57 protein-coding genes and 1 tRNA gene (2 of these 58 running past the window's edge) are annotated in these 56,973 nt (G+C 46.8%); 23 read left to right on the forward strand and 35 right to left on the reverse strand.

The window, feature by feature from the left end; translation table 11 throughout:
* The 7 genes in view from J3P40_RS15555 to J3P40_RS15585 are tightly spaced (at most 55 nt apart) and all read left to right on the forward strand, a layout consistent with a single transcriptional unit that may run on beyond the window.
* Positions 1-338 carry the 3' portion of a tetratricopeptide repeat protein gene (locus J3P40_RS15555; RefSeq protein WP_256007175.1) on the forward strand. Its footprint begins 178 nt before the window's first position, so the window shows 338 of its 516 coding nt (coding positions 179-516); its start codon lies beyond the left edge, outside the window; it ends in the stop codon at positions 336-338.
* A gap of 11 nt (positions 339-349) precedes the next feature.
* Positions 350-1,372 carry a uroporphyrinogen decarboxylase gene (hemE, locus tag J3P40_RS15560; protein WP_256007176.1) on the forward strand — a complete coding sequence of 341 codons (1,023 nt, stop codon included), beginning with the start codon at positions 350-352 and terminating at the stop codon, positions 1,370-1,372.
* A gap of 8 nt (positions 1,373-1,380) precedes the next feature.
* Positions 1,381-1,926 (forward strand): CopD family protein, encoded by a 546-nt coding sequence (locus J3P40_RS15565; protein WP_256007177.1) that lies wholly within the window; start codon positions 1,381-1,383, stop codon positions 1,924-1,926.
* A gap of 55 nt (positions 1,927-1,981) precedes the next feature.
* Positions 1,982-2,548 carry an RNA polymerase sigma factor gene (locus tag J3P40_RS15570; RefSeq protein WP_256007178.1) on the forward strand — a complete coding sequence of 189 codons (567 nt, stop codon included), beginning with the start codon at positions 1,982-1,984 and terminating at the stop codon, positions 2,546-2,548.
* The gene (locus tag J3P40_RS15575) at positions 2,538-3,248 is read left to right on the forward strand and encodes a hypothetical protein (RefSeq protein WP_256007179.1); all 711 of its coding nucleotides are present in this window, start codon (positions 2,538-2,540) and stop codon (positions 3,246-3,248) included. The genes J3P40_RS15570 and J3P40_RS15575 overlap by 11 nt, the downstream gene beginning before the upstream one ends.
* A 22-nt stretch (positions 3,249-3,270) precedes the next feature.
* Positions 3,271-4,086 (forward strand): outer membrane beta-barrel protein, encoded by an 816-nt coding sequence (locus J3P40_RS15580; protein ID WP_256007180.1) that lies wholly within the window; start codon positions 3,271-3,273, stop codon positions 4,084-4,086.
* 29 nt (positions 4,087-4,115) lie between these two features.
* Positions 4,116-5,111 carry an ABC transporter ATP-binding protein gene (locus tag J3P40_RS15585; protein WP_256007181.1) on the forward strand — a complete coding sequence of 332 codons (996 nt, stop codon included), beginning with the start codon at positions 4,116-4,118 and terminating at the stop codon, positions 5,109-5,111.
* Position 5,112: 1 nt separating this feature from the next.
* Here the strand turns inward: J3P40_RS15585 and J3P40_RS15590 are convergent, their stop codons facing one another.
* The 19 genes from J3P40_RS15590 to atpD form a co-directional block, all read right to left on the reverse strand.
* Complete coding sequence (locus J3P40_RS15590) at positions 5,113-6,279, reverse strand: DUF4934 domain-containing protein (protein WP_256007182.1); 1,167 nt, start codon at positions 6,277-6,279, stop codon at positions 5,113-5,115.
* A 56-nt stretch (positions 6,280-6,335) separates the two neighbouring features.
* Positions 6,336-6,728 (reverse strand): hypothetical protein, encoded by a 393-nt coding sequence (locus tag J3P40_RS15595; RefSeq protein ID WP_256007183.1) that lies wholly within the window; start codon positions 6,726-6,728, stop codon positions 6,336-6,338.
* Between the two features lie 156 nt (positions 6,729-6,884).
* Positions 6,885-8,180, reverse strand: a complete 1,296-nt coding sequence (locus tag J3P40_RS15600) for a glycosyltransferase family protein (RefSeq protein ID WP_256007184.1) — start codon at positions 8,178-8,180, stop codon at positions 6,885-6,887.
* Positions 8,181-8,197: 17 nt separating this feature from the next.
* Positions 8,198-8,440 (reverse strand): helix-turn-helix domain-containing protein, encoded by a 243-nt coding sequence (locus tag J3P40_RS15605; RefSeq protein ID WP_256007185.1) that lies wholly within the window; start codon positions 8,438-8,440, stop codon positions 8,198-8,200.
* A 166-nt stretch (positions 8,441-8,606) separates the two neighbouring features.
* On the reverse strand, positions 8,607-9,020 hold the full coding sequence (locus tag J3P40_RS15610) for a hypothetical protein (protein WP_256007186.1): 414 nt from the start codon (positions 9,018-9,020) through the stop codon (positions 8,607-8,609).
* A gap of 70 nt (positions 9,021-9,090) precedes the next feature.
* Positions 9,091-10,338, reverse strand: coding sequence for a threonine ammonia-lyase IlvA (gene ilvA, locus J3P40_RS15615; RefSeq protein WP_256007187.1), 1,248 nt, complete (start codon positions 10,336-10,338; stop codon positions 9,091-9,093).
* An 11-nt stretch (positions 10,339-10,349) separates the two neighbouring features.
* On the reverse strand, positions 10,350-11,522 hold the full coding sequence (locus J3P40_RS15620) for a 2-isopropylmalate synthase (protein ID WP_256007188.1): 1,173 nt from the start codon (positions 11,520-11,522) through the stop codon (positions 10,350-10,352).
* A gap of 9 nt (positions 11,523-11,531) precedes the next feature.
* Positions 11,532-12,623 carry a 3-isopropylmalate dehydrogenase gene (gene leuB, locus J3P40_RS15625; RefSeq protein ID WP_256007189.1) on the reverse strand — a complete coding sequence of 364 codons (1,092 nt, stop codon included), beginning with the start codon at positions 12,621-12,623 and terminating at the stop codon, positions 11,532-11,534.
* 10 nt (positions 12,624-12,633) lie between these two features.
* The gene (locus J3P40_RS15630; protein ID WP_256007190.1) at positions 12,634-14,112 is read right to left on the reverse strand and encodes an ATP-binding cassette domain-containing protein; all 1,479 of its coding nucleotides are present in this window, start codon (positions 14,110-14,112) and stop codon (positions 12,634-12,636) included.
* On the reverse strand, positions 14,109-14,702 hold the full coding sequence (gene leuD, locus J3P40_RS15635; protein ID WP_256007191.1) for a 3-isopropylmalate dehydratase small subunit: 594 nt from the start codon (positions 14,700-14,702) through the stop codon (positions 14,109-14,111). Before leuD ends, J3P40_RS15630 begins: the two co-directional genes overlap by 4 nt.
* Before the next feature lie 6 nt (positions 14,703-14,708).
* Positions 14,709-16,115, reverse strand: a complete 1,407-nt coding sequence (gene leuC, locus J3P40_RS15640) for a 3-isopropylmalate dehydratase large subunit (RefSeq protein WP_256007192.1) — start codon at positions 16,113-16,115, stop codon at positions 14,709-14,711.
* A 35-nt stretch (positions 16,116-16,150) separates the two neighbouring features.
* The gene (gene ilvC / locus J3P40_RS15645; protein WP_256007193.1) at positions 16,151-17,632 is read right to left on the reverse strand and encodes a ketol-acid reductoisomerase; all 1,482 of its coding nucleotides are present in this window, start codon (positions 17,630-17,632) and stop codon (positions 16,151-16,153) included.
* Positions 17,633-17,664: 32 nt separating this feature from the next.
* The gene (locus tag J3P40_RS15650) at positions 17,665-18,138 is read right to left on the reverse strand and encodes a DinB family protein (protein WP_256007195.1); all 474 of its coding nucleotides are present in this window, start codon (positions 18,136-18,138) and stop codon (positions 17,665-17,667) included.
* Positions 18,138-18,755 (reverse strand): acetolactate synthase small subunit, encoded by a 618-nt coding sequence (gene ilvN, locus J3P40_RS15655; protein WP_256007196.1) that lies wholly within the window; start codon positions 18,753-18,755, stop codon positions 18,138-18,140. Before ilvN ends, J3P40_RS15650 begins: the two co-directional genes overlap by 1 nt.
* A 9-nt stretch (positions 18,756-18,764) precedes the next feature.
* A complete protein-coding gene (ilvB, locus tag J3P40_RS15660) occupies positions 18,765-20,504 on the reverse strand; it encodes a biosynthetic-type acetolactate synthase large subunit (RefSeq protein WP_256007197.1) in 1,740 nt (579 codons plus the stop codon).
* Positions 20,505-20,530: 26 nt separating this feature from the next.
* On the reverse strand, positions 20,531-22,231 hold the full coding sequence (gene ilvD, locus J3P40_RS15665; protein WP_256007199.1) for a dihydroxy-acid dehydratase: 1,701 nt from the start codon (positions 22,229-22,231) through the stop codon (positions 20,531-20,533).
* A 30-nt stretch (positions 22,232-22,261) separates the two neighbouring features.
* Positions 22,262-23,152 carry a branched-chain amino acid transaminase gene (locus J3P40_RS15670; RefSeq protein WP_256007200.1) on the reverse strand — a complete coding sequence of 297 codons (891 nt, stop codon included), beginning with the start codon at positions 23,150-23,152 and terminating at the stop codon, positions 22,262-22,264.
* Between the two features lie 510 nt (positions 23,153-23,662).
* A complete protein-coding gene (gene atpC, locus J3P40_RS15675) occupies positions 23,663-23,905 on the reverse strand; it encodes an ATP synthase F1 subunit epsilon (RefSeq protein ID WP_256007201.1) in 243 nt (80 codons plus the stop codon).
* A gap of 15 nt (positions 23,906-23,920) precedes the next feature.
* Positions 23,921-25,423: a F0F1 ATP synthase subunit beta gene (atpD, locus tag J3P40_RS15680; RefSeq protein ID WP_256007202.1), complete on the reverse strand. Its 1,503-nt coding sequence runs from the start codon at positions 25,421-25,423 to the stop codon at positions 23,921-23,923.
* Positions 25,424-25,609: 186 nt separating this feature from the next.
* Here atpD and J3P40_RS15685 point away from each other — a divergent pair, with 186 nt between their 5' ends.
* The gene (locus J3P40_RS15685; protein ID WP_256007203.1) at positions 25,610-26,515 is read left to right on the forward strand and encodes an SDR family oxidoreductase; all 906 of its coding nucleotides are present in this window, start codon (positions 25,610-25,612) and stop codon (positions 26,513-26,515) included.
* Here J3P40_RS15685 and J3P40_RS15690 read toward each other — a convergent pair.
* Positions 26,502-27,140, reverse strand: coding sequence for a DUF6266 family protein (locus J3P40_RS15690; RefSeq protein ID WP_256007204.1), 639 nt, complete (start codon positions 27,138-27,140; stop codon positions 26,502-26,504). The two genes, J3P40_RS15685 and J3P40_RS15690, sit on opposite strands and share 14 nt — an antisense overlap.
* 250 nt (positions 27,141-27,390) lie before the next feature.
* On the opposite strand from J3P40_RS15690, the gene J3P40_RS15695 reads away from it, so the two are divergent.
* Positions 27,391-27,855: a redoxin domain-containing protein gene (locus J3P40_RS15695; RefSeq protein WP_256007205.1), complete on the forward strand. Its 465-nt coding sequence runs from the start codon at positions 27,391-27,393 to the stop codon at positions 27,853-27,855.
* A 123-nt stretch (positions 27,856-27,978) separates the two neighbouring features.
* Positions 27,979-28,052: transfer RNA gene (locus J3P40_RS15700), tRNA-Arg, on the forward strand.
* 123 nt (positions 28,053-28,175) lie between these two features.
* On the opposite strand, the gene J3P40_RS15705 is transcribed toward J3P40_RS15700, so the two are convergent.
* A complete protein-coding gene (locus J3P40_RS15705; protein WP_256007206.1) occupies positions 28,176-28,649 on the reverse strand; it encodes a PIN domain-containing protein in 474 nt (157 codons plus the stop codon).
* The gene (locus J3P40_RS15710) at positions 28,636-28,857 is read right to left on the reverse strand and encodes a UPF0175 family protein (RefSeq protein WP_256007207.1); all 222 of its coding nucleotides are present in this window, start codon (positions 28,855-28,857) and stop codon (positions 28,636-28,638) included. Before J3P40_RS15710 ends, J3P40_RS15705 begins: the two co-directional genes overlap by 14 nt.
* A 186-nt stretch (positions 28,858-29,043) precedes the next feature.
* On the opposite strand from J3P40_RS15710, the gene J3P40_RS15715 reads away from it, so the two are divergent.
* Both J3P40_RS15715 and J3P40_RS15720 read left to right on the forward strand, forming a co-directional pair.
* Positions 29,044-29,274, forward strand: coding sequence for a hypothetical protein (locus J3P40_RS15715; protein ID WP_256007208.1), 231 nt, complete (start codon positions 29,044-29,046; stop codon positions 29,272-29,274).
* Between the two features lie 269 nt (positions 29,275-29,543).
* Positions 29,544-29,912 carry a sulfatase-like hydrolase/transferase gene (locus tag J3P40_RS15720; RefSeq protein WP_256007209.1) on the forward strand — a complete coding sequence of 123 codons (369 nt, stop codon included), beginning with the start codon at positions 29,544-29,546 and terminating at the stop codon, positions 29,910-29,912.
* A 60-nt stretch (positions 29,913-29,972) separates the two neighbouring features.
* Here J3P40_RS15720 and J3P40_RS15725 read toward each other — a convergent pair whose 3' ends face one another.
* The gene (locus J3P40_RS15725; RefSeq protein ID WP_256007210.1) at positions 29,973-31,283 is read right to left on the reverse strand and encodes a PQQ-dependent sugar dehydrogenase; all 1,311 of its coding nucleotides are present in this window, start codon (positions 31,281-31,283) and stop codon (positions 29,973-29,975) included.
* Between the two features lie 250 nt (positions 31,284-31,533).
* Here J3P40_RS15725 and J3P40_RS15730 point away from each other — a divergent pair, with 250 nt between their 5' ends.
* Both J3P40_RS15730 and J3P40_RS15735 read left to right on the forward strand, forming a co-directional pair.
* A complete protein-coding gene (locus J3P40_RS15730; protein ID WP_256007211.1) occupies positions 31,534-31,851 on the forward strand; it encodes a DUF3175 domain-containing protein in 318 nt (105 codons plus the stop codon).
* 3 nt (positions 31,852-31,854) lie between these two features.
* Entirely contained in the window at positions 31,855-32,358 is a 504-nt protein-coding gene (locus J3P40_RS15735; protein WP_256007212.1) for a cupin domain-containing protein, read from the forward strand.
* 112 nt (positions 32,359-32,470) lie between these two features.
* Here J3P40_RS15735 and J3P40_RS15740 read toward each other — a convergent pair whose 3' ends face one another.
* On the reverse strand, positions 32,471-32,698 hold the full coding sequence (locus J3P40_RS15740; protein WP_256007213.1) for a hypothetical protein: 228 nt from the start codon (positions 32,696-32,698) through the stop codon (positions 32,471-32,473).
* Positions 32,699-32,897: 199 nt separating this feature from the next.
* On the opposite strand from J3P40_RS15740, the gene J3P40_RS15745 reads away from it, so the two are divergent.
* Positions 32,898-34,136: a TlpA disulfide reductase family protein gene (locus J3P40_RS15745; protein ID WP_256007214.1), complete on the forward strand. Its 1,239-nt coding sequence runs from the start codon at positions 32,898-32,900 to the stop codon at positions 34,134-34,136.
* Positions 34,137-34,268: 132 nt separating this feature from the next.
* Here J3P40_RS15745 and J3P40_RS15750 read toward each other — a convergent pair whose 3' ends face one another.
* From J3P40_RS15750 to J3P40_RS15775, 6 genes are all read right to left on the reverse strand, one after another.
* Positions 34,269-34,496 (reverse strand): hypothetical protein, encoded by a 228-nt coding sequence (locus J3P40_RS15750; protein ID WP_256007215.1) that lies wholly within the window; start codon positions 34,494-34,496, stop codon positions 34,269-34,271.
* Between the two features lies 1 nt (position 34,497).
* Positions 34,498-34,995 carry a DUF1579 family protein gene (locus J3P40_RS15755; protein WP_256007216.1) on the reverse strand — a complete coding sequence of 166 codons (498 nt, stop codon included), beginning with the start codon at positions 34,993-34,995 and terminating at the stop codon, positions 34,498-34,500.
* Between the two features lie 26 nt (positions 34,996-35,021).
* Positions 35,022-36,089: a phytase gene (locus J3P40_RS15760; RefSeq protein WP_256007217.1), complete on the reverse strand. Its 1,068-nt coding sequence runs from the start codon at positions 36,087-36,089 to the stop codon at positions 35,022-35,024.
* Positions 36,090-36,096: 7 nt separating this feature from the next.
* Complete coding sequence (locus J3P40_RS15765; RefSeq protein WP_256007218.1) at positions 36,097-37,125, reverse strand: hypothetical protein; 1,029 nt, start codon at positions 37,123-37,125, stop codon at positions 36,097-36,099.
* Between the two features lie 17 nt (positions 37,126-37,142).
* Positions 37,143-39,854, reverse strand: coding sequence for a TonB-dependent receptor (locus tag J3P40_RS15770; protein ID WP_256007219.1), 2,712 nt, complete (start codon positions 39,852-39,854; stop codon positions 37,143-37,145).
* A gap of 226 nt (positions 39,855-40,080) precedes the next feature.
* Positions 40,081-41,613, reverse strand: coding sequence for a tetratricopeptide repeat protein (locus tag J3P40_RS15775; RefSeq protein WP_256007220.1), 1,533 nt, complete (start codon positions 41,611-41,613; stop codon positions 40,081-40,083).
* 192 nt (positions 41,614-41,805) lie between these two features.
* Here J3P40_RS15775 and J3P40_RS15780 point away from each other — a divergent pair, with 192 nt between their 5' ends.
* On the forward strand, positions 41,806-42,792 hold the full coding sequence (locus J3P40_RS15780) for an alpha/beta fold hydrolase (RefSeq protein WP_256007221.1): 987 nt from the start codon (positions 41,806-41,808) through the stop codon (positions 42,790-42,792).
* A 12-nt stretch (positions 42,793-42,804) separates the two neighbouring features.
* A complete protein-coding gene (locus J3P40_RS15785) occupies positions 42,805-43,671 on the forward strand; it encodes an alpha/beta fold hydrolase (protein WP_256007222.1) in 867 nt (288 codons plus the stop codon).
* A 5-nt stretch (positions 43,672-43,676) separates the two neighbouring features.
* On the opposite strand, the gene J3P40_RS15790 is transcribed toward J3P40_RS15785, so the two are convergent.
* Complete coding sequence (locus tag J3P40_RS15790; protein ID WP_256007223.1) at positions 43,677-45,110, reverse strand: serine hydrolase; 1,434 nt, start codon at positions 45,108-45,110, stop codon at positions 43,677-43,679.
* Positions 45,111-45,287: 177 nt separating this feature from the next.
* Here J3P40_RS15790 and J3P40_RS15795 point away from each other — a divergent pair, with 177 nt between their 5' ends.
* Positions 45,288-46,031: an SDR family oxidoreductase gene (locus J3P40_RS15795; protein WP_256007224.1), complete on the forward strand. Its 744-nt coding sequence runs from the start codon at positions 45,288-45,290 to the stop codon at positions 46,029-46,031.
* A gap of 9 nt (positions 46,032-46,040) precedes the next feature.
* Here J3P40_RS15795 and J3P40_RS15800 read toward each other — a convergent pair whose 3' ends face one another.
* Entirely contained in the window at positions 46,041-47,480 is a 1,440-nt protein-coding gene (locus tag J3P40_RS15800) for an aminotransferase-like domain-containing protein (protein ID WP_256007225.1), read from the reverse strand.
* 128 nt (positions 47,481-47,608) lie between these two features.
* Here J3P40_RS15800 and J3P40_RS15805 point away from each other — a divergent pair, with 128 nt between their 5' ends.
* The 4 genes from J3P40_RS15805 to J3P40_RS15820 all read left to right on the forward strand — a co-directional run bounded on the left by J3P40_RS15805 (position 47,609) and on the right by J3P40_RS15820 (position 52,826).
* Positions 47,609-48,826, forward strand: a complete 1,218-nt coding sequence (locus tag J3P40_RS15805) for a peroxiredoxin family protein (RefSeq protein ID WP_256007226.1) — start codon at positions 47,609-47,611, stop codon at positions 48,824-48,826.
* Between the two features lie 153 nt (positions 48,827-48,979).
* On the forward strand, positions 48,980-49,777 hold the full coding sequence (locus tag J3P40_RS15810) for an OBAP family protein (RefSeq protein ID WP_256007227.1): 798 nt from the start codon (positions 48,980-48,982) through the stop codon (positions 49,775-49,777).
* Between the two features lie 38 nt (positions 49,778-49,815).
* Positions 49,816-51,372, forward strand: coding sequence for a PAS domain-containing sensor histidine kinase (locus tag J3P40_RS15815; protein WP_256007228.1), 1,557 nt, complete (start codon positions 49,816-49,818; stop codon positions 51,370-51,372).
* A gap of 65 nt (positions 51,373-51,437) precedes the next feature.
* Positions 51,438-52,826 carry a S41 family peptidase gene (locus J3P40_RS15820; RefSeq protein WP_256007229.1) on the forward strand — a complete coding sequence of 463 codons (1,389 nt, stop codon included), beginning with the start codon at positions 51,438-51,440 and terminating at the stop codon, positions 52,824-52,826.
* Between the two features lie 22 nt (positions 52,827-52,848).
* Here the strand turns inward: J3P40_RS15820 and J3P40_RS15825 are convergent, their stop codons facing one another.
* On the reverse strand, positions 52,849-53,481 hold the full coding sequence (locus J3P40_RS15825) for a DsbA family oxidoreductase (protein ID WP_256007230.1): 633 nt from the start codon (positions 53,479-53,481) through the stop codon (positions 52,849-52,851).
* Between the two features lie 43 nt (positions 53,482-53,524).
* A complete protein-coding gene (locus J3P40_RS15830; RefSeq protein WP_256007231.1) occupies positions 53,525-54,610 on the reverse strand; it encodes a glycoside hydrolase family 76 protein in 1,086 nt (361 codons plus the stop codon).
* Positions 54,611-54,797: 187 nt separating this feature from the next.
* On the opposite strand from J3P40_RS15830, the gene J3P40_RS15835 reads away from it, so the two are divergent.
* Complete coding sequence (locus J3P40_RS15835; RefSeq protein WP_256007232.1) at positions 54,798-56,453, forward strand: hypothetical protein; 1,656 nt, start codon at positions 54,798-54,800, stop codon at positions 56,451-56,453.
* 9 nt (positions 56,454-56,462) lie between these two features.
* Here the strand turns inward: J3P40_RS15835 and J3P40_RS15840 are convergent, their stop codons facing one another.
* Positions 56,463-56,973, reverse strand: the 3' portion of a protein-coding gene (locus tag J3P40_RS15840; protein ID WP_256007233.1) for a TonB-dependent receptor. 2,195 nt of this gene lie beyond the right edge of the window; the window shows 511 of its 2,706 coding nt (coding positions 2,196-2,706); its start codon lies off the right edge, out of view — the gene reads right to left on this strand; it ends in the stop codon at positions 56,463-56,465.

A 56,973-nucleotide genomic window follows, 5' to 3' on the forward strand; every position in this document is an offset into this window, starting at 1 on the left:
GTGACTATGAGCGTGCTGCCAGGTTGCTGGATGAAGTACCTAATCCTGACCGTTTGGCCAAAAGCAGGAGGGGATATTACGAATTTATGCGTGGTAATATTGCCTTAAAGAAAGAACTTTACGACGACGCGGAGTATCATTTCCAGGTAGCCAGCCGTTTTCCCATGGGGGGAAGAAATGATAAAGCCTTCGTCCTGATCCATCTGGCCAACCTTTCCCTGCGCAAGCTAGACAGAGATAAAACCAGAGCATATCTGGCCAAGGCCAGGGAGATGGTGAGTACACCTAAGGCAAAAGAACTAATAGATAAATTGGAACGAGAATTAAATCGCTTATAATAACAACACAGATGAATACCTTATTTTTAGATGCAGCATTTTCAAAGCAAACAGAACGTCCACCGGTATGGATGATGCGCCAGGCTGGCCGTTTCATGCCTGAATATTGGGAGATCAAAAACAAGTATTCCTTCCTGGAAATGTGTAAGACACCTGAAATTGCTGCCGATGTAACGATGTTACCGGTAGACTTGTTGGGTATCGATGCAGCGATTCTATTTTCGGATATCCTGGTCACCGGAGAAGCAATGGGTGGCGATTTGAGTTTCACCCAGGGCATCGGTCCTAAATTCGCAAATCCGGTTCGCACTGCAGCAGATGTGGACGCACTCGAAGTTGACGTGCTCGACCGCTTACAATACGTTGCCGACGCCATTAAAGTTATTCAACAACGCCTGAACGGCAGCATTCCTTTGATCGGCTTTGCGGGTGCGCCATTCACCGTAATGAGTTATCTGGTAGAAGGAGGTTCGTCAAAGGACTTCAAAACTACCAAACTGCTTATCCATAATGAACCTGAACTTGCCCATCGATTGCTGGCAAAAATTGCGCGTGTGACAGCAGACTACCTGAATCTGCAGATTGAAGCCGGTGTCAATGCAGTACAAATATTCGATAGCTGGGCGCTGGCATTGTCCTGGAATGACTACCAAGAATTTTCCCATCGGTATATCAAAGAGATCATAGCCAATTTAAACCGTAAGGATATTCCTGTCATCTCATTCTGTAAAGGCAGCTCCGTCTTTGCTCCGATTATGGCAGAGGCCAATCCAGATGTGGTGTCGGTCGACTGGAACGCAGATTTGCTGAACATAAAAAACAGCCTTCCAAACGGTATTGCCGTGCAGGGCAACCTCGACCCGCACATTCTATATGCCGATAAGCCGGTTATTAAAAAACATATCCTGCAACTGTTTGAACGCATGCGCGGGCAAAACGGATTCATCTTCAATCTGGGCCATGGAATCATGCCCGATATTCCGTTTGATCACGTAAAGTACGCTATCGAAGTCGTAAAAGAATTCAGATACTAATTCCCATTATGCAGGCCTATTACTACATACTAGCCGTCCATATCACTTTCGTGGTAAGCTGGATGGCTGGCTTGTTTTATAGTGTCCGGCTTTTTATCTACCATACCGAGGCAAACGAACTTTCTGATACTGAGCGCAGCATATTACAGCAAGCTTACGGACGTATGGAACATAAACTGTGGTATATCATCACCGTACCAGCCATGGTGCTTACTTTGCTGGCAGGCATCGGCATGTTAGTCGTGAACCCGGCACTTTTGCAAATGCCCTGGCTTCATGTAAAGCTCGGTTTTGTACTGTTACTCATCTTGTATCATTTCACATGCCAGCGCATCATGAAGCAACTGCAGACTGGTATTTTTAAATACAGCGCATTTCAGCTTCGTATGTGGAATGAGGTAGCTACCATACTGCTCGTGGCCATCGTCTTCACCGTTGTGTTAAAAAGTGCGGTCAACTGGATATACGGACTTATTGGGCTATTACTGTTTGCCATCATCATTATGGCCGCAGTAAAGTGGTACAAACACTATCGGAACAAACACGGAAATTAATTTTCGAATAGCGTGCAACGTTTCTGCGAGCGCGTGCGTCTTACCACCATATAACATGAAATTGACGCAATATACCACAGAGGAACTTCTTAACGGCTGCAGGGCGGGTAACCGCAGGGTGCAGGAGGCCTTATACAGGCAGATGTCGGCCAAGATGCTTGCTGTATGTATGCGCTATGCCAGGGACGCGATGGAGGCCGAAGATATTCTTCAGAACGGTTTTATAAAGATATTTCAAAAGATCGGCGAATACAGGTCGGACGGTGCTTTCGAGGGCTGGATACGCCGCATAATGGTGAACACTGCGATTGAGCACTACAGGAAGAACAAACGCTCCATGCACATCGTGTCTATCGAAGAGACAACTGAACAGCCGTCAGGAAATATTAACCTTAACAACCTCGGGATGCAGGACCTGATGAAAGTGATCCAGAAGCTGGCCGACGGCTACAGGATGGTATTCAACATGTATGCTATTGAAGGATACTCTCATAAAGAGATCTCCGAGTCGCTGGGAATATCAGAAGGGGCAAGCAAATCACAGCTTTCCAGGGCAAGGTCTATTCTGAAACAGGAAATTATCAAATTGGAGGGTATTAATTATGCAACATATGCAGGATAAAGAGTTCGATGAGCTATTCAAAATTAAGCTCGATCAGGCAGAAATAAAGCCGCCGGTTCAGCTTTGGGATAAAATACAGGAGAATTTGGACGGACCGAAAAAGAGAAATGCCCCGGTGGCATACTGGGTAGCAGCCGCCGTAGTCACTATTATAGGTGCCGTAGCATTATTGTCGCCCAATACCGAGAAGCTACAGTTGCAAAGACCACTTGCTGTCGAAACCCCGGTTGAGGTTTTGAAGGAAGAGCCAACAGCTCCAGCTATGCCCGTTAAAACGGCGAGCGAGAGAAAACCTGCTTATCAAAGCACACCGCTGGTTATTGCACCCAGAGTATCTGAGGATGAATTGCGGGAAAGTTTTGTAGCCATGCAACCTGATCCGGTAACTGAGCGTCATGATGTTAAGAAAGATAAAATAATTGAGATAAAGCCGACAGAACCTGCGGTTGCCACGCCAGATGAAGTTATGATGGCTGATGCCGGAATCTCGCCGGAAGCCCTGGCTCAGGCTACGACAGCTGAATCGGACGGGGAGAGGAAAGGCATACGCAACGCAGGAGATGTGATCAACTATGTGGTTGGCAAGGTTGACAAGCGGGAAAGAAAGATCATTGAGTTTCGAACAGATGAAGATGACAACTCCTCATTGGTTTCTTTGAACATCGGTATCATAAAATTCAACAGAAGATCTGACAGATAAGACATTATAAACACACACAAAAATGAAAAACCTGATATTGACAGCACTCATGGTAAGCGGGCTTACCGGTGCCATTGCATCAACCGCTGCCGGACAGCAAGATTCCACCGCCAAGGAAAAGTCCAAGTGGCGCGACCGTAAGGAATACAGCGTAACACTCGGAATTCGTGATACCGAGAGCAGCGATAGCACAAGACGGACCAAAGCCAGCAAGGGCAGATTCGTAGGCGGGCTTACCTTCACCCGGATCGATCTCGGATACAGCCGGTTGATCGACAACGGTAGCTTTACACTTTCTCCCGAAAACGAGTTCCTGGATTACCGCGGTGGAAAAACCAGTACCTTCTCTTTCGACGTTGTACAAATGGGCTACCGGTTTAACCAGAACTTTAAGATCTACGTTGCCGGAGGTTTCGATTGGACGCATATACGGTTGAACAAAGACATTACCATACAGCCAGATCAGGGGGAATTAACCTACGTAGAGGAAGATATCCAATTCTCCAAGAACCGTTTTTCCAGCAGCTATGTACACATTCCGCTCAACTTCGAGCTAAGAACATCTGAAAACAGCAAAGGTAATCGCTTCTACTTCATTGCAGGCCCCGAGGTCAGCTTCCTGCTCAACGGTAAGGTTAAACAAAAGAGCGACGAGCGCGGTAAGCAGAAGTTCAAAGACGACTATAATTTTCAGGCACTACGATACGGAGCTACCGCCAGGTTCGGTTATGCAGGTATAGGTTTCTTCACCAAGTTCTATTTCAACGATATGTTTGCCACCGATGCGCAGAAAGGGCTGAAAAACATGTCTTTCGGTATCACGCTCGGACTGAACTAGAAAGCCGCAATTTCTTTTATCTTTGACCTGTGCAAGAAGAAATCATTCAGGTCAGAAATCTTAGTAAACAATACCTGCCAGAGCTTCCGGCAGGTATTCGTCATATCAATTTTTCTGTAAACGCAGGAAGTATTGTAGCCATTATAGGCGAAAGCGGCAGCGGGAAATCAACCCTTTTAAAAGCCATTTATGGTGCCGTTAAAGTGGATGAGGGCGAGGTACTTTTCCGGGGAAAGCGCGTTTTAGGACCCGATGAGCAACTTATCCCGGGGCATAAAGAAATGAAGATGGTTACCCAGGATTTCTCCCTGAACATCTACGCCAAGGTGTACGACAACATATCGTCTATGCTGTCTAACACCGATATTAAATCAAAGCACGAGAAGACCATCCAAATGATGGAACATCTGCGTATCTCTCACCTGAAAGACAAAAAGATCACGCAGTTGAGCGGCGGCGAGCAGCAGCGCGTAGCTATCGCTAAGGCGCTGATCAGCGATACCGCTGTGCTATTGCTCGATGAACCCTTTAGCCAGGTAGACGCCTTGCTCAAAAACCAGTTGAGGGCAGACATCAAACGCATTGCACGCGAAACGGGCGTCACCGTCATCATGGTATCTCATGATCCGGCCGACGGCCTGTTTCTGGCCGACGAGCTCTTAATCGTAAAAGACGGACAATTGCTTCAGAAGGGCGAGCCATCATACCTTTATAACCATCCTGAACATGTATATACCGCACGGATACTGGGCAATGCCAATGTGCTTAATGCCAGTGAGGCCAGACAACTTCAGCTCGAACCAGTCGGAGGACACCTGGTATTCTATCCAGAGTGGGTACATCTTGGAAGCAGTTGGAACAGCCGGAAATATGAAGTAAAGGACGTTTACTACAAAGGATTTTATGAGGAGCTTTTGCTATACCGCAACGGTGTACACATCAGGGCTATCCAACTTAACCGCGGCGAACATCGAAGACACGATTATGTCCAGGCGGAGATCAGCAAGACGCTCGCAATACATTAATCTAAGCCGGTTCCTTCAGCTTCACATACAGCAACTCAAAGTTCCGAAGGGCAGGAATGTCTTTAATCTCCGATACCGGTTTTTTACCCGGAGGCTTCATCGGTACCGGCATCACGAAGTATTCACCCATCCGCGCTAATACCCTTCCCTTGGAAAGGAAGCTGCTGTCCGATTTCGTTTTATAAGCACCCGTCTGCATCACCTTTCCGCTCTTCTTATGGTAAAATACATTTCTCGGTGTACGCCTCGAGCCAAAGCTGTAACGGAAGGTCACCCAATCGTCGTTAATAAACAAACTGTTGTTATCATACATCAGATTAGAAGATTCCATCCTGTTCCAGTACGCGAAATGGTCTTTAGGTGTTGCTTCAGTTTTTATGTCTATGTTCGGTTTTATGCTTTCAGGCAGCTCAACCGTGTATGCCGGCTTAATGCCTTTTCCCGACAGGCTGTAAATATTGCGATCAAGCAAAGGAAAATAGTAGACATCATTACCGTAGTTCTCGAACTGATGAGGAAAGGTCAGGTCCAGGTTCTTCTGTATGGGCCAGTAAAACATCTCCTTGGCCTGAGGGGTAAGCATATTGCCGCTGCGATGATATAGGCTGATCCGTCGCATATACTTATTATTGTTGTTATTAAGCATTTCGCTTACATAAAAATCGCCGCTCTTGGCGAAGGTCAGTCCGAAGTCTTTAATGCCCACAATAGTAAGCGTGTCAAACGGCAGCCCGCTGGTTCTGTACCGGAAAATCTTTTTAAGATCAAGATCCAATATTTCAATAAGCCCATTCTCACTGTCAAATGCTACATCAGCGATATTCGTATAATTGTCATTGCGTTCGTGCAGGTTATGGATCCTGGTTGCCGGCCTGCCTTTCTCATCAAAAATAAGCACCATGCTTTGCAGGCGGTCGGCCACAATAATCGCGCTGTCAGTCACAAAGAGATTCGATATATGCTTAATGGAGAAGCCTGAATCAGTTTTCAGTTTAACCCGGTACATTTCAGCGGCAATATCTTCAATATACACCGTGGGCGTGTCATTAGGGTTCAGCCTGATCTTCTCGCCCAATGCAGTGGGGGGCTCAACGGTCTTGGCTTCCTTATTTTGATTACAGCTGGCTGCGAGCAGCGCAATAAATAACAGTAACAGGCAATGTCTCATGAAATATCTGGATAAAACCTGCCATCCTACACGGATGGCAGATCGGTTAGGGAATGCTAGTAGTCGTAGTGATAAGAACCCAGGATATTGGTTACATCATGCCCGGCCCATGGATCTGCCGGATAAGACGGTCCTGGTCTGCGGTCGTAAGTGACGATCTGCCCGCACATCGTCCCGGAGTTACTAGCAGTGAAATAGTAAAATCCGTCATCATAGCCATACCAGCCGTAGCTAGCATAGAAGTCGTCATTTACAAATGTCCACGTACCAGTCCTTCTCCAGGTTTCCGGGTAACTGCCACAATATTTAGTTCCGTTTCCATCGGTCCATGCCGCAACAGCCTTGCTTGGCGAAGTGGTTACATCGTAGTCAAACGCTGCGTATTGCAGATTAAAAACAAGTGTTAATACAACGGCTAACACGCCTGTGATTTTTAATAATTTTTTCATTGTTTGTTTTTTAATGTGAATGATTAAGTATTAGGATGGTTTCAAAGCAACATATGTCAGACCCCTGTCGGGGTCACCAGTGCTGAAGCTTAAAGCGCCTGCCGTTTACGGTCGGCGCCATACACAAGTGATACGTCATATAGGTATTGGTTTGTGTCATTTTGTTGCCGGATTGCCAGGAGCAGCCTGATGTTTTTGAAAATCATTCCGCTGCTTCAGCAGATCTTTTAATTCCTTCTTGAGCATCGTGCTGTCGTGCCATATTTTACTATGCTGATGACCGTAAGCCCCCAGAACGATCAGGTAAACTACAAAGCCCGACAAAGCAAGACGGTTATACTTTTTATATTGTAAAGCCTTATCCAGGAAGTAGGCAATGAGAAAAAATACACCGATCGATGCCATGTACACATAGCGGTCGGCCACAATCGCAAACCTCGAAATTGGGATAATGTGCAAGGCCACACCCAGGTGAATAATAAAGAACACAATCCCAAAGAACACCCAGCGTTTCTTCCAGAAATCCAGAAAAGACACCACAATGATCAGCAGCATCGCCGGATAGAGCCAAAACCTGAGAGGTACGTTCTCGCCCATGGCATTTGGAAACATATACAGATAACTCAGGTTCACCGGGAACAAACATTTCACCAGGTATTCCGTGATGGAGTAAGAGGCAAATATTATATTCTGATAAAAAGGATATTTAGGTGCATCCGAGAGCAGGCCCACTTTATCGGCCCCCTGCGACAGCAGCGTGATGTATCCAAAGATCAGTGACAGCACAAAGAAGGGAATCTTTTCTAACCATACACTGCGCGACTTCAGGTCACGTTTCAACGTATAATCTACCAGCAGCAGGCATACAGGCAAAGTAACGGCCTGCTCTTTGCCACCAAAGGAGCAAACGAAAAGAAAAAGCGTAAGAAGGTAAAACGCCACCTTTCTGTTTTCAAGATAACTTAAATAGGCATGGAGGGCAGCCAGGTAGAAGAAACTGTAGATTAATATCTTAGACGCAGATATCCAGGCGACCGACTCCACCAGGAAGGGGTGCACCGCCATCAGTAATGCCGTGATCATGGCTATGCGTTGCACAGAAGCGCGCTCAAAACTCTCCGCTTTGCCAAGCAATCTCAGCATAAAGAAATAAGTAAGCACCGCATTGGCTACGTGCAGCAGAACGCCAAAGGTATGAAACCAGAAGGGATCATAACCAAACAAGGCATACAAAGCTGTGTAAGAAAGCTGGTTTAGCGGAGCATACTGACCCTCGTAAAAATCAGTGAATATCGCCTCCAGATTTTCCATGGTAAAGCCACCCGCCGTGTACAGGTTAATCACCACCCATTGGTCGTCCCAGGCCAGCTGGAACTGATGCGAGAAAACAGGAATATATACAAGCACAGCAGCTACTGCCAGTGCAAGCACAGCCTTCAGCGTTTTTGTCATACATTAAAAAAAAAAGATTAGCTTACCTGTTCAAGGTGCTTAAACTGAAAATCGAAAGTGCCATCCCGGCAATAATAATAAGAGCGTCTTGTCCGCGAGTACCTCACATCGGCGCCGAGCGACCGCAAAATATCCACGTACTCGAACACCGTCCGTTCGCTCACGCTGAGTTTTTTCGCCAATTGTTCCGGCGATCCGGTGTTGCGCTTTCGGATAAGTTCATTTAAATAGTCGAGGCGATCAAAATAATACTTAGGCATAGGGAAATGATTAAGTTTTTGAGCTGTTAACAATAAAGGTTTATACTGGTTGTATAAAGTTAAGTATCTATACCGCAGAAAATCTGCGTTATACAACTTTTTTTATTAAGCAAAAAAAAGAGCCTGATATTTAATACCAGGCTCTTTCTTAGAAATGCAAATGAGTTTAGGTCACGTCTCTCGAAGGAATCAGTACCACTTTCATGCGGATCGCAACATTGGGCTTCAGAGGGTCTTCACTGTACACTGAGCGCTGTATGTCAATTTTTATACCGCCTTCATAATGCTCATAGCTGTATGCAATACCTTCGTAAGTGTACGGAAGCTGGATATAGCTGCTTTTATTTACAGGGTGATCAAGGTAAACCAATACTCCCTCTATATCAACATTTAGCTGATCAATTTCCGGAACGTCAATCGTGGCCGTATAGGTTCCTGCATCTGGAGATTGCACCCACTGATCAGGCTGTATATTAAATATAATTGTTCTGTTAGACGTCTCTTGAATGATGGTGTCTTTTTTGCACGACACCAGGCCCAGCGTGGTGGTACAGAGGAGGAGTAGAATTAGATTTCTCATGATTTGCGTGTTTTTTAATGTTAAAGCAAATCTGCTGCCAATAGTTAAATATCTGGTTAAGCCAAAAAGCTTAAACCAGATATTCAAACAAAGTCTGATCGTTGTTCACTTCTATGATCTCAAACTTGAACGCCTTCATTCTTTCTACGAGCGACACATAATCGGCCCTGTTGGCCAATTCAATGCCTACCAGGGCAGGACCATTCTCACGATTTGTTTTTTTGATGAACTCAAACCGGGTGATATCGTCATGCGGACCTAACACATTATTTACAAAGAGTTTCAGTGCACCTGGTCTTTGCGGAAAGCGCACAATAAAATAATGTTTCAATCCCTCAAAGAGGAGCGACTTCTCCTTGATCTCCTGCATACGCTCAATATCGTTGTTTCCGCCGCTTACAATACATACGACCGTTTTTCCCTTGATGTCGTCCTTAATATAGTCCAGCGAAGCCACAGCAAGCGCACCTGCCGGCTCTACCACTATGGCATCCTCGTTGTACAGCTTTAAAATCGTTGTGCATACACGGCCTTCCGGCACAAGCAACATCTGGTCGAGCAACTGCGCGCAGTACGAAAAAGTCAGATTACCCACACGTTTTACCGCCGCACCGTCAACAAAGCGATCAATATCGTCGAGCAATACCGGGGCACCGCTTTCCAGTGCAAGCTTCATGGAAGGCGCCCCTTCCGGCTCCACGCCAATCAGTTTAACGTCAGGCTTCACACCCTTTATATAACTGCCCACGCCTGAAGCCAGGCCGCCGCCGCCCACTGGCATCACAATGACGTCCAGATCAGGCAGGTCTTCATAGATCTCTACGCCAACCGTACCCTGTCCCTCCATAATTTTCGGATTATCGAAAGGAGGGATAAAGGTCATCCCATGCTTTTCCGTATACAGCAACGCCTCGCGCAAACAGTCGTCAAATGTATCACCCACCAGCACAATCTCAATAAGATCGCCGCCAAACATCTCCGTTTGCCTCACCTTTTGCTTAGGCGTAATCTCCGGCATAAAGATCACGCCCTTAATGTTCAGTTTCTTGCACGAATAAGCCACGCCCTGTGCGTGATTGCCTGCACTCGCACAAACCACACCCTGGGTCATTTCTGCGGGTTGCAGACTGCTGATCATGTTATAAGCGCCCCGGAGTTTGTACGAACGCACCACCTGCAGGTCCTCCCGCTTCAGGTATATCTCTGCACCGTACCGTTCCGAAAGCACCGCATTGTACTCCAGGGGAGTCCGCCGTACGGTTCCTTTCAGCCGCAGGGCAGCCCGTTCAAAATCCAGTTCTGTTGTTTCTATATTCATATGTTGCATCGCTAAGCCTGGCTTTTCTCCAGGGTTGCAGCCAGTGAATGCACGTCTTCATCGTTGATCTGACCCTTTGCGTCGGCCAACACCAGGAAACGCTCATACACTTTATCCAAAGCCGGACGGTCGAGCTCATAGCCCAAACGCTCCAAATGATGCTTTAAGGCATGGCGACCGCTGCGCGCGGTCAGCACAATATCCGCAGAGCCTACACCCACATCTTCCGGTTTAATGATCTCGTAATTCTCACGGTGCTTTAAAAAGCCATCCTGATGGATGCCAGAGCTATGCGCAAAGGCATTCTGCCCTACAATAGCCTTGTTAGGCTGTACCGGCATGCGCATCATACTGCTCACCATGTCGCTAATCCTTCTAAAGTGTTTGCTATTGATGTTGGTATGCAGTCCGAGGTCATGATGCGTCTTCAAAATCATCGTCACTTCCTCCAAAGCCGTATTCCCGGCGCGCTCGCCAATACCGTTTATGGTACATTCCACCTGGCGTGCACCGTTAATAATGCCAGATAGGCTGTTGGCCGTAGCCAAACCAAGGTCGTTGTGGCAATGCACCGAGATAATCGCCTGATCAATGTTCTTCACATTTTCTTTCAGGAAGCGGATCTTAGAACCGTACAGTTCCGGTAAGCAATAGCCATTCGTATCCGGAATGTTAACCACCGTAGCACCGGCAGCAATCACCGCCTCGATCATCTGTGCAAGGAATACATTGTCGGCGCGACCAGCATCCTCTGCATAGAATTCAATATCCTCCACAAACTGCTTGGCATACTTAACCGCCTCCACGCCACGCTCCAGGATCTGCTCGCGCGTACTGTTAAACTTGTATTTGATGTGCATGTCCGAAGAACCTATACCCGTATGTATACGCGGGCGCTTAGCATACTTCAGTGCAGCAACTGCCGAATCAATATCACCCTTGTTGGCGCGGGTAAGCGCACAGATGATCGGTTCAGAAACCGCTTTCGACAGTTCAACCACGCTCTGGAAGTCGCCCGGACTCGATATCGGGAAGCCCGCTTCAATAACATCTACGCCCAGTGCCTCAAGCTCCCTGGCAATTTCAATCTTTTCAGGCGTGGCCAACTGGCAGCCAGGTACTTGCTCACCATCGCGAAGGGTGGTGTCAAAAACATAAACTCTATTCGGATCGTGTAACATCATTCTTAAGGTTTAGTTGCTGTAAGCATTTTGTGTAACAAATTTCAATACAAGTTTTCCCATCTCCGCAGTGCCAAGCACATGGTAAGGGCTCGTTGCGCCATCGGCAATATCATTGGTACGGTAGCCTTCTTTCAACACACGGTCAACCGCCGCGATCACCACCTTAGCTTCCTCTTTCATACCAAATCCAATTTCCAGCATCAGGGCTACCGACAGGATAGAGGCCAGTGGATTGGCCAGGTTCTTTCCAGCGATATCGTGTGCCGAACCATGGATAGGCTCGAAGAATCCGGTGCCATCGCCTACAGAGGCAGAGGCCAGCATACCCATCGAACCTGCAATCTGCGAAGCCTCGTCGGTCAGGATATCACCAAATAGATTGGCGGTAAGCACCACATCAAAACGTTTAGGGTCTTTGATGAGCTGCATTGCGGCGTTATCGATAAACATATGTTCAGTTTCCACCTCCGGATATTCTTTGGCAATAGCCTGAACTGTTTCCCGCCATAGGCGCGAGCTTTCCAAAACATTTGCTTTATCTACCGAGCACAAACGCTTACTGCGCTGCATGGCAGCTTCAAAAGCCTTGCGTGCAATACGCTCCACCTCATAGCGGTGATAGATCATCAGGTCAGACGCCGTGTTGCGGTCTTCCGACCTTGTCTTTTCCCCGAAGTACACATCGCCCGTCAGCTCCCGGAAAAACAGGATGTCTGTTCCTTTCAGGATCGCTGGTTTAATGCTCGAAGCGTTCAGCAGCTCGTCGAACAGCAGGATAGGGCGTAGGTTGGCGTACAAGCCAAGCTCCTTTCGGATCTTAAGCAAGCCCTGCTCCGGGCGCACCTTCAGCGAAGGATCATTATCGTACATCGCATGGCCAACAGCGCCAAATAAAATGGCATCGCTCTGCTTAGCCTTCTCAAGCGTTTCGTCGGGCAGCGGATTGCCGGTTGCTTCAATGGCGGCGTGACCCATCAGGGCCTCGTCAAAGCTGAATTCGTGACCGAAATCAGCAGCTATTTGTTCCAGAATAGCCTTTCCCCAGGTGGTTACTTCCGGACCAATTCCGTCACCAGGTATTACTAAAATGTTCTTCTTCATATATCTTCATTTATGCACCCACAGGTGCCAATAAGTTTCCAACGGATTTTACTGCTCCGTTTTCCAATACAATTCGTTTTTCTATGCAGGCGGGTAAGTGCGACTCAAAATGGCCTACATAAATTAATGTGGTGCCATGATCGCACAGGGCGTCGACCAGTTTATTAAAATAAGCCGTTTGCTGACTGTCAAGACCCTGACAAGGCTCGTCCAAAATCAGCAGTTCCGGATTTTTGATCACCGTCCGGGCCAGCAGCGCCAAACGCTGTGTTCCCAAGGGCAGCTCGGCCAGCAGGGTATGCTTGTGTTCCAGTATGCCGAAAAAGCGCATCAGCTCTTCGGCCTGCGCAAGCTTGCTCGTACCGGGTGTGCAAAACAGGCCTGAACTGTCATAAAAGCCCGAAACCACGCTCTGCCCCAAGGTAGACGATCCATCAAAATACCAATGCAGTTCAGGGGATATCAGCCCGATGCGCTGCTTAATGTCCCATATACTCTCACCGCTACCACGCTTATGCCCAAAAAGATACAGGTTGTTGGCATAAGCCTGCGGGTGGTCGCCGCAAATCAGGCTCAGCAAAGTCGACTTCCCTGAACCGTTCGGGCCCTGCAACAGCCACTTTTCGCCGGCTTTCACCTCCCAGCTGATGTCTTTCAGCACCTGTTTATCCCCATAGGAAATATTAACCCCGGTCATTTTAATCATGAACTCAGGGGTCGTTTCACTGGGTGACACCCGGAGGAAGTCTGGAAGCCGACCAATATCATGGTTCACCTGCCCGGCAGATTCCCGGACCTCGTGCTCAGAAATCTCCGCGATGGTCCCCCCGTCAATCTCCGCAAAGCGATTGATGCAGGAAGGCCATTCCAGATCGTTACCAAATAGGACCAGTTGCGTACCCTTTGCCGCCACATCGTCAAGCAAAGCATTCAGGTTGCGCCTTGACTGCTTGTCCAGCCCGTTATACGGCTGGTCAAGCACCAGCAACTGAGGCTTAAGCCAAAGGGCCTTAATCAGCTGCAGTTTCTTATGCTCACCGCTCGAAAGCTGGATCAAGGTCGACCCCCTCAGCGCCTCATAGTTCAGCGCCCGCAAAATCGGGTCTGCATCGCTCAGTTTCAGCTGATGTAAGGCCGCGAAATTTTCCAACTCAACCTGAATGGTTGAAGTTGTTTCTGTTGCCTGGCGGTTATACCGCTGCTGGTAATAAAAATTAGACTGTCCTTCCAGGTCTTTAAACTGGTACCAGTTGGCCACATAGTAAGCTTTGGCAGGCAGCGCAGAGGTGTCGTCATAATGCCGTTCCACCGAACCGGTGAAGGGAAGGAGACCCGCAATAGCTTTCGCCAAAGAAGTCTTTCCGCTTCCGCTAGCGCCGCGTACCAGCCAGTGCTCGCCCCGCCGTATCGTCCAGGTCAAATCCCGAAACACCGGTTTTCGGCCGTGTCTCAGGTTCAAATGGTTGATATGGACGAAAGGCTCTGTCACGCTAATACCCTGTTTTTCTCAAAACTTTCAATCAGATCCTTTTGCGCCAGTATAAAATCAATGTCGTCATAACCATTAATGAGACAAGATTTTTTATAGGCATTGATCTCAAAGCCAGTCTGCTCCCCGGTGTCAACAATCGTCACCGTCTGAGCCTCCAGGTTCACATCCAGTTGCGCATCATGGTTCTTGCTCACCGCAGTAAAGATCGCGGCCAGGAACTCATCACTTACCTGGATAGGCAGTAAGCCGTTATTCAGCGCGTTACCCTTAAAGATATCGGCAAAAAAGCTGCTGATCACCACGTCAAAACCAGCATCCTGTATGGCCCAGGCAGCGTGTTCGCGACTACTGCCGCAACCGAAATTCTTTCCGGCCACCAGTATTCTTCCGCTGTACTGCGGATCATTCAGCACAAAGTCAGGCTTCGGTGTATTATCAGCGTTATACCTCCAGTCGCGGAACAGGTTCTGTCCGAATCCCTCACGGGTAGTCGCTTTCAGAAACCTCGCCGGAATAATCTGATCGGTATCAATATTTTCAATGCTCAAAGGCACTACGGGCGATATCAATCGTTCAAATTTTTTCATATCAATCTAAGCCTCCGTTAAAAATTCCCTAACATCCGTAATTCTGCCTGTTACAGCAGCAGCTGCAGCAGTAAGCGGACTTACCAGCAGCGTCCGCGCATCCGGTCCCTGGCGTCCTTCAAAGTTCCGGTTAGAGGTCGACACACAGTATTTACCTGCCGGGATCTTATCTTCATTCATACCCAGACAAGCACTGCAGCCTGGTTCGCGCAACTGGAACCCGGCAGCTTCAAAGATCTTATCCAGACCTTCGTTCTTCGCCTGCTGCTCCACTTGTTTAGAACCCGGAACAATCCATACCGTTACGTTTTCCGCACGCTGTTTACCGCGTACAAACTCAGCTACCTCACGCAGGTCTTCAATACGCGAGTTGGTGCAGCTTCCTATAAATACATAGTCGACAGGCTTACCAATTAACGAAGCCTCTTCCTGAAAGCCCATATAGTTCAAAGCTTTCTGGTACGACAACTGCTCGGTATCAGGCTGTAAGCGTGTCGCCGGAATACTCTCGCGGATGCCCATACCCATACCCGGGTTGGTACCGTAAGTAATCATCGGCGCAATATCCTCTGCCTGGAAGGTAAGCACGCTGTCAAAACGAGCGTCAGCATCGCTGTACAACGTCTTCCAGTACGCAAGCGCTTTATCCCACTGTTCACCGGCAGGAGCAAACTCACGTCCTTTGATATAGTCAAAAGTCGTCTGGTCGGGCGCAATCAATCCGCCCCGGGCACCCATTTCAATGCTCATGTTACAGATCGTCATCCGACCCTCCATGCTCAGCGATTCAATGGCCGAACCCGCATACTCAATAAAATAGCCCGTACCGCCGGCAGCTGAAATCTTGGAAATGATGTACAGGATAATATCCTTTGCCGTTACACCCTTGCCCAGCGTACCGTTCACCTCAATCTTCATCGTCTTCGGCTTCTGCTGCAGCAAACACTGCGTAGCAAAAACCTGCTCCACCTGAGAAGTACCGATCCCGAAAGCAATAGCCCCGAAGGCACCATGGGTAGAAGTATGGCTGTCGCCGCACACCATGGTCTTACCCGGAAGCGTGATGCCGAGTTCAGGTCCTATCACGTGAACGATCCCCTGAAAAGGGTGGCCCAAACCGTACAGATCGATACCGAATTCCGCACAGTTCTTCGTGAGCATATCCACCTGGTAGCGCGACAACTCCTCGCGGATCGGCTCCAGCTGGTTTATCGTAGGCACATTATGATCTGCCGTAGCTACGGTCTGCTTCGGTCTGAATACCGGGAGGCCTCTTTTCCGCAAGCCATCAAAAGCCTGCGGAGAAGTCACCTCATGAATCAAATGTGTGTCGATGTATAAAATATCGGGAAAGCCGGGTTCACTCTTAACCACGTGCGCATCCCAAATTTTTTCTACTAATGTTTTTGACATCTTTATTCCTTATTGTTTGCGTTTGCTATTTCTGCTTAAGCCGTTTTAATGGATTTCATGGCAGTCATCGCCTTTCTCAAGCGTGCACCCACAATTTCCACCTGATGCGAACGCAGCTTTTCATTGATCTCTACCAGCGTCCTGTTGTCAACAGATCCATCTTTTCCTTCATTGTAGTTTTTACCAACCAGGTCGGTATCTACACTCTTCATAAAATCGGCCAGCAAAGGCTTACAAGCCTGATCAAACAGGTAACAGCCATACTCAGCTGTATCGGAAATCACCCTGTTCATTTCAAATAGTTTCTTACGGGCAATGGTGTTTGCGATAAGCGGTGTTTCGTGGAGCGACTCATAGTAGGCCGACTCTGGTTTGATACCTGCCTGTACCATCGTTTCAAAAGCAAGTTCAACACCAGCTCTCACGAAAGCAACCATCAGCAGATAGTTGTCAAAATACTCCTGCTCGCCAATCTTTACATCACCGGCAGGTGTTTTTTCAAAGGCTGTTTCGCCGGTTTCCGCACGCCATGCCAGCAGGTTTTTATCGCCGTTTGCCCAGTCTTCCATCATGGTGCGACTAAACTCGCCGCTCATGATGTCGTCCTGATGCTTCTGGAAAAGCGGACGCATGATGTCTTTCAGTTCCTCAGAAACCTCAAACGCTTTGATCTTAGCCTGATTGCTCAGCCTGTCCATCATACCTGATACACCACCATGCTTCAAGGCCTCAGTAATCACCTCAACGCCATACTGAACCAGTTTAGACGCATAACCGGCATCGATGCCTTTCTCCACCATTTTGTCGAACGACAGGATAGAACCTGTTTGCAGCAATCCGCAAAGGATGGTCTGCTCGCCCATCAGGTCCGATTTTACTTCTGCAACGAAAGATGACCTCAATACGCCGGCCCTGTGACCGCCTGTACCCACGCAATACGCCTTAGCCTGCGCCAGTCCCTTTCCTTCCGGATCATTCTCCGGGTGTACCGCGATCAGTGTAGGTACACCGAAGCCCCTGCAGTATTCTGCACGTACTTCACTACCCGGACACTTAGGAGCAACCATAATTACGGTAATATCCTTACGGATCTGCATGCCTTCCTCAACGATGTTAAAGCCGTGCGAATAGAGCAGGGTAGAACCTTGTTTCATTAAAGGCATTACGGCGTTAACCACAGCAGTATGCTGCTTGTCGGGCGTCAGGTTAACCACCAGGTCGGCCGTAGGGATCAGCTCCTCATAGGTACCAACGGTAAAATTATTTTCAGTCGCATTTTTCCAGGAATCACGTTTCCCTTCAATAGCCTCTTTTCTTAAAGCATATGAAATATCTAATCCGCTGTCTCTCAGGTTTAACCCCTGGTTCAGCCCTTGTGCGCCGCAACCAACGATCACCAGTTTCTTACCTTTTAATGCATTTATGCCGTCAGCAAATTCACTGTTGTCCATGAATTCGCAGACACCTAATTGGTTAAGTTGTTCTCTGAGCGGGAGCGTATTGAAATAGTTTGACATCTTTTATTGTTTTTTGATTTATTAAGGTTCGTTTAATTGTTGTTGTTTAACACTGCTTTTCTAAGCGCCATGGCATAGCCGAGGTGCATCGAGTCATGAACGGCAAAGAACTGAACCGCCTCATGTACGCTGTTCAGTTCAAAGCCAAATTCTGTAGTATATTGCTGGTAGCTTATAAATACCCCGCTGGAAAGATCTGTGACGAGATCGTCTACGGTGCTGCGGCAAAGTGCCACAAAGCGATTGATCTCTTCCTGGTCCACCACCTTATCCGGCTTTGTGCCCTTGCGGTAAGCTAGTATCGTTTCCATATCCACCCTGGGTTCCAGGCCCGACAAGCGGTAGCAGAGCAGTTGCTGCGCAGAAATGATGTGCGCAAAGTTCCAGATGATGTTGTTGTTAAAACCCTCAGGTACATGGTTCAGCTGCTCGGGCGAAAGCGACTCCACCAGGCGGATGAAGTTCTCACGGGTTGTTTTGATGACGTTGATCAGCGTTTCCATCATTACATGCTAAATACGTTCTTCGGCTTATCAAGATACTCGTTTTCTACCACGTCTTCTCCCGGTTCCATGCGCTCAAATTCGCGCAGCTTCCGGTTAAAGCCTTCACTGTCTTTAATAATGGCCACCCTGGCGCTTCTTACAAATTCAATCAGTCCGTACGGCTGCAATACCTCAATCAGTTTATCCGTCTCTTCGCGGTGTCCAGTCGTTTCAAACACCGTATAATCTTTGCGGATCACTACCGCACGGGCGCCGTTTTCACGCAGCAGGCGTTCTACAAGCACTTTCTCTACGATCGTTTCTGTAGGCACCTTATACAGCGCCAGCTCCTGCCAGATGATGTCCTCATTGGTGTTGTAATATACCTTAAGAACCTCCACCTGCTTTTCAATCTGACGCGATAATTTGCGTACCACTTCTTCCGTTTCGTGGATCAGGATATTAAAGCGGTGGATATGCTCAATCTCCGATGGCGAGGTGTTTAGGCTCTCAATATTGATCTTTCTTCTTGAAAAGATGATGGCAATACGGTTCAGTATGCCGATACGGTTTTCCGTGTATACCGTGATGGTAAATTCCTGTTTTCCGCTCGCTGCGGTATCGTTTGAATTGCTCATGATCTTCAATTATTTAAGTCTGATTTCACTTACACTGCTGCCCTGTGGCACCATAGGGAACACGTTGTTCTCCTTGGCCACCATCACCTCCAGCAAATACGAACCTTTATGGTTCAGCATTTCCTCCAGTGCAGCCGTCAGGTCGGCACGCTCATCTACCTTTTTACCAGCAATATAATAAGCATCAGCCAGTTTTACGAAATCTGGACTGGTAATGTCTACAAACGAATAACGCTTGTCGTGGAACAACTGCTGCCATTGGCGAACCATGCCCAGGAACCTGTTGTTCAGGATCAGGATCTTCACGTCCACCTCACTCTGCATAATCGTGCCCAGTTCCTGGCAGGTCATCTGGAAACCACCATCGCCTATAATAGCCACCACCGTGCGCTCGGGCGTTCCAAACTTAGCGCCAATGGCAGCAGGCAAACCAAAGCCCATGGTGCCCAAACCGCCGCTGGTTATGTTGCTGCGCGTTTGGTTAAACTGCGCGTAGCGGCAGGCCACCATTTGGTGCTGACCAACATCGGTTACGATAACCGCCTCACCTTTGGTCAACTCGTTCAGCTTATTTAATACCTCGCCCATGGTCATTTCACCAGTCTGCGGGTTTAGCTCGTTCTGTATTACGGCTTCGTGCTCCTGCTCATCAAAAGCCCTGAACTCTGCCAGCCACGCTGCGTGACTGCGCTGTTCAACCAGTTCGGTCAGCATAGGAAGCGTCTCCTTGCAGTCGCCCCAAACCGGTACATCTGCTTTCACGTTTTTATCAATCTCGGCAGGGTCAATATCCAGATGGATCACCTTAGCCTGTTTTGCATATTTGTCCAGGCGACCCGTTACCCGGTCGTCAAAGCGCATTCCGATCGCAATAAGTACATCGCAGGCGTTCGTCTGAACGTTCGGACCATAGTTGCCGTGCATGCCCAGCATGCCCACATTCAGATCATGATCTGAAGGAATCGCTCCCGCACCCATAATGGTCCAGGCCGCCGGTATGCCGCTCTTTTCGATGAAAGCTTTAAACTCCTGCTCTGCACTGCCCAGCAAAACACCTTGTCCCCATAACACAAAAGGTTTTTTAGCCGAGTTGATCAAGGCAGCAGCCTGTTCAATATATTCTTTACGGACAAGAGGCTTCGGACGGTAGCTGCGGATATGGTTGCAAGGTGTATAGCCTTCATATTCAAACAACTGCAGCTGCGCGTTTTTGGTAATGTCAATCAATACCGGGCCTGGTCTGCCGCTTCTTGCTATATAAAAAGCCTTCGCCAGAACCGCAGGAATCTCCGTAGCATCGGTAACCTGGTAGTTCCACTTAGTTACCGGCGTGGTAATATTGATCACATCCGTTTCCTGAAAAGCATCCGTACCCAGCAGGTGTGCAAACACCTGTCCGGTAATACACACCAGCGGTGTGCTGTCTATCTGTGCGTCGGCCAGACCGGTAACCAGGTTGGTTGCACCCGGACCGCTTGTAGCGAACACTACACCCACTTTTCCAGATGTACGGGCGTATCCCTGACCGGCGTGTATACCGCCTTGCTCGTGGCGCACCAGGATATGCTTCAGCTTATCATTATAGTCGTAAATCGCATCATAGATCGGCATAATTGCCCCGCCCGGATACCCGAAAATGGTATCTGTGCCCTCGGCAATAAGACCTTCCAAAAGCGCTACAGAGCCCGAAACAGTTTTTGTTTTCTTAGGTTCTGTAAGCGTACTCGCTTCTGCTTGTGCTGTTTCCATTATATTGTAGTTTAGGGGTTGCTAATTCATTCTGCTGTATAGGCATCCGTAACGCAGCCTTCGCTGGCATTACTTACCTGTCTGATATATTTATAGAGTACACCTTTAGTTACCGGAGGCGGAAGCTGCTTCCAGACCGCCCGGCGCTGTGCCAGTACCTCGTCGCTTACGTGCACGTCTATGGTATTATTTACGGCGTCTATCGTAATCTCATCGTTGTCGTGTACCAGGGCAATGTTTCCGCCTTCCCAGGCTTCAGGCGTAATGTGGCCTACCACAAAACCATGCGTACCGCCAGAGAAACGTCCGTCTGTGATCAGGGCTACCGACTTACCCAGTCCCGCGCCAATGATCACCGAAGTAGGTTTAAGCATTTCCGGCATTCCCGGAGCACCTTTCGGGCCAACCTGGCGGATCACCACCACGTCGCCCGGCTTCACCTTACCGCTTTGTATACCTGCAATAAGGTTCTGCTCACCGTCGAACACGCGCGCCGGACCGGTAAATTTCTCACCTTCCTTACCGCTGATCTTTGCCACCGCACCTTTGGTAGCGAGGTTGCCATACAGCATTTGGAGGTGACCGGTCTCTTTCAGTGGAGCCTCAATCGGATAGATGATCTTCTGCGTCTCGAAATCAAGGTCAACCGCATCAGCAACGTTCTCTGCAATGGTTTTTCCGGTAACCGTCATACACTCACCGTTAATGAGGCCAACCTTAAGCAAATACTTCATTACCGCAGGCACACCGCCTATGTTGTGCAGGTCTTCCATCAGGTAAGTACCGCTCGGCTTTAAGTCGCCCAGCACCGGCGTATTGTCGCTCACATGCTGAAAATCATCCAGCGTAAGGTTCAGTCCCACAGATTTTGCCATCGCAATCAGGTGCAGTACCGCATTGGTAGAGCCGCCCAGTACCATCACCAGTACAATCGCATTGTGGAATGCCTCTTTGGTCATGATGTCCGACGGCAGGATATTTCTTTCGAGCAGGATGCGGATGTATTTTCCCGCTTCCATGCATTCTTTCTTCTTCTCTTCACTCACGGCAGGGTGGGAAGAGCTGTAAGGCAAACTCATACCTAAGGCCTCAATGGCCGAAGCCATGGTGTTGGCCGTGTACATACCGCCGCAGGCGCCTGCACCCGGACAAGTATGTTTAATGATGCCCTGAAAATCTTCTTCGTCCAGATTTCCCGCAAGCTTTTGTCCCAATGCCTCAAATGCAGAAACAATGTTCAGCGCCTGTCCTTTATACGTGCCCGAATGGATACTTCCGCCGTACACCATAATAGAGGGACGGTTTAAGCGGCCCATGGCCATAATAGACCCCGGCATATTCTTATCGCAGCCCGGGATGGTGATCAAACCATCGTAGTATTGTCCACCGCAGATCGTCTCAATAGAATCTGCGATCACATCTCTGGAAACCAGCGAATAGCGCATACCTTCCGTACCGTTGGACATCCCGTCGGACACCCCGATGGTGCCAAAGGTCAGTCCCACCATATCATTTTTCCAGACGCCTTCTTTAACGATTTGCGCCAGGCCATTCAGGTGCATATTGCAGGTATTGCCATCATATCCCATGCTGGCAATGCCCACCTGAGCTTTGTCCATATCCGCGTCGGTAAGTCCGATGCCATATAACATAGCCTGCGCCGCCGGCTGGGTTGGGTCTTGTGTAAATGTCTTGCTGTAACGGTTAATTTCTGGTTTTTGTGACATATAGGTTTGTGGTGTGTTTCTTTATATCGGTTATATAATTACTTCATAATTCTGCTTTTCGAGCACGAGGCATTTGTAGGTGCGCTGTATGGTGGCGCCCAGACTGTCGGCCCAGCGCAACGGGAACTGATACTCATCTACGGAGGCTATTCCGGCTATTTCCACGGCCGTGCCGCAGAAGAACGCGCTATCCGCCTTTTTTAAATCCTCTGCTTTCAGGTGTTTTTCCACGACTTCAATATCCAGTACTTTACAGAGGTCTATTACCGTAGCCCGTGTGATTCCAGGAAGGATATTGCCAAGGGGAGGAGTGTAGAGGCGACCGTTCTTCTCGATAAAGATGTTTGCCCCCGGGGCCTCGGCGATGTTGCCGTCGCTGTCGAGCAGCAAAGCTTCATCAAAGCCCTTTTGTTTCGCTTCGGTGGTGGCCAGTATAGAGTTTACATAGTTGCCGCTTACTTTAGCTTCAATGGGTACCGACTTAGGGTTCGGGCGCTCGTAGCCTGAAATGGAGATCTTCTGCAGATCAGTGCCCAGATAGGCGCCCCATTCCCAGGCACAGATCATGATAGAGACCTCCCTGGCCGGGTCGAGCGACATGTTTGGTCCCCCGTAAATCAGCGGCCGGATATAGGCATCTTTGAACTTGTTCAGTTCAAGAAGCCGGTAGGTTTGCCTGATCAGATGATCGATGTCCCAGTGGAAGGGCATGTGCACCAGTTCGGCCGAGCGTTTAAGTCGCTCGAAATGCTCACGCGCCTTAAAAATCCGCGTGCCGTTATGCGTATGATAGGCGCGTATGCCTTCAAATACAGCGTAGCCGTAGTGTAGCGACTGACCGTACACGCTGGTACTGGTGTCGGCTGCCTTCTCGAAGCGACCGTTCAGGTAAAGGATTGTATTTGAATTATAGTACTGCATTTTTTTGCCGTTATACCTTGTTTATTAAAAAAGCGCCATTTTCGGTGGCGCTTAGTTATCATTTGTTAAATTCTACTTATAGCGCCATCTTCTTCTGGACAATAATCAGAAGGACCACATTCAGAATCAGGTTGAAGACGATGCTCAGTGAATTAATCATGGTGCTTTTTATACGTTGTTTTACAGAATCCAATTTACCAGTTGCGTATTATACTATCAATAGGCGTCCTAAAATAAATAAAAAAAAATAATATTCTAGTATTTTAAAATATTTTAAAATTTAATAATACATAGTACTCAACATACATATCTTAAATTGGTGGTATCTATACCAAATATGAAATCGGTATTCGGTATGTCTGTTATGCTTGCATTATAAAATCTGTTGTTTTCTTCCTAAAACCTCTAGTTTGTCAGTAAAACTTTACAAAAACGAGGAAATTCAGAAGCCCAAAAAAAAGCCCCTCGAAATTCAAGGGGCTTTTTCCATTTTTATATCGTGACTGTTATTTATGCAACCCCTTCTGCCAAAACAGTAATTTTGTTTTTAATGACTTCCACTACACCGCCTTTAATAATAAAGGTGTCCTCGCCGGCAGTTGTTTTCACAATTACCGGTCCGTCTTCAAGTGTGGAAATAATAGGGGCGTGGTCTCTCAGAATCTGAAAAGAACCAGAGGTACCAGGTACCGTTACAGCCGATACTTCGCCGTCAAAAACTTTCTTGTCTGGGGTTAATATTTCTAATGTCATCCTAAATCTTTGTTATTAGTTCGCTTCAGCTAACAGTTTTTTACCTTTTTCAATAGCCTCTTCGATACTACCAACCAGGTTGAACGCTGCCTCAGGATACTCATCAACCTCACCGTCCATGATCATGTTAAATCCTTTGATGGTGTCTTTGATGTCTACAAGTACGCCTTTCAAGCCAGTGAACTGCTCAGCAACATGGAACGGCTGAGAAAGGAAACGCTGAACACGACGTGCACGCGATACAACCAGTTTATCTTCTTCAGAAAGTTCGTCCATACCAAGGATGGCGATGATATCCTGAAGTTCTTTGTAACGCTGCAAAGTTTCTTTAACACGCTGAGCACAGTTGTAGTGATCATCGCCCAGTACCGCAGGGTTAAGGATACGTGAAGTAGAATCCAGTGGATCCACCGCAGGATAGATACCCAACTCAGCGATTTTACGTGACAATACGGTTGTTGCATCCAAGTGAGCAAAAGTAGTCGCCGGAGCAGGGTCAGTCAAGTCATCCGCAGGTACATAAACAGCCTGTACGGAAGTGATCGAACCACGTTTTGTTGAAGTAATACGCTCCTGCATCAGACCCATCTCAGTAGCCAGTGTAGGCTGGTAACCTACCGCTGAAGGCATACGGCCCAGAAGGGCGGATACCTCAGAACCTGCCTGGGTAAAACGGAAGATGTTGTCTACGAAGAAAAGGATGTCTTTACCAGCACCTTCGCCATCACCATCACGGAAATATTCAGCAACGGTTAGTCCGGATAACGCCACACGTGCACGTGCACCAGGAGGCTCATTCATCTGACCGAATACCAGGGTTGCTTTAGAGTCTTTCAACACATTTGTATCAACTTTGCTCAGATCCCATCCGCCTTTTTCCATAGAGTGAAGGAATTCCTCACCGTAGTTGATAACGCCAGACTCGATAAATTCGCGAAGCAAATCGTTACCTTCACGGGTACGCTCACCAACACCGGCAAACACCGAAAGACCAGCGTAAGCTTTTGCGATGTTGTTTACAAGCTCCATGATCAATACGGTTTTACCAACACCCGCACCACCGAACAAACCGATTTTACCACCTTTTGCATAAGGCTCTAAAAGGTCAATAACTTTGATCCCTGTAAAAAGCACCTCAGTTTCGGTAGAAAGCTCATCGAACTTAGGCGGCGCATTGTGAATAGGACGGCCACCTGCAGTATCAACAGTATTGATACCGTCAATAGCTTCACCCACAACATTGAACAAACGACCTTTAATCTGATCGCCAACAGGCATTTTAATAGGAGCGCCGGTATCCAGTGCATCCATTCCGCGAACAAGACCATCCGTTGAGTCCATCGCAATGGCACGTACACGATCTTCACCAAGATGCTGCTGAACTTCTAAAACGACTTTCTGACCATTTTCTTTTTTGATCTCCAATGCAGAGAAAATCTGAGGTAAATGAGCATCGTTTGCAAAGCTCACGTCAACTACCGGTCCTATAATCTGCGCTATTTTTCCAATGTTAGGCATATATTGTTTTGGGTAAAATTATAAATATCAAATTGTTAAAGGCGATTTAATACGCTCGCAATTCGGTTTGCAAAGTTAAATTTTTTAAGCAACAAAAACACATATAAATAAAAAGTTTTTCAACAGTTTTTTTGCTGATATTTAGCCTAGGGTAAAGGGACCCGAAATGTATATTTTTTCTTATTGATGAAAACAGTACTGGTTACAGGAAGCAACGGTCTCCTGGGGCAAAAAATTACGGATCAACTGCTTCAAAACAAGAAGTTTAACCTCGTTGCTACCTCCAAAGGCGCCAACCGCCATCCCAATCCCGGCGCTTATGTATACGAGGAACTCGATATTCTCGACGCCGCTGCGGTAAAGCGCGTTGTGGAAAAGCATCAGCCCGATGCGATTATACATACTGCGGCCATGACCAATGCAGATACCTGTGCGGCCCAGCCCGAACTCGCTACCCAGCTCAATGTAGAGGCCGTGGGCACCCTGATCAGTCTGTGCGAGCAGCACAATATACAACTGGTGCACTTGTCTACCGACTTCATCTTCGACGGTGCCGGCGGACCATACGACGAGCTGGCTGCGCCCAATCCCTTAAGTCACTACGGCCAAACCAAGCTCCGCGCCGAGGAAGTGATCAAGACCTCCAGGTGCCGCTGGGCCATTATCCGCACCGTACTGGTATATGGCGTACTCCAGAATCTGAGTCGCAGCAACATCGTGCTCTGGGCCAAAGGCGCCCTGGAAAGGGGAGAGGCTATACAGGTGGTCAACGACCAGTGGCGTACACCTACCCTTGCCGAAGATTTGGCATCGTGCTGCCTGCTGGCGGTACAACACGATGCCTTTGGTGTGTTCAATGCCTCAGGCCGGGATATGATGAGTGTATCAGAACTCGTAAAGCGCGTGGCCGATTTCTGGCGGCTCGACAAAAGCCTGATCACTGAAGTCAGCTCCGACTCCCTTAAGCAGTCGGCCCGCCGCCCCGCCCGCACCGGCTTCATCCTCGATAAAGCCATCCGTGAACTGGGCTACGTACCGCATAGCTTTGAAGAAGGGCTGCATATCGTCGACCAGCAACTCAGGCTACTGTAACCTCACCCAGGTATTCGCTGGCTGACGAAAGCTTGCCATCGGCCGAGAAAAAGCTCAGGTAACAATGGACAGTCAATCCGCTAAGTCCATTCGGCATAATCAGCCGCGCCTGTCCATCTTCCCGCTGCGCCGCATCCCGTAGCTTAACGAAAAGCCTCTTTTCCGGGCAATAGGTTACCAGCTGCGCCTTGTCGCCCGCCGCCCGCAATTTGCTGAAGCTACCGTTGGTCCAGCCGAAATCTACCGTATTCGGCGTTTCGGAAGTTGCTGTGGCCGACCAGGCACCTTGCAGATCACCCTTGGTAAACACCAGGTTAGGAAAATCGATCCGTTGTTCAGGATAGGTGCCCGCAACCGCATGCAGCATATTGTACGATATTGCTGCATTCATCGGCGTAGCCTGTTCAAAATTTTGAAAGCCCAGTGCTATAAAGTCGTCCAGACCCAGCAGAAATTTCCTGAACAGCGTCATTTTTTGTCGCTGGTTTAACTGTTCCGGTGTAGGCGGTTTACTGCTCGGTCTGGGCAGACTCCGCATGTATTCTATGCCTAGCCATGAGGCTCCGACAACGGTTCCCACTTTTCCGGAAAAAGCGCCATTAATTCCTTGTTTGTATTTTGCCATAATAATAAGTTAAGCTTATAGAACAATTAGTGCTGAAAAATGTTTCATCCTCCTTGCTGTTTACGTAGATTTGTGCAAGGTGCGGCATTGGTATGACCAAACCGCAGGCAAGTGCTCACATAAAACACACCTGAGCCACGATTTGCTCACAAAAAGGTACCCTAATGTGACTTTATTGTGAGCAAGGTGTGAGCAAAGTGTGAGTAAGGACTAGTCATGGTAGTTTTTAGATAACAATAAAATAACAAGTATGAGTTTAGAAAAAGGAACGCAAGCCCCCGATTTTAAGTTGTTCAGCTCAGCGCTGAAAGAAGTATCATTGGCAGACTATAAAGGCCGAAAGCTGGTCGTCCATTTCTTCCCTATGGCCTTTACCGGCGTGTGCACGGCACAGCTCTGCACCATGCGCGACAGTTTTGGTTATTACGAAGGTATGAATGCCGACGTAGTGGGTATATCTGTAGATTCGCCATTTACCCTTGCCAAGTTTAAAGAAGAACAGGCTTACCAGTTTCCGCTCCTGTCAGATTTCAACAAAGAAGTATCAAAAGCCTACGGTGCATTTTATGAAGAATTTGCCTTCGGCCTGAAAGGTGTATCTAAACGCGCAGCATTTGTAATTGATGAAGAAGGCAAAATCATTTATGCCGAAGTTCTGGAAGACGCCGGCAATATGCCTGATTTTGACGCCATTAAACAAGCCGTAGAAGCTTAGTGCATTGGTTGCCCGCCTGCCGGCTGAATAATTTCTAAAATTAATTGGTTATTTCGAAAGCAAGCATTACTTTTGCAATCCCGAAACACAGACGGGTAAATGTTTGGAAGAGCATTTGATTTCGCACTTGTAGCTCAATTGGATAGAGCATCTCACTACGGATGAGAAGGTTTGGGGTTCGAGTCCCTACAAGTGCACAACTTTCCCATATGGGAAAATGAAGAAAATTCTAATAGAAGCCTTGGAGAAATCCAGGGCTTTTTCGTTCTAACTGTTAATCTATCGCCCTTTGAATATGTGATAAACTCGGAGATCAGTTATTATTCTCCCGCCTGTTTGAGGGCAGCGGCGTAAAGGGTATCAGAAACGCGGAAGTCCGTTTGCTTCATCTTGTCGATGACCGGCTTGATCAATGGAATCAGACCCGCTGATTTCGCCCGAATGAGTACACCTAGCGTACCGATAACATGCAAGCCGATTCGTATGGCGACCTTACGGGCGGCAAGGTCATCAGTGATCAGGTATTGGTTGTCAATTTCATGGGCCAGGGCAATGGCGCTGGCCTCGCCTGGATCGACGATGTCTTTGAACTGCTGATGAAGGGTTTTGTCCCTGACAGAAAGCACAATCATCCAGTCGGGCAGCGGGTTTCCATATTCAGCAGCGATTTCCGGAGTCGTCAGTACAATAGAAAAAAGTTCATGCAAAAGATGGAGTAAGCCAAGTTTGTCCAGTATGATCAGGCAACTGGTATCGGTAATGACTACAGCTCCGGTGGGGCTATTTGAACTCATCTGCTAGGTCTTCTTCTGTATACTGGAAGTAAGCTACATTGAAACTGGCCAGTACTGCCGGGAAGTCCCATTTTCTCATGCCACACATTTCAGCGGCTTGCCCCAAAGTGAGTTTACCCGCTTCATACAGTTTGGCCGCAATGAGCTTCAGTGTCTGATCACGCTCTTTATCAAGGGCATCGGGAAGTTCTAACGTCAGTGTTGTCATGATATAAAGATACGGGTTTATCAAATTTAAAACAAAATGTGTGCCGCCGGATCAACGGCAAACTAATTTATGAATCATGAATCGTCCGAAAAAGGCGATTCATGATTCGATATCCGAAAAGATTATGAGCATTCTAAAAGAACTTTGTTTTTAGTATTTTTGTATATATCATAATGGCATATTACTATGGAGCTCATTTTAAAATCGAATAACGAAGAAAGTTTAGCAAAAATTATTGCTTTAGCTAAGAAGTTAAACGTTGTGATTGAAAAGAAGAATGCTGATTTTAATAAGACTACTAGGATTAATCTGAAAAACCGTATTCTCAATTTCAAACCCACAGGGTCTTCTTCTTTTGGTGATGCAGCGGAATGGGAGCAACACCAACGTTCAGATCGTGAGTTAGCTTTTTCATAAGAAAGGCTTTTCTTTTAGATAGTAATGTAATTATTTATTCTTACTCAAGCGAGTACGAATATTTAAGGGAGCTAATTATCAATGAATCTTGTACAGTGTCAGAAATTTCCAGAGTTGAAGTACTCGGTTATCATGGGTTGAAGAAGGAGGAAGAAAAGTATTTTAAGGATATTTTTGAATACGCACCCGTAATTCTTCCTGACCAGGATATTTTTGATAGAGCTATTGAAATCCGAAGAAGTATAATTTGAAGCTAGGTGAGGCCCAATATGGTGATACTGATTGGTGATGACATTTCGTATAACGATTTTGGCTGCCTGGGTCATCTGATAATTAAAACACCAAATATTGATGGTCTTGCCAAAAATGGTTTAACCTTTACTAATGCATATCTCACGGCCAGTTCATGCAGCCCCAGCCGGGTCAGTATAATGACGGGAAGGTATCCCCATAACACGGGCGCAGCAGAACTTCATTCTGTTGTTCCGGCTGACCAGTTGGCTTTTCCCAAAATCTTAAAGGAAAACGGATATTATACGGCTCAGGCAGGCAAATGGCATCTTGGCGCATATGTCTATATCGAAATGCCTGGCGCGACGAAAAAAGCAACAGTCATTCATCGGCCAGGGCCGTTTTAACCGGTCCTAGCGCACAAAAAGTTTGACCCGCTCATCTGTACTGCTGGTGCGAAGTTCTGGCTATTGATTTCCTTTCCAGCGCAGCCGCCATATCGCGCCACCCGCATCATCAGTGATCAGCATCGATCCGTCGGAGGCCATGGCCAGGCTTACCGGCCTTCCGAAGACTTCTGGTTTGCCAGCACCTTCGTTGATGCGCCAGCCTTTTAAAAAGTCTTCATAGCCTCCCTCTGCTTTTCCGGAAGCATTCATCCTTACCCTTACAATCTTGTAACCGGAGGCGTCGGCCCTGTTCCAGGAACCGCGCATGGCAATGTAGGCATCTGCCCGATACTCCTCTGGAAACTGGGTGCCATGATAAAACATCAGACCTAGGGCCGCAGAATGCGCCTCCAGTAATACTTCTGGAGTTTTGGTGGCCGCAACCATCGGGCTTGTCGCCTTGATGCGCGGATCAGGTTTGTCTGCTCTTAGATAAACATATGGCCAGCCGTAGAAAAGTCCGGGCGTAGCAAGCTCGGTAAAATAATCAGGAACAAGCTGATCTCCGATACCATCACGCTCGTTTACGGCACTCCAAAGTACCGGACTGCCGGAAGCATGATTTATCGCCAGTGCCTGTGGGTTTCGGATACCGGAGGTGTAGGTTTGCCCGGTACCGCCGTTGATGTTAAAGACCTGTACGCTCGCATACCGAGGATCATCCTCTATGCCTACATTCATCGTAGAACCGATCCCGATGTACATTTTTTGGTTGACCGTGTCCAGTACCAGGCTGCGGTAAGGGTGCTGGCCGCCGGCGGGATAAGTGCCCAGCGTGGTCGGCGTGCCGCTCGCTTTGGTTTGCCCCCGGCTGTAATCGTACCTCACGACCGCTCCGCTGTTAGCCACATAAAGCTTGTTCTGGTACATGGCCATACCGTAGGGCCTGTTCAGAATGCCGCCCTCGTCCCAGGTGAATTTCGTTTCAGCATAGCCGTCTTTGTCCTCGTCTCGCAGGATCATGATCTTGTTGGCGGCGCTGACACCTACAAAGACATCGCCGTTCGGAGCTACGCAAAGGGTTCTGGCATTAGGAACGTCATCCTGGAACAGGTTAACCGCAAATCCAGCCGGTGCATGGAACGATGCAGAAGTTGGCCGCTCCATCAGTACCTGCGGATAGTTGGTCACTGATGCATTGGTGTCTGGAGCGGGAAGGTCATCGAGGTTGATCATCCTAGTCTGAGCGGAAAGGGTAGCCATCGTCCAGTCCTTTCCCGGATTGGACTGCGGTTCGGGTTGCATGTTTGTGTCATCGCTCTTGCAGGAGGCGAGGATAAGCGTGGCAGCACAGCATATGCCGGCCCCGGATCGTAAAATATTCTTCATGGTAGTCTAATAATTTGACAGCCGCTATAGCTGCGATCAATTGTTACAACCCATGGGCAGTCAATTGGTTTTCGATTTTATGAAGTTGCTAGACCCGATAATAAGAAGTTCGAAAGAAACGTCCCCACCGTCGACCGCGTGTAAATGTCCTGGCCAGTTGTTTATACGGAAATCATTGAAAAAATACCTTCAAAATTATTTTTGCAAAACAAATGATATCTAAAGCCATTATCCTCAATAAAAGAAATATATGACGACCAAGGAGAAAAAGCCGAAAGGCAAAAGCAAAAAATGGTCCGCGGAGGTAACCGAGAATAGCGACGCGCTGGACCTGAAAGAAAACGTCTTTGAATCCAAGAACGCAAAAAAGGTTGCCGAATCACTAAAGAAATCCGCTGAGCAAAGCGACCGCCGGAAATCCAGTCCATACCGTTCAGCCATGTCTATGCTGACCTTTTACATTAACCGGGCGGGCAAGAATTTAGGCGCTGATCAAAAAGAAGTATTGGAAAACGCCAAGGATGAACTGCGCAAGGTATTTGGCCGAGAACCCAAGAGCAAAAAATAGGTAATGCACTTAGAAACATTTATTCTGCATGACGACGGTACCATTCCCAACAGTGCTTTGCCAGTTCTGGTTTATCACGATGCTTTTGATGAGACGGGTCAGGCAGCTGCCGACTGGCTGCAGCATCGCTTTGCAGAAAATAACTGGACAAACTCTTTTAGATGGCACGTATATGATTACCATCATTACCATACCAACACGCATGAAGTTTTGGGCGTATATGCGGGCGAGGCAGAATTGCAACTGGGTGGTAAACAGGGCAAAAAGCTGCACGTAATCCCTGGCGATGTGATTGTTTTGCCCGCAGGAACAGGTCACATTTCTCTAAGCCGTAGTGCCGAGTTTAAAGTGGTCGGGGCTTACCCAAACGGCAAAGAGCCTGATCTGATTAAAATTACGGATGAGCGACCTCAGGATGTCGTTTTACGCATTAGCGCAGTCCCGCCGCCGGAAAATGATCCCTTATATGGACGATCGCCAAAGGCCGGTGTGATCAGGTTTTGGTAGGATTCTCCTGTGTAGGACTGTCAGCGGGTAAATATGAAGACCCTGCCCTGATCGCCCTCGGAGACTTCTATCATAAACGTTTTTCGTTAATGCATGACATGATGTCCTTTACTTACTGATCTTCCGCATCGGTATTTCCAGAAGCGTTGCCTGATAGGTCTCCTGAAAGGTCGTCGACGTCTTGTTGCTCGTTTTGCTGCAGATCTGATTTTCCTTCGGGTCGGCTTTCACTTCCAGTTTCGTCACCGGCGAGTGGAGTATAATGTTCCTGTTGATTTTCAGCCTGTCCTGTTGGTTCCTGCTGATTTTGGGGATTTGGGGTATTGTGCTCGTTTTCCATAATGTTCTTAGTTGTGGTAGTTGAATTAACAAGCGGTACCGGATAAGGTTTCAAATTTCATGTGCGGTTATTTACACTTACGAAAAAAGTGTATAAATAACTTGATCTTTCAGCCCAGCGTTCCTATATTAGGATAATAACTACTATTAATGCTTTCAATATACGTTATATCCGACTCTCAATCTGAACGCTCTTAACTATGCTTACAAGTCTAAAATCAGTTTCAAATGCGGTTGCATTAGTTTATCTACTTATTTCTGAAATAGGGGTAAAGGTGAGTTTTGTTGCTATCCTGGTTTTGCCGGGTGTTGTTTTTTCGCAAGGGGTGGCCAGTATTACAGGAAAAGCTACTAAGTTGAAGGATGGCGCTCAACTAATCTTTACCGAGTTTGACCCTTCTAATCTTGATAGCCCCAGAACATACACATTGACCGTAGGTAGTGGATCTTTTAAAGGAGATATTTCAACAGGCCATGGCGATATGTTTACATTAAAAATGGATAAGGAAAGCCATCGGCTATATCTTGCCCCAGGGCCAATTTCTATTGAATTACCTGATAGCACACTAAAAACCATTAAGATTGATGGAAGCCAGCCTTATGTTGATTTTTTAAACCGTGATAGTGCTCGTATGAGCCAGCCATTCTATCAGACACTGCGCACAGCTTACCGCGAAGTCAGTAATGGCAAAGATCCCGATAGTCCGGAAATCTTACGGAAATTGGATTCCATAAATTTTATTTACAAGGAAAATTTGGCCAAATTTGAGTTGAGATGGTTACAGACTTCCACATCTGGGATCAATACCCGTTTGCTATACGACAATCTCACACGGCTGTCTGGAAGGGAGGTTCAAGAATATTTTTCTCGGATTGAAAAGAATGCACAGGATAACAACTGCGGTAGATATATAAAGTTCCGCCTTGATAGCCTTTCTATAAATTCTGTTGCGCCAGAATTTGTATTACAGGATACGGCAAAGAATGAGCATCATCTTACAAGTTACCGCGGGAAATATGTCCTTTTGGATTTTTGGGCTTCATGGTGCGTGCCATGTCGTGCCGAAAATCCTGCGTTACGGGCCCTGTACCAAAAATATAAGGGGGGCAATTTTGAGATTATAGGTGTGTCTCTCGACTCTGATAGGGCTTCCTGGATAAAAGCGATCGGTGATGACGACCTGCCTTGGGTGCACCTCTCTGATCTCCAGGGTTGGAAAAACAAAGTTTCAAGGAAATACCAGATCAGAAGTATACCTTCAAATGTATTGATATCGCCGGAGGGAAGGATTATAGCTACGAATCTTAAAGTTTCTGATTTGGAAGATGAGCTTAAAAAGCGATTCAACCAGGTAGGTCAGACGAAACAGTTCAGCCACGACCTTAGCTCCGATGATACCACTTATTTGCTTATTGCTAACGGAATAATTACAGATTAAACTGCCGAATAATATTCTTCCGATCTTGTTCGGTCATTCTCCTGATATTCAATACTGTAATAAGTGAAGTAGATATTGAAGTATCTATTATCGCTAGTGTAGAAAAAATAACCAGATTCTACCGGATATAACTCAGAAGGGCTTAACAAATCTAATGCCTTTGATGTCTGTTAAATTTTTACCTTCCCGCAGGGATGTAGAAATCTTCTCTTTGTGTTCAATCAATCCAGCAAAAGATTTCTTAGCAATAGATACAGCACTGCTACCCCTGGCTACTTTTACTTTAGTAACAGTAGTAACTGCAGCAGCAGCTTTTGTCTGATGCCTGCTTGTATCGACTCGCTTTCTTTTTAAGGCCATGTTACATGCCGGCTCTTTGTAGTTGCGAATCAGCTATATTCCTGCTGTAATTTGCATCGCCTGCAAAAAATTCTTCGCCTTCTGGAGAAACGTTATACATTTTGATTTGCATTTTATCTTCCGTGGGGCATGGGATCTCAATTCTCCATCCCCAATCAGGATTATCAGTTACTTCGTAAGAGCCTAGTACGGAAATATCACCTTGTTCGTTTATGGTTCCGTAGCAATTCATGATTTTCCCGCTCATACCCCAGGAATCGACCCATGATGCTGTAACCTCATGTCGTTTGTTGTTGTTGCCAATTAGTATAACACCGTCTTGAGCTTCGCCTTCGTGAACCCAATCATAACTCAGTATCAGGAATTTGCCATTCCCCACGGCCTTTATGGTCATACCCGACTCTGAGATGAAGTCTGGTTCAGGTAACCAGCTTAGAATCAATTTATAAGTGCCTTTCCATTGCCCAATAAATTTGTGGTTTATGTCTGTAATTTTCATGTTAAATATAGTCATTCCATCTTCAGTTATCTCACCTTCAGTTCCTTACCCGCCATATCTTCCCAACGGTAGTACTGAAAAGTCTTGTCATCGCTCATCGCTACAAAAAGTCCATGCTGAAAATCCTGATTTAAAGGCACCGATATAACCTCAGAACCATCGCTGTTGTTGGTCGACATCCGGATGGTTTTTATAAACTGGTTATTCCCTTCGCGTGTGTATACTTTGAATTGGTTTGCCGATTGATCGGACACCAGCAGATAGCCAGTGCTGTCTGTGACTTTGTATATACTGATGCCTTCGTGATCTTCCTTAAAACCTTCTTTGGCAAATACAGACAGCTCCTTGTTGCCTTTGGCCGGGTCGGCGTAATACTTGCGCAGCCCGAACTGCTCGTCAGAGCAGTAGACGTAGCCCAGTTCATTATCGACCGCAATGGCTTCAATTTCCTTTTTACCGCTGTAAAAACCAAATTTGCGTTTTAGAACGCCCTTCACCTGGCCATGTCCATTGTCTGACAAGTGATACTGCCATAGGTACTCTCCGTTCTGCGGGCCTGTTTTTCGGCCGACAATGGCCTGTATTTCGCCTTCGGGACTGGTATATAAAGCTATTCCCATGAGGTCGCGGAACCCTTCAGCGGTTTCGTTTTCAAATACAGGGATGCCCCCATTGTCTACCGCCTTCATGTCTGGCAAGGTAAATATCCGCAGTTTATGTGTAAGCCTTTCGGTGGTTACCGCAATGTCTACCCGCTTTCCGCCCAACATCAGTCCGTAAGCAATATCAACATTATTGGGTCGCTTCAGGCCTTTTACAACTTTGTCAGAAATGATTTTACCTTTAAGATCATAAACATACAAGGCACCGTTCTCGTCTTTGTCGGTACCTATAACCAGCGATTTGGCGGGGTCTTGCGGATTGAGCCATATTGCGGGATCGTCTGTATCAAATTGCACAGGCTCGGTTGTATAAAGCGGTTTAATGACTGAATCTGCCAGGTCAGCACTTCCTGTTTGGGTGCCTGTGTTTGTGCAGGCGGCCAAAAATAAAAGCACAGCGGATAAAGCGGTTGTTAAAAATCTTGTCTGCATCGGTCTGTTATTTGGTTAATGTTAATGTGATCTCTTCGGTTTCTTCGTCGTCGTATTCGCCTTGTAAGGTCAGTTCGAGGCGCCCTGCATTGAGTTTAAAGCTGCCTTTATAGCTAAACTCCTTTTCTGAACCGTCTTCCTGCTCCAGGTCGCCGGCCAACTCGACATCCCCGTCTAATGTGTTAAGGCTAAGTTCTTCAATGTCCGCTTCAATTTCAATCTCTTTGTTAACGGTTTCGCGTTCTCCGCATTCATCAATTTCTTCTGTTTCCTTTAGCACAACGATGGCTTTAACTTCGCCGTATTCAAAAGCAATCTCGATTTCCTCAACATCATCAGGCTTCAGACTACGCACATCCTCATTGATCAGTCCGAACAGCTCAACAAATTGCTGGAACTGATCTTCATCGTCAATATCCAGCTCATAACTGCCGTATACCGACTCATCATCCAGCACTTCATAGCTGAACTTGTTGGCGGTGTTTACGGCGATCTTTTCAGCGCCACCTTCAACGGACGTGAGCTGGATCTCCAGTTTGCGGTCGCCAGCATTAAGCGCATCATCATCAAACAGGTCGGCATCCGTCTCAAATTCAATTTCAATTTCCTCTACCCCGGCCGGGAAGTCGACACTCCCTTTTCCGGTCGCCACATCAAAATCCAGGTTCAGATCTATGTCTGCATCTTCAGATGTGCTGCAGTCGTCGATTTCATAAAAGGCTTTACTGTCCTTGATATAATCCGACAAACGGTCAGATCCTTCGAATCCAGTTATTGCAAAGTGTACACGTACCTTTTGTTTCAAAGGTACAATCCGTCCGTCGAGCTCTTTACCGTCCGGATCGACTCTGTCGGCCAGTGTGATCTTGAAGCTGAACTTATCCTCATCCTCCAGTTCACCGTCGCCTTCATCAGCTAAATTAAGTATTTGCGGAAAGTCCCCGCCGATGATGGGATCTATAACACCATCGTTTTTTTTATCGCAGGCCATAACTGTGAGCGCGATGAGCGCCAGGCCATATATTGATCTTTTCATCTTGTGTTATACTTGCATTAAAAATTGAACTTTAATCCGAAACGGCTCCAGTAAGAATAAAACTCACGCTGGATGTATTGATTGGCATTGCCCTGATATGCCTGCAAGGGCTGGTTGGTAAGGTTTAGCGCCTCAGCAAAAAGCCTGAACTGTTTGGTTATGGCGTAGCCGGCAGTGGCGTCCAGCTGCATGCGATTCTTAATGTAGATGTCTTCATCCTGTGAACCGCCTATTTCAGAAAGGTAACTGCCGTTGAAGTTCATAGACACGCGGGCCGAGAACCTGCGACCTTCGTAGGCAATGGATGCATTTCCCACATGGGCGGCTTGTCCGGGCAGGCGGATTTCCTCCGTAATACCAGCATTATCTTCGTTTGCATCACGACTTTGCAGGCGTGCATTCGAATGCGTATAGGTATAGTTTAGAAAAAGGCTGAAATCTTTCATAAATGGAATGAACGACAACCTGCGCTGGAAAGCAAGCTCTGCACCAACCACATTTGCTTCATTCCCGTTCTGAGATTGCGTAACATCTATGGCCGGAATGATAGCTGTACCCGTTAGCGGATACGGAGCATTGAAAATAACCTGCCTGTAAATAAAATCGTTGAGCCGCTTGTAGAAAAGACCCGCAGAAATAACACCGACCGAACCAAAATAGTGTTCAGCCATCAGGTCGTAATTAGTCGCGCTAACCGGCTTCAGGTTAGGGTTGCCAATCGTAGCCAGACGATCTTCCCGATTGATCTCCTGTGCAGGGATGATTTCCGAGAAGTTTGGCCTTGCGTACGAATAGGTAACTGCAGCACGCAGGTTACTGAACTGACCTAACTCATATTTAAAATGTATCTGCGGCAATACGAAGTCATATGTGCTGCTTCCGGTAACCGGGCGGATCGCTTCCAGGTCGCCGTTTGCGGCGATCACGACATCTTTAGATGCGTAGCTCACTTTAGTGCGCTCGTAACGCACGCCTGCCAGGACCATGAGTTTTCTGATCTGCTGGCGACCCATAATGTAGGCAGCGGTTACATCTTCAGAGGCCTCATATGATTCCAGAGCCTCGTCGGCGGCCTTGTCGGCAATCTGAAGTTCAAACTGTGCCGGATTGGCGTTAAAGTATCCGATCAAGCGGGTTACATCCAGCGGATTGCCCAGTGCATACCGGCCCTTCATAAATTCATCCTTTACGGGCGAACCCGCGAACCCGTCCAGATTCGGCACACCCCCGAAATTTTCGAAGGTATTCTGGCTGATCCGGTAGCTTTTGTCTTTTGTTCTTATCTTGGCCCCGAACTTAAGCAAGCCTTCGCTGTCTTTTATCTTATAAGGAATGCCTGCATTGAATTTAGCTGTAAGGTTTCTGTCTTTGGCGAGCGTATTGCCCATGCCCAACTCATCGAACTCATACAAACTGTTGTCGGTATAGTCGTCCTCCATATTTATTTTCGGAAAGCGTGTGTTGCTGTAATCAAGCGTTCCGGGGACATCGGCGACGAAACCGGCCTCGTTATCGTATGGCGTATGCTGCTCTGCATAGCTGTATTGTGCTTCATAGTCAAACAAAAACCCTTTAAATGTATGTCTGGCCCCTGCATTTAACGCCAAGACCGACTGCGCCTCGAAGCGATCTTTGGTAAGCTTTTCTATTTCTTCATCATTTGGGATGAATACGTAGCGGCGACGCCATTCGCGGTCGGTGAACCGGGAGTAGATGGTTCTGAGATATACTTCGTGGTTGTTGTTGATATGGTAGTCGAGGGATGAACTGAGGCCCAGACGCGTACGGGTAAGTTCATAATCACGAAGTTCGAACTCATTGTCGTTGACGGCGCGCTCGATCCCGTCTGACCCGAGGTTGTTTTGATAGTAGTTGCTGTTCAGCAGCAGACCGAACTGCTCATTTTTACCAAAACGCTGACCATACTGCAGTTGGCCCTGCATATTGCCTTTGTTCATCAGGTTATTGTATCCTCCGCCAATATGGCCGGCGATCATGGGCTTGCGCCCTTGTGCCAGGCGGGTAATCAGATTGATGGAGCCTCCTATGGCGTCACCGTCCATGTCGGGCGTAAGCGCCTTGCTTACTTCAATAGAGGCCAATTGATCTGACGGTATCGCATCCAGTGCAACGTAACGCACATCAGCTTCAGGAGATGGGATTTGCTCGCCGTTGATACTGGTGTTGGTAAACTGAGGGGCTAGACCGCGGACAGATACATACCGCCCTTCGCCCTGATCGCGCTCAATATTTACACCCGGTACCCGCTGCAGGGCTTCCGCAGCATTAGGATCAGGAAACTTTCCGATCTGGTCAGCAGCGATAACATTTCGGATGTTATCCGCATTCTTCTGTTGGTTAAGCGCCCTGGCCTGTCCATGCGTGTACCCTGTGATGACTACATTTTCTAAAACCGACTGGCGACTTTGCAATACGATGTTGACCAACTTTAGCTCGTTTGGGGCAATACTAACCCGTATTACGGTGTCTTTGTAGCCAAGGTACCTGACCGTAAGATTCAGGTCGCCCGCGTTCACATAGAACTGGTAATCTCCTTCGAGATCAGTCGCCGTTGCACTGCTCGTTCCATTTACCCTGACAATGGCACCGGTGAGCGCCTCGTTGTGTTCCCGGCCGGTTATCTTCCCCTTAATAATGCCCCTCTGCGCCATCGCAACGGAGCTGCTCAAAGAAAGCAATGCAAAGAAAAGTGTTTGTTTAAAGTTCATAAAAGTGTTTCGAATTTCGTTGCGGCAAAGATTGAGATTGCAGCAGTGTGGTTTGGATTTCGGCGCGTTACAAATCATATACAGTGCGCGGATAAGCATCAACAGAACAGCAACATCTCCTAAATAATTCAATACAAGTAGCTGATTTACAGTTGTATGAAATGAAACAGAACAGCCATTAAGTTTATATTAACGTATGATTATTGAAGTTTTAAGTGCCGGTATTTCAAAGTTTCTGCACAAAAGTGGTGAGGCTTTCACCTTCAGGTAAGCCGAGCTTCTTCCGGAGCCGGTAACGCGATATCCTCAGGCTGTCTGGCGAAATGCCAAGCATCGTGGCAATGTCCGCTGAACTGAGGTTCATTTTCAGCAGTGCGAGCAATCGCAGATCGGCAGCAGAAACCTGAGCGGCATGCTTTCTTACACTTTCAAAAAAATGTTCGTGTACCTTTTCAAACACCGCTCTAAAATCCTCCCAGCTTTTGTCCTGGTTATGGTTGATGTTAATCAGGCTGACCAACTGTTTAAGTTCCTTGCGCTGGTCCCGCTTGTCGTCCTTTACAATGGCATTGAGTTTTGTCTTGAGCTCCTCGAGCAACTCGTTTTTCCTGATAATATGAAGTGTATGTGTAGTTAGCTCCTTACTTTTGAGTTCCAGCTCACCTTTAAGTGTAGAACGGTTTTGTTCATGAAGTTTATGTTCGTTCCGGATTTTGAGGCGTTGCCTGCTGATGATGCTCAGTCCGAGAAGCGTGATGAGTACCGCAATGAGGGCAGCCCCAAAAGCGATCAGACGATTCAGGGACTTTTCACTTTCAAAACGGCTGATTGCATTGTCCTTCTGCTCCAGTTCAAACAGTGTTTGGAGCAGTGCCAGTTGCTTCTCATTATCTTCCGTATATATCTTCAAGAAGATGTTTCGGCCGGCCTCACTATAATGGTACGCGCTGTCATTACGACCGAGCAGGTTAAAAGCCTTGGAGAGGTCGCGGTAAGCGCTGCCGAGCTGATATTGATCGCCTAGCTCAACGGCCAGACCTGCCGCCTGTCTGGTGTATTTCAGGGACTCCAGGTAATTCCCCGACTTTCGGTACACGTCGCCGATATTATTATACACTTCAATTTGTGGCAGCCGGTTTTCGTCGGCTTGGTTAAGCGTAAGCGACCGGTTAAAATAAGTTAATGCAGAATCAAGCTGGAGCTTGTCCTCATGCAGGCTTCCAATGTTTTCGTAAATTTTGGCCAGCCCGCTTTTGTCATCCGACTTCTTATAATATGTAACCGCCAATTGCTGGTAATGAAGTGCCTTTTTATAAGCATTGGTTTTTTCGTGCGTCTGTCCGATCAAGCCGTAGGTCTGCGCCAATCCGCGCCGGTTGTTCAATGCTTTAAAGATAGCCAGTGACTGCGTAAAAATATCGGTGGCAGCATTATATTGTCGGCCGCGATAGTACGTGAGGCCAATTTTATTCAGATTCAGCGCAACTTTTAAGCGGGCATTTTCTTTGCGATAATATTTATCTGCTTTAAAAAAGTGGTCGAGCGCTTGCGAATAGGCCGTTTGATAGAAGAACAGATCACCGATCTGCTGGTAGGCATCGGCCGCAGAGAGGTGGTCGTCTGTTTTAAGTGCCCGGTCCAGATCCTGCTTAATCTTCAAAAATACTGCATCCGGCTCTTTTTGTGTCGGACCAGCAGAGGTCTGCGCGTGAGAAATCACGAACGCCGACAAGAAAAGAAAGAGGATTTTGCACACCATATTAATAAATCCGCACTAAAGTAATCAGTTCGTGTTAAGCCACTGTTAAGTGGTGCCTGGCTTGAAATTTCTGTCTGTAGTTTGTCTATACCGCGTTGTTGTCTGACAGATGAGACCGCGTCAAAGCATAAGGTCGCAATTAATGAAAACCAGGAGTAACCGGTCAGGGTTTAGATATACAAATCCATTCTCATGAAACTGAACCTGAAAACCCGCGGATACGGACTTGCCGCGCTCCTGTTCCTGCTGGGAAGGTACCCTGTTTCCTGGCTTTTGTCGGGCCGCAGGGGGAAATCCCTTAGCGATACGGATGTAGCAGATGAGACTGGAATTTTTTTCAAAAGCCCTACCGGCAATGTACTTTTTGTGCAAACCGATGGCCTTGCTCAGGATACTACTTTAGTATTTATTCACGGTATAAATTCCAGCAGGCAGCAGTGGCAGCACCAGCAGCAATATTTTAGAAGATATTACCGACTTATTTTGATTGACCTGCCCGGACATGGACGGTCGCCCGAGCCAGTTGATCTTTCTATCAAGTCACTGGCTATCGACCTTAGCCATATCCTGACAACAATGGGCATCCGGCAAGCTATTTTACATGGCCACAGTTTAGGTGGCATGATTATCCAGGAATACTGGAAACTGAAACTATCGCCCACACCAAAAGCAATAATTCTACAGAGTTGCAGCTATACCAATCCATTAAAGGCTATGCCCATCAGTCCGATCCCGCATCTGCTCCAATGGCCGGTCATCATTCCGGCACTCCGATATATCTCCAGTAAGACCAGCGCTTTTACCGCCTTGGGTTACGCGTCTTATAGTTCGGGAATAAGTGCCTTATTTTATCGGTTCCTGTTATTTTCAGGCGGGCAAAGTGCCGCGACGCTAAGGAAAATGGCGGATTTTGCGAAAAGAGTCAAAGCGAAAACGTCTGCAGAGGCGCTACTTCATGCATTTGCATTTGACGCGGGCAGCGCGTTGAAGACAATTCATGTGCCATGCCTGATTATTGCGGCACGCGAAGATCGTTTAATCGCGACTGAAGTCGCTCGTCGCCTGCATAAACAGATCAAAGACAGCGAACTGGTGATTGTTGATGGCGGACACCAAAGCCTGGCCGAATTTCCTGAACAAACAAACCGTGCGGTGCGCAGCTTTCTTCTCAAACAGTGAATTTAAGCAAGCATGAACAGATCCAGACAGATATACAACAGGACGGTCGTGGTGGACGGGCTGACTATATTCTACCGCGAAGCGGGCGAGCAAAGCAATCCTACCATTCTGTTACTTCACGGTTTTCCAACTTCCTCAACCATGTTCAAGAATCTGCTCGTGGCCCTTGCCGACCGCTATCACCTGGTAGCTCCAGACTATCCTGGATTTGGATTCAGCGACTTTCCGCTAATGAAGCATTTTGAGTATTCCTTCAATAACATCGCAGCTTCCATGCAGCGGTTTGTTCAAACGATCGGCCTTAAGCGCTTTTGGATATATCTGCATGACTATGGATGTCCGATTGGTCTGAGGATATGCCTTGCTGCTCCCGAGCGTGTGCTTGGCATCATCGTACAAAATGGCAACACTTACGAAGAGGGTCTGGGACCACAGTGGAACGAGACGAGGGACTATTGGCAACATCCAACCATTGAAAAGAAGAAAAAGGTGGCTGCGTTTCTCAGCAAAGCAGGTACCCGGGAGCAATACTATGCCGGACTCCCGGAACACCTCCACCAGTTGGTGAGCCCGGAAAGCTGGATACTGGATTGGGAAAGGATGAAAAGAAAGCGGAACATTCAGATGCAGTTTCGCCTTAATACAACCTACAAGTCAAACCTCGAAATGTTCCCGGTATTTCAGGAATATTTTAGAATGCACCAGCCCAAGGCAATCGTGATTTGGGGCCGATATGATCCTTTCTTTGATGTTGCAGAAGCTTATTGTTACCGAAGAGATTTGCCTGATGCAGAAATTCATATACTGGAAGGCGCGCACATGGTGCTGGAAACTAATTTTGGCGAGGTCTTACATCTACTGACCGAATTTATTCGCTGAGTAGCTTATTGACTTAATAAGAACGCCTCACCTATACTGGTAACATCCTCGGCGGCGTTGGAGAGAATTACGATTCCAAATTTCTTTTTGCTGTGGAATCCAACAAAAGATCTGAATCCACCGGTACCGCCTGAGTGATGCAGATAATCTGATGTTATGCCTTTATTAATCCTCCAACCTAACGCCATATCTTGGGTTCCTCCTGCAAAGGTGATTTGATGACTGGTTTCTATAGCCCTTTCTAAGGGGCTCTTACTGCCAAGCTGGGCCCGCACATATTTGATCATATCGTTCAGCGTAGATTTGATTGCGCCGGATCCCTTTAAAGCTCCAAGGTCCCATGGCGATGCTGGTTTGCCTTGCTCGTCGTAGCCTTGCGCAAGTCGCTTCCGGTCATTGGCCGAAAGTGTTACAAACGTATTTTCCATGTCGAGGGCGGAGGTGATTTGATCTCTGATGAGTTGCTCGAAACTTTGACTGGAGTTGCGCTCCAGGATTGTACCAAGCAAACCTGCGCCTAAATTGGAGTAGTCAAATGATTTTCCGGGCATGGTAGTCGGCCGGTAAGTGCGCAAAAAGCTATACAAAGAGTCGGACGTATAATGCTTGTATGGGTCGGCCGGATTTACATCTCCCAGAAAAATATTAGCTGGCAGTCTGGGTAACCCTGAGGTGTGGTTGGCAAGGTGAATGAGTTTCAAAGGATTGCCCTGGAAAGCTAATTCTGGAATATCTGTGGGTAAATACCTGTTCACGGGATCTTCTAATTTCATCTTGCCGGCAGTAACTGCCTTGGCTAGAAGTAATGCATTAAAGGTTTTTGTTACTGAGCCGATTTCAAAGATTGTTAGCTCCGGATCAGGCAACTGCTCTTTTAGCTTGTTTACCGAACCATAGCTATATCTGTAAATATTCCCTCGATCAATGATGGCTATAGTGATACCGCAGGTGTTGCCTTTTTGAATATAGGGCCTAACTAATCTTTCCACACGCAGGTCTATGGAATCCTTGAGTGGGTTATTTGAGGCGACTTGTTCTTGCTTAGCTGGAATTTGGGTTGCAACCTGCGCGAAATTTAAGCGATTAATCTTACCGTCTTGATCTAGCTTAATGGAAACGATTTGATCTGATTTATCAAAGGAACATAGATAATCCCAGCCTTTGTCGGTCTGACCTTTGAATGTGATGCTATTCCACTGACCGGTCTTGGCATAAAACTTTGCCATACCCTCCTGAAATTGAAACTGAGTCATTTTCTTATGAAACTCTGCAGAGGTGTTTTTGTAAATTTTTTCGGGTTGTTGCAGGTTGTAATGCAGGCGAACCTGGTTCAAAAGGGAGTCAGTAGGTGTATTTGCTTGCCCGAAGCACGGGATATTGCACAGAATGAATGCAACTGAACTGAGTGCGTAAATAATGCCGCTTTTTATGGTCGTCATGTTAAAACGTTTAATAGGGTGCAATTATTAGACGTTCAGAACCGGTAACTGTTACTGTTTAATTTTCCAACGTTGAACTTCTGCTGGATGGTCTTAATTGTAAAACCTGGATGATCAAAGCTGTCGAATCAATGCCTTACTTTGTCTGCATAGCTTAATAACATAATAAAATTCACTATGAAAATCTTAGTAGTTGGCGGAACAGGGCTGATTGGTAAAGACGTCAGCAAAAAATTGACCGAAGCAGGTCATGAAGTGATTATTGGCTCGCCATCAAATGGCATAGATGTCGTTTCGGGCGAAGGTCTGGCGGAAGCTCTGGAGGGTACAGATGTGGTGATCGACCTGTCTAATTCTGCATCGCCGGACGATCAAACGGCTTTGAATTTTTTCCGTGCTGCGGGTGAAAATCTTGCAGCCTCGGAGAAGAAGGCAGGTGTGAAGCACCACCTTGTGCTGTCGATAGTCGGGACAGACCGTGCTACCTATATCGGTTACCTTCAAGCAAAAAAAGAACAGGAGGATAACGTTAAAAACTCCGGTATTCCTTATACCATCATTCGATCCACGCAATTTCATGAGCATATGGCTACTTTGATTGCTGTTCAGGGCAACGAGACCGAGGTGAACATCTCAACCGTGGATTACCAGCCCATAGCAGCAGCAGACGTCGTAAATTTTGTCGTGCAACTGTCGCTAGAAGAGCCAAAAAATGGCACGGTCGAGATCGCCGGCCCGGAACGAGCCTTGATGACTGAGTTCGTTCAAAAATATATTCAGGATAGAGGCGAGAGTAAAGTCCTTGTATCAGATGATAATAACAAGTACATGTTTTACGAGATCCCGAAAGATCTTTTGGTGCCGCTTGGCGAATTTCGCTCTGGTCTGATCACTTTTAGCGACTGGCTTAAGTCTAACTGAAATCTTGAGTTATATCGCCTGTGCGAGAATGTGCATAAACTTTTCCATCTCAACACTGTCAAGCGATGCAAAGCCGACCCTAATCCCATTTATGGTATTGGAGTAACGATGTAGACTGCCGTCATTCATATAGATGCCTTTCTCGTACAGGCGTTTGGACAATTCTGTTATGGAGTAATCATCAGGAAAAATGATCCAGACCGCCATGCCCCCCTGTGGAATCGCAAATCGGACAAGGTCTCCCACAGAAGCCTTTAAAAGTTTGCAGAACTGGTCGCGCCGCTGACGGTATAATTTTACCGACCTGTTTAAATGGCGTTGCATTTCGCCGGTGCTGAAAAGATGGGCTACAGACTCTTCAAATAAGACGTCGCCACGTATTTCCATCAACTGCTTAAATTTTGATGCTTGCCGTATGAAATCTTCGGTTCCAACCAGGTAGCCCAGCCGGATCGAAGGTGCTAAGGTTTTGGAGATAGAGCCAGCATAAAGCACAAAGCCGTTGTGATCTGCACTGGCTAAGGGCAAAATCGGACTGTTGTTATAATGGAAATCATAGTCGTAATCATCTTCTATAACCGGCAGCTGATATCTGCGGATAATATTCAACAATTGCATTCTCCTCTGTGCACTAAGGGTTACGGTAGTCGGATGGTGATGGTGGGGAATAATGTATAAGAGATCTGGCCGGGATCTGCTGCAGATTTCTTCTATCGCATCCACATCGATGCCGTTCTCGTCGACTTTTACTTTCAATAATGTTGCCCCTAATTGTTCAAACAGCTTGTCTGCCAATACATAGTTCATCTCCGCAACGATAACCGTACTCCCCGGTTGCAATATCATGCTTGCCGCTATATAAATCGCTGGTTGCGCCCCCTGCGTAATCAGCACATTCTCGCTTTCAATGCTTAGCGCGCGCGTTTTTGACAAGAAATTGGCTAATTCCCTTCGCAAAGAGGTACTCCCGGCTGCGTTGCCAGTCAATTGCGGCCCGAGCAAATAGCTCTTAGTTAGTAAGCTTTTGTAACGATTGATGATCGAATTAATTGGTGCCAGTCTTTGGTCGGGATAGCCGTCATTGACCATTAAATGATACGGCTTTACCTCCCTATGCGGAGGCCGGTCGAAACTTATCTGGCTATAAAAATCGGATTGGGCGGGAATCTTTGCTGTCAGCAGGTTGCCTGATCTGAAAGACATTGGATCCGGCACAGGTAATTGCCTTGACACAAACATTCCTTTTTTTCCTATGACCTCCAGCCATCCCTGCGCTCTGAGCTCATCATAGGCGGCGATCACCGTTGTGCGATTAAGTTTGATCATAGCAGCCATATTCCGGCTGGAAGGTAGTTGATGTCCCGGCTTAATTTTACCATTCCTGATCAGAACAATAAGTGCGTTAGCCAATTGGCTGAAGACAGGTGTTGTGGCAGTTCTGTCGATCAATATTAAGTTGCTAAAAGGTAATGTCTGGACGGTCATGGGTGGTGCATTATAGACAAAAATACTATGCAACAGCGGAAAAATTATAGCTATCTTACATCCAGTTTCGTCTCTCAAAAATACTCTATAAGATGAGGATCAAATTAATCATACTTGGTTTCCTTTTAGCTGGAAGCAGTTTTTGTGTTTTAGGTCAGGAGAAAAACGGGAGGGTTGAGCTTATGCATGGTGAAATGGAACTGACACTAGACGTCTCGAATATGAAAGATACGGCTGGTCGATTTCGCTTCATGATTGCTGGAAAGGTCTTTTACCCGCCAGTTGTAGATGGAAAAGCTGTTGTGCGACAAGAGCTGCACGAACCAAGACGTTGCATTCTTTCTTTCATTACCCGTGAGAAGATAGACAACAATCGGGGTGTGGAGCCGCAAGATCTTGTTCCGGAGATGTCAGACCAGTTTTTCTTTTTAGGTGTCCCTGGTAATAATAAGATTGTCGTTAAGGGGACTTTGTCAGCCAGTGAAATTATTTCGCCTTCATTTCAACAAGTCAAATATAGGGCGCTACTGGACCTAAAAGATAAGTATGACACAGAGTTCGAAAAAGAAAATAGCGTGCTCATAAAGGGGGTCGAAAGTCAGCGGGACACACGTATAAGGGATTCTTTGCGTACTGTTTTGTTCAGCATTCATAAAAACGCTTACAACAAGTATTATAACGATAAAATACTTGGTTTTGTGAGAGCTAACCCCGACGCTGCAGCATCTCTGGTCGAACTAGAGGAGTACACACGTGATCGCCATTTAGAAAATAGTACGTTGTTAGACTCCTTATATGACAATTTAACCTATCAAATGAAGTCTTTGCCTATGGCCGAACTCATTAGAAGAAGGTTGCGCTCCTTGAACTTCAACAATAGGAGCGTTGGGACTACCGCACCCGACTTCACCCAAAAAAGCCCTGAGGGTAAACCAATATCGCTAAAGGACTTTAAAGGACATGTTACCTTGCTTGAGTTTTGGGCGAGTTGGTGCGGGCCCTGCAGGTCTGCAAACCCGGCACTCGTACGACTGTATAAGAAATATTATCCCAAAGGGTTTCGGATTTTGGCTGTTTCGCTTGATACTAATTTGACTGACTGGCGAAAGGCTATAGAGACGGACGACCTTGAATGGGAACATGTATCTGATTTGAGTTCCAGGAACACTACAGCAAAATTATATGCGGTGGCTGGAGTACCTTCAAACTTCCTTATCGACGAAAACGGAAAGATAATAGCCGTTAATCTGGAGCTAGGTAAACTTGATGAGAAACTAGAGAGTCTGTTAAATGCTTCTTCCGTCCAATAAGTAAGGTCAGTATCTTTTTTTGAAGTTGGATGTTTGCCGAATACAGGTTTTGATCAATCTCAAAAGCTGCTCATAAACTATGTTTAAACTAAACAATCTTCAACGATGTTAATGGCACGGGGCGTCTTACAGCCTTGTTAACCTTAATGTGCTATGAAAAAGGAATCTACGTTGTTTAGTGCCATATTATTGATCGGGCTTTCATTGAGCTCATGCGGTGGTAAGAATACCAGCTCAAATGTGAATTCGCCCGGCGATGAGAAAACCGGAAAGGATAAGTTGCTTGAAACGGGAGCTGACCTTCTCCAGGATAAGACGCCATTAAAGCATTTCAACGCCTACCTGGACGGTTTTCATTTCTATAATGGCAATATTAACGCTCAAATGGAAGCTCACCATTACGTTAGCCAATTGAATGAGGATATGTACCAGGCAATTATCTTTGACGGTAATGGGAGAGATGCAAAAATAATGGGTGTGGAGTATATTATTTCCGCAGAACTTTTTAAAAGTCTTTCCGAAGAGGAGAAAAAACTTTGGCATTCTCACCATCATGAGGTGAAGTCAGGAACATTGATTGCGCCTGGTATTCCGGAAGCGGCGGAACATGAGTTGATGGAGAAACTTGTGTCGACCTATGGAAAGACTATACATACATGGCATACCGACCAGCAGCGCAGTCTGCCTATCGGTGCGCCTATGATTATGATGGGTTTTACCAAGGATGGGCAGATACATCCAAAATTGGTTGAAGAGCGGGATAAGCGCTTCAATATTTCAACCGCTGAAAAGAAGAAAAACAGGGCAGATATCCCGATGCCAAGGGTCGACCCTATGGCAAACGCCTGGGAAAAAGGGCTACTGAGGCAGTTTGTTATCACCAATAAAGTTGACAGTGCAATGCATAAACATCAGGGACCAGTGCAATTGGAGGATGGTGGTAGTCATTGAAACAAAAGCAAATTCGCGTCTTTTTGCTATCTTTAACCATGCAAGAAACCGATAACACCCAAAGCGAGGATTCTAGTGGATTAAGAAGCCAGGTAAGGGAAGGGCATATCCGCGAACATGCAATGGATTTAGCACTGAAAGATCAGGAAGTGCTGATTAGAAAACTTCGTCTGGCTGAGGAGCGCAGTGCCATGCTTGCTTCAATCGTAGACTCCACGGAGGATGCCATCATCAGCAAGGATCTGAACGGTTTTATTACCAGTTGGAACAAGTCAGCCGAGCGGATATTTGGTTACCGTTCTGAAGAAATGATTGGCCAGTCGATACTGAAGTTAATTCCTGACGACCGCCAGGATGAAGAGGCCTTAATTCTCAGCAGGCTTCGCCGGGGAGAGCATATGCGGTCTTTTAATACCAAAAGAGTCACTAAAACAGGCCGGCTGATTGATGTTTCCCTGACTATTTCACCCGTAAAAGATGAAAAGGGAGCCGTCATTGGTGTTTCGAAAATCGCCCGGGATATTACTGAGGCCATTGAGGCTGAAAAGCAGGGTGCTATGCTTTCTGCTATCGTATCCAACTCCGAAGATGCCATCATCAGTAAGAATCTTGACAGTATCGTTACCAGTTGGAATGACTCTGCGCAGCGATTATTTGGGTATTCGGCAGCAGAGATGATTGGGCAGTCCATTGTAAAGCTGATTCCGGACGACCGTTTGCAGGAGGAACCGGAAATTATTGCAAAGTTAAGCAGCGGGCAAAGGGTTGATCATTTTGAAACGAAGAGGCTGACCAAGTTTGGAAAACTTCTCGATGTTTCCTTATCAATTTCGCCCGTCAGGGATTTAAGTGGCAGGATCATCGGTATTTCCAAAATCGCCAGGGATATCACCTATAAAAAAGAGGAGGAACAGCGGAAAAATGATTTTATAGCGATTGTAAGTCATGAACTCAAGACCCCGCTTACCTCTATGCGTTCCTATGTGCAGCTTGCCCTGGCAAAGGCACTTGAACGGGGAGATGGGTTTACTGAAAAAGTACTGAAGCGCGCCGACGCGCAAACACGTAAGATGACCGGTCTGATCCAGGACTTCTTGAACCTTTCGCGACTGGAAGAAGGGAAAATGACGCTGAACCTTTCTGAATTTTCGTTGAGCGAATTGATTAACGAGGTGGTTAGCGATACTTTAACCTTAAGCCCGGCGCATGAAATCATATACGAGCCCTGTGGCGAGATGCGCATACGCGCGGACCGCGAAAAGCTTAGTCAGGTTGTCATCAATCTGTTAGGAAACGCGATCAAATATTCACCTGAAGACACAACCATTCGTATCGAATGTAGTTCAACCGCACAGGAGGTTACTATTAGAGTGATTGACCAGGGATATGGTATCCCACCTGAGGATCAATCCAGATTATTCGAAAGATTTTACAGGGTTAACGACGGCAGGCAATTGAACATATCCGGTTTTGGGATTGGCTTGTACCTGGTTTCCGAGATCGTAAAATTACATGGCGGGGAGATTCGCGTTGAAAGTGAAGTTGGAAAGGGATCTATTTTCAGCATCATGCTGCCTTTAGCGTCATTGAAGTAACCTTTATGCTTGCTTATCAGCATTTCAGATTCAATCTATATTCCGTACTTCTTACAGGATGGTTAATGTTTTATGCATTCTCACTACCAGCTCAAGTACCCCGGCATAAAAGCACAGATCTTAAAAGGGATCTCGAATATCTGGAAGATAGTTTAAGGGCTAACTATCCCTCTCTTTACCGCTATCATACACGGGGTCAGATCGACAGAAAGTTTAGCGTTTTGGGTCGTATGGGCGACAGCATTTCAGCTTTAACTTTCCTGGCTGATCTGAGGCATTTGATCAGTTCGCTCAAAGACGGGCACATGTATGTTGGACTGACACCGGCGCTGAAGAGCTATCTGAAAAAGGAGGCCCTCTACTTTCCTCTAAGATTATACCTTGAGTCCGGGAGAACGCTGATAGCTGCTGATCGTGAAAATCAGATCGGTCCTGGAACTGAACTTCTCCGGATAGACGGTATCCCTGTCTCTCAGATCAGGGCGCGGTTATATGGCTTTATTTCCGGAGATGGCAGCATAACAACAAAGAAGCGGTTGGTTTTGAATAATGTATTTCACTTTTACTATTTGATGGCATACGGTGCACGGCGTTCTTTTACGGTTACTTTAAAAATGGCTGACGGCGACATCAAAACCAGGCAGATTGCCGCGGTTCCTGAAAATCTTATTCCTGCGGCACCTGTTATGGAAGACAAAAGAAAGTTACTGGAGCTCACAATAGGGAACGACGACGTGGCGCTGTTGCGTATCGGTAGCTTCGATCTTAACGAGTTTGCTCAGGCGGGGCTCGATTTCCCTGTGTTTTTGGATAACGTTTTTCATCAATTGGCTGAAAAGAACATACAAAAACTAATCATAGACCTGCGTGGAAATGGTGGGGGCAGGGACCTGTATGGCGCAATGTTATATCGCTATCTTGCTGACAGGCCTTTTAGGTATTATCAGGCCTTATACGCGTCTACACTTAATTTACCTTATCGGGAGTTTGCTAAAGGTAATTCTTCTTTCAACGATCTGCAGCCTGCCATGTTAAAGCCGGTGAATGGCGGTTACCGTTTGGACAGCACGGCTCATGATAACCTTAAAGTCCAGCAGCCGGTCGCCCGAGCTTATACCGGCAAGGTTGTATTTATAAGCGATGGTTTGACGTTTTCGACTGCTGCGGAGTTTTGCGCCGTGGCAAAGGCGCATAAGCGAGGTATTTTTGTCGGAGAAGAAACTGGCGGGACGGCAGTTGGAAATACATCGGGCAATTCAAAAGAAATAATACTGCCTGTTAGCCAACTAACGGTGTCTTACGGTTTAATACGCTATCATGTGACTGATCCGCAGGGAAGCCGCCGGGGTGTGGTGCCCGACTATAGCATTGGTTTAACGTTACAGGATTTACTTACACAGCACGATGCTCCAATGGAAGTTGCCAAACGCCTTATAAACAGTCGTTCAAAATAAATGTCGGGTAACAGTTAATTGATCAATTACCCCTGGCCTGCATCATCGCGCCCAGAAAGGTTTCAGGCGGTTGAGCGCCAGATACACTCAGCTTTTGGTTGAAGATAAAGAAAGGAACGCCTCGTATACCGATCTGCTGAGCAATCTGCTCGTCGCGGCGAACTTCATTTGTAAAGTCTGATCCGGCAAGCATGGTTTCTACGGACAGTTTACCGAGCCCTGCCGCAACGCCGAGCTCCGTTAGAACGGAATGCTCGCTGATGTCCTTTCCATAAGTGAAATGAGCTTCAAAAAGCTTTTCTTCAACGGCGTCAGCCAGGCCTTCTGTTTTGGCCAATTGGATAAGCCTGTGCGCGTCAAAAGAATTAGCCACAACGGAAATGTCCAGTTTAAAATCAAGACCCACCTCAGCTGCAGTAGCCGTAACGCTTTCCTGCATCTGCTGTGCCCATTCGAGGGGTCTGCCATACTTATCTGCCAGATATTCGGCGGAGCTGACACCGGGAACGGTCTCCGCATTTGGGTCGAGCTCAAAGCTGTGCCATTCTACTTCAACTTCTTCTTTATAGGGAAACTGTGCTAGTGCGGCTTCAAATTTTCTTTTGCCAATATAACAAAACGGACACCTTACGTCCGACCAGATATCTACTTTCATGTTGTTGTAAATTACGCCATACCCATATCAAACCGCCTGCCACTTACTTAACCAACGGCAAGGTGTTCATCATCAGCGATACGGCTGTCGACACACCAAAAGCCGATGCCGGCTTCTCATCAGGTGTCTTCGTTCCCCATTTGGTTTGGATCAGATCTAGCTTGTTTCGGTTCTCGAACGCCACCCTGGCATTTAAAAGCAGCCAATCTACCAGGTCTGTTTTCTTTGTTTCCAGCGTGTACAGCCTTGCGTAACGCATAAAGATACCCTTAAAGCCCGGCAGGTCATTGCCGCCATCTTCGTTGTTCATTACCTGGCCCTTATACATATCTTCCCTGATATACTTGGCGATCCGCTCTGCGTCCTGCAGGTAGTTGGCCTCTCCGGTGTACTTATGCAGCATTACTGCAGCGCCTAAAAAGGTGCCCTGATTGTAAGTCGAACTCCAGGTTCCGATTTTGATGAGCCCGGTTTTTTTGTCAAGGTCGATATTATCGTTTACCTTCCCGGTTTCCTGGTTGAACAGGTAGACTTTAGACCAGCTATACAAAGCGATGGCTTTATCGTAGTAGGTTTGGTCGCCCGTAGCCTGAGCCAGGTAGCAGGAGGCCACAATGGCTGGTCCCTGTATGCAGGCATTTTTTGAAGTCTTGGTTTCAAACCAATTCAGGCCGCCACCGTACTTGTTCGTAAAGGCCCGTGCATACATTTTATCAAACTGGTCTTTACTTTTTTCTAGATATGCTTTGTTGCCTGTGTGCGCATAAGCGCGAACGCAGGCGATGGCTATCCAGGCGATGTCGTCATTGAATTTATTGTACATCCAGTCGCCCGTGTGCTGTTCAATAAAGTTCAGGTACATGGCGTCGAACTTTTTCAGATATGCCTTGTCGCCGGTCACTTCGTAGGCATCAAGTACAATCTCCATCATCTCCGCCCTGTCCCAAAACCCCTTGAATTTCTCTATGTTGTATTGGGTATACCAGGCATCGAATATTTTTTTGGCGATTTTAGGTGTTGGGACGGGTTTGTCGCTGCCAGCGCTAGCGCCTGTGGTTTGCGCATAGGTGGAGCCAGCGCATAAAAGCATTGCGATAAGCAGGCATCGCAGGTAAATAGATATGTTCATAAAGTTGGTAATTTGTGTGTGCCTGCTAATATCGTATTAATTGCCGTATACTCGTTGCATATTGTCGAGATTAACCGAAATACGTTTTTTACGCAGCGATTAAATGTTATCCTTTCAGCCTGCCCGCAGGATGGGTCAGGACGATCATTTGATTATTGGTTGGTATTATTACGGATAATTTTCTGCTATGATTAGAATATATTCATTAATACTTGCTTGTCTGCTGGTTAGCCAAAGTTTGGTCGCGTCTACTAAAAATCCCGTTAAGCCGAATGTGGTAAACATTGTAAATTTTATCAGGTTGCTTGAGCCTCGTGACGCTAAAATTACTCAAGATGTTTTGTACAAGACGGTGGTAGAGCAAGTGAAGATGATGAAGGCGTATAAGTTAGGTGGTACCTTCCTGCTTCAGTATGATGCGCTGATGGACAACAGATATCAGCAACTGCTTAAGTCGTTGCCCAGAGATAGTTTTGAAATCGGCGGATGGTGGGAGCTTCCGCAGCCATTGGTAGAGAAAGCCGGCTTAAAATGGCGTGGCCGCTATCCCTGGGACTGGCACGCCAACGTTGGCTTCTCTACAGGTTATACGCCGGTGGAAAGGGAAAAGCTCATAGATGTGTACATGAAGGATTTTAAAGCGGTATTTGGTTATTACCCCAAATCTGTAGGCTCTTGGTTCATAGACGCACACAGTTTAAACTACATGTACAACAAATACAAAATTGTTGCTTCGAGCAATTGCAAGGACCAGTATGGAACAGATGGCTATACCTTATGGGGCGGTTACTGGAACCAGGCTTACTATCCAAGCAAAATCAATGCTTATATGCCTGCGCAGACCGAAAATAATCAAACCCCTGTGCCGATCTTCAGAATGCTCGGCAGCGATCCGATCAGGCAATACGACACCGGGATTAGTACAACCTGGCAAGGAGTAATCACGCTGGAACCAGTTTACCCGGAGGCTGGGGGTAGTGAACAGTGGGTGAAATGGTTTTTGAAGCAGTTTGTAGAAAGCAAGTCGATGGAGTTTAACTATACACAAGCCGGGCAGGAAAATTCCTTTACCTGGGATGCGATGAAAAAGGGCTTTGAAATACAGCTTCCACTTATCGCGAAGTTGCGCGATCAGGGCAAGGTTAAAGTTGAAACTATGGAGCAATCGGGCCTGTGGTTCAGAAAGAACTATAAAGTAACTCCTGCTACTGCATTTACAGTGAGCGAAGATATTGGCGGCGGCAACCACCGTACCGCATGGTTCAACAGCCGTTTTTATCGTACCAATCTGATTTGGGAAAACAACAGTCTGCGCATCCGTGATATTCATTTGTTTGATGAGGATTTCCCCTCGCAATATACTACAGGTGTAACCACGACAAATGAATGTGCTTTTTATACGCTTCCGGTGGTAGACGGTTATTTATGGAGTAAAAAGGCCGAGTTGGCAGGGATACGTTTCATTGCAAAAAGCGGTGATTCCGAGGTATTGCTTAAAGGCGCTGACCCCGTTTTCTCTGATGAGGAAAAAGGGAAACTTAAGATCTCCTGGCCCTTAACCAGTCACAAGGGTACCATTGAGCTGGTGATGGATGAAAGAAATTTTCATGTAAGTTATCATGGCAGCGACAAGCTGGAATGGCTGTTGGAACTTAAGGTTGCTGAAGGCATGAAGTTGCCTTTCACGGAAGTTACTCCTGATAAGGTTAATGCTTCGTTTGAAAATATGCGCTACAGCCTCATTTCCAGCAAGGGCAAATTTGAAAAAGGGTCTGAGGAAAGTATATTCAGGATAGTCCCGCAAAAACAGCAGATTAGTCTGGTAATGACGAATGGCCGCTAATAATTACGCTTATTTGTTTTTCATGATATTGAACCTGTACTGGTAGTTGAACATAATGTACCGTCTGAGTATTTGTTGCTCATACATTACAGTTGAGTTTCCACTCCCAAACCTGTCTACAGAAATGTTTTGATTAAGAAGGTCATATACGGACAACTTAAATTCTCCGCGATCCCTTTTTTGCGTCAATAAGGACACCGCCAGATTTAGAATGTGGGAATCTCCTGTAAAGCCTTGTCCGATTTGAGGAGCATGACGGTACGAATAGTTTGATTCTATAACGATCTTTTTTGGTAGCCTGAAAGTTCCTGAAGCACCCAACACTTGCGTATTGTTGGTTACATCGTTGAAGTTGTTGGTGTAGGTGGTAAATGAATGATAGTTGCGGTAAGAGAGGTTAACCAGGGCCAGAGATTTATAGTTCAAGTTCAGATTCTGTGTAAAGCCAATGTTGCCGTATCGTTGCCGGGCTTCCTGGTTGTTGAGGAAAATTACCTGGTTCTCCGCATAACCACTGAGT

It is taken from the genome of Pedobacter deserti, assembly GCF_024436415.1.
In the GTDB taxonomy this organism is placed as follows: domain Bacteria; phylum Bacteroidota; class Bacteroidia; order Sphingobacteriales; family Sphingobacteriaceae; genus Pedobacter; species Pedobacter faecalis.

What these genes read in the sequence shown, in the direction of transcription:
- hemE (WP_256007176.1), top strand. Translation starts at nt 350, where the DNA reads ATGAATACCTTATTTTTAGATGCAGCATTTTCAAAGCAAACAGAACGT.
- J3P40_RS15565 (WP_256007177.1), top strand. Translation starts at nt 1,381, where the DNA reads ATGCAGGCCTATTACTACATACTAGCCGTCCATATCACTTTCGTGGTA.
- J3P40_RS15570 (WP_256007178.1), top strand. Translation starts at nt 1,982, where the DNA reads ATGAAATTGACGCAATATACCACAGAGGAACTTCTTAACGGCTGCAGG.
- J3P40_RS15575 (WP_256007179.1), top strand. Translation starts at nt 2,538, where the DNA reads ATGCAGGATAAAGAGTTCGATGAGCTATTCAAAATTAAGCTCGATCAG.
- J3P40_RS15580 (WP_256007180.1), top strand. Translation starts at nt 3,271, where the DNA reads ATGAAAAACCTGATATTGACAGCACTCATGGTAAGCGGGCTTACCGGT.
- J3P40_RS15590 (WP_256007182.1), bottom strand. Translation starts at nt 6,279, where the DNA reads ATGAGACATTGCCTGTTACTGTTATTTATTGCGCTGCTCGCAGCCAGC.
- J3P40_RS15595 (WP_256007183.1), bottom strand. Translation starts at nt 6,728, where the DNA reads ATGAAAAAATTATTAAAAATCACAGGCGTGTTAGCCGTTGTATTAACA.
- J3P40_RS15600 (WP_256007184.1), bottom strand. Translation starts at nt 8,180, where the DNA reads ATGACAAAAACGCTGAAGGCTGTGCTTGCACTGGCAGTAGCTGCTGTG.
- J3P40_RS15605 (WP_256007185.1), bottom strand. Translation starts at nt 8,440, where the DNA reads ATGCCTAAGTATTATTTTGATCGCCTCGACTATTTAAATGAACTTATC.
- J3P40_RS15610 (WP_256007186.1), bottom strand. Translation starts at nt 9,020, where the DNA reads ATGAGAAATCTAATTCTACTCCTCCTCTGTACCACCACGCTGGGCCTG.
- ilvA (WP_256007187.1), bottom strand. Translation starts at nt 10,338, where the DNA reads ATGAATATAGAAACAACAGAACTGGATTTTGAACGGGCTGCCCTGCGG.
- J3P40_RS15620 (WP_256007188.1), bottom strand. Translation starts at nt 11,522, where the DNA reads ATGATGTTACACGATCCGAATAGAGTTTATGTTTTTGACACCACCCTT.
- leuB (WP_256007189.1), bottom strand. Translation starts at nt 12,623, where the DNA reads ATGAAGAAGAACATTTTAGTAATACCTGGTGACGGAATTGGTCCGGAA.
- leuD (WP_256007191.1), bottom strand. Translation starts at nt 14,702, where the DNA reads ATGAAAAAATTTGAACGATTGATATCGCCCGTAGTGCCTTTGAGCATT.
- leuC (WP_256007192.1), bottom strand. Translation starts at nt 16,115, where the DNA reads ATGTCAAAAACATTAGTAGAAAAAATTTGGGATGCGCACGTGGTTAAG.
- ilvC (WP_256007193.1), bottom strand. Translation starts at nt 17,632, where the DNA reads ATGTCAAACTATTTCAATACGCTCCCGCTCAGAGAACAACTTAACCAA.
- J3P40_RS15650 (WP_256007195.1), bottom strand. Translation starts at nt 18,138, where the DNA reads ATGATGGAAACGCTGATCAACGTCATCAAAACAACCCGTGAGAACTTC.
- ilvN (WP_256007196.1), bottom strand. Translation starts at nt 18,755, where the DNA reads ATGAGCAATTCAAACGATACCGCAGCGAGCGGAAAACAGGAATTTACC.
- ilvB (WP_256007197.1), bottom strand. Translation starts at nt 20,504, where the DNA reads ATGGAAACAGCACAAGCAGAAGCGAGTACGCTTACAGAACCTAAGAAA.
- ilvD (WP_256007199.1), bottom strand. Translation starts at nt 22,231, where the DNA reads ATGTCACAAAAACCAGAAATTAACCGTTACAGCAAGACATTTACACAA.
- J3P40_RS15670 (WP_256007200.1), bottom strand. Translation starts at nt 23,152, where the DNA reads ATGCAGTACTATAATTCAAATACAATCCTTTACCTGAACGGTCGCTTC.
- atpC (WP_256007201.1), bottom strand. Translation starts at nt 23,905, where the DNA reads ATGACATTAGAAATATTAACCCCAGACAAGAAAGTTTTTGACGGCGAA.
- atpD (WP_256007202.1), bottom strand. Translation starts at nt 25,423, where the DNA reads ATGCCTAACATTGGAAAAATAGCGCAGATTATAGGACCGGTAGTTGAC.
- J3P40_RS15685 (WP_256007203.1), top strand. Translation starts at nt 25,610, where the DNA reads ATGAAAACAGTACTGGTTACAGGAAGCAACGGTCTCCTGGGGCAAAAA.
- J3P40_RS15690 (WP_256007204.1), bottom strand. Translation starts at nt 27,140, where the DNA reads ATGGCAAAATACAAACAAGGAATTAATGGCGCTTTTTCCGGAAAAGTG.
- J3P40_RS15695 (WP_256007205.1), top strand. Translation starts at nt 27,391, where the DNA reads ATGAGTTTAGAAAAAGGAACGCAAGCCCCCGATTTTAAGTTGTTCAGC.
- J3P40_RS15705 (WP_256007206.1), bottom strand. Translation starts at nt 28,649, where the DNA reads ATGAGTTCAAATAGCCCCACCGGAGCTGTAGTCATTACCGATACCAGT.
- J3P40_RS15710 (WP_256007207.1), bottom strand. Translation starts at nt 28,857, where the DNA reads ATGACAACACTGACGTTAGAACTTCCCGATGCCCTTGATAAAGAGCGT.
- J3P40_RS15715 (WP_256007208.1), top strand. Translation starts at nt 29,044, where the DNA reads ATGGAGCTCATTTTAAAATCGAATAACGAAGAAAGTTTAGCAAAAATT.
- J3P40_RS15720 (WP_256007209.1), top strand. Translation starts at nt 29,544, where the DNA reads ATGGTGATACTGATTGGTGATGACATTTCGTATAACGATTTTGGCTGC.
- J3P40_RS15725 (WP_256007210.1), bottom strand. Translation starts at nt 31,283, where the DNA reads ATGAAGAATATTTTACGATCCGGGGCCGGCATATGCTGTGCTGCCACG.
- J3P40_RS15730 (WP_256007211.1), top strand. Translation starts at nt 31,534, where the DNA reads ATGACGACCAAGGAGAAAAAGCCGAAAGGCAAAAGCAAAAAATGGTCC.
- J3P40_RS15735 (WP_256007212.1), top strand. Translation starts at nt 31,855, where the DNA reads ATGCACTTAGAAACATTTATTCTGCATGACGACGGTACCATTCCCAAC.
- J3P40_RS15740 (WP_256007213.1), bottom strand. Translation starts at nt 32,698, where the DNA reads ATGGAAAACGAGCACAATACCCCAAATCCCCAAAATCAGCAGGAACCA.
- J3P40_RS15745 (WP_256007214.1), top strand. Translation starts at nt 32,898, where the DNA reads ATGCTTACAAGTCTAAAATCAGTTTCAAATGCGGTTGCATTAGTTTAT.
- J3P40_RS15750 (WP_256007215.1), bottom strand. Translation starts at nt 34,496, where the DNA reads ATGGCCTTAAAAAGAAAGCGAGTCGATACAAGCAGGCATCAGACAAAA.
- J3P40_RS15755 (WP_256007216.1), bottom strand. Translation starts at nt 34,995, where the DNA reads ATGAAAATTACAGACATAAACCACAAATTTATTGGGCAATGGAAAGGC.
- J3P40_RS15760 (WP_256007217.1), bottom strand. Translation starts at nt 36,089, where the DNA reads ATGCAGACAAGATTTTTAACAACCGCTTTATCCGCTGTGCTTTTATTT.
- J3P40_RS15765 (WP_256007218.1), bottom strand. Translation starts at nt 37,125, where the DNA reads ATGAAAAGATCAATATATGGCCTGGCGCTCATCGCGCTCACAGTTATG.
- J3P40_RS15770 (WP_256007219.1), bottom strand. Translation starts at nt 39,854, where the DNA reads ATGAACTTTAAACAAACACTTTTCTTTGCATTGCTTTCTTTGAGCAGC.
- J3P40_RS15775 (WP_256007220.1), bottom strand. Translation starts at nt 41,613, where the DNA reads ATGGTGTGCAAAATCCTCTTTCTTTTCTTGTCGGCGTTCGTGATTTCT.
- J3P40_RS15780 (WP_256007221.1), top strand. Translation starts at nt 41,806, where the DNA reads ATGAAACTGAACCTGAAAACCCGCGGATACGGACTTGCCGCGCTCCTG.
- J3P40_RS15785 (WP_256007222.1), top strand. Translation starts at nt 42,805, where the DNA reads ATGAACAGATCCAGACAGATATACAACAGGACGGTCGTGGTGGACGGG.
- J3P40_RS15790 (WP_256007223.1), bottom strand. Translation starts at nt 45,110, where the DNA reads ATGACGACCATAAAAAGCGGCATTATTTACGCACTCAGTTCAGTTGCA.
- J3P40_RS15795 (WP_256007224.1), top strand. Translation starts at nt 45,288, where the DNA reads ATGAAAATCTTAGTAGTTGGCGGAACAGGGCTGATTGGTAAAGACGTC.
- J3P40_RS15805 (WP_256007226.1), top strand. Translation starts at nt 47,609, where the DNA reads ATGAGGATCAAATTAATCATACTTGGTTTCCTTTTAGCTGGAAGCAGT.
- J3P40_RS15810 (WP_256007227.1), top strand. Translation starts at nt 48,980, where the DNA reads ATGAAAAAGGAATCTACGTTGTTTAGTGCCATATTATTGATCGGGCTT.
- J3P40_RS15815 (WP_256007228.1), top strand. Translation starts at nt 49,816, where the DNA reads ATGCAAGAAACCGATAACACCCAAAGCGAGGATTCTAGTGGATTAAGA.
- J3P40_RS15820 (WP_256007229.1), top strand. Translation starts at nt 51,438, where the DNA reads ATGTTTTATGCATTCTCACTACCAGCTCAAGTACCCCGGCATAAAAGC.
- J3P40_RS15825 (WP_256007230.1), bottom strand. Translation starts at nt 53,481, where the DNA reads ATGAAAGTAGATATCTGGTCGGACGTAAGGTGTCCGTTTTGTTATATT.
- J3P40_RS15830 (WP_256007231.1), bottom strand. Translation starts at nt 54,610, where the DNA reads ATGAACATATCTATTTACCTGCGATGCCTGCTTATCGCAATGCTTTTA.
- J3P40_RS15835 (WP_256007232.1), top strand. Translation starts at nt 54,798, where the DNA reads ATGATTAGAATATATTCATTAATACTTGCTTGTCTGCTGGTTAGCCAA.